The sequence below is a fragment of the Caulobacter sp. SLTY genome, assembly GCF_009905535.1.
Taxonomy (GTDB): domain Bacteria; phylum Pseudomonadota; class Alphaproteobacteria; order Caulobacterales; family Caulobacteraceae; genus Caulobacter.
Map to the genome: position 1 here is coordinate 1 of NZ_JAAALA010000026.1, position 52,750 is coordinate 52,750.

Genomic DNA, 52,750 nt, shown 5'->3' on the forward strand with positions numbered 1-52,750 from the left:
CCCTTCATGCTCGAACCCCGCAGCCCGGTCCTCTACTACCTCCAGCGCCTCCGCGACGAAGCGCACCGCTTCGCGATCGGCAGCCACCGCACCCGCCGCAGCATGGAGATGGTCAAGAACCCGCTGGACGAGATCGAGGGCGTCGGGCCGGGCCGGAAGAAGGCGCTGCTGCACGCGTTCGGCAGCGCGCGGGGGGTGAGCCGCGCGACAGTGGACGACCTGGCGAAGGTGGAGGGGGTGAGCGCGCAGCTGGCGCAGCGGGTGTATGACTTTTTCAGGAAGTGAGGGGGGGGCAGCAAATTTCTCTTGCTGTAGGGAAGCTCGAGGGAGAAACACTTTAGTGCACCCTTTGCGTGCGCAAATGTAGTAAATGCTGATCCTCTTGATCTAAACTCCCGACGAATCGGGGGATTCATGCCCAAATCAAAAAAGCCGACGTCAAGGTCGCCGGACATTCCTCAGCGCAACAAGATTCGCGGTGCGTTGGGTGCCGCGTTGTCGCGGACCAGTGGCCCATCGAGGCCGCGCATCGAGCGTTATCGCATTAGCTTACGCCAAGCCCTGCTTGATGCTCGCCCAGCACTTCCCTCGATATACCGATCGGAGTTCTTCGGTTGGCTGGATAGGGTTCTGCTTGGAAATGAAGCGGCGCGCAGTGCCTTGACGTTTGGCCTAAGCCCTCATCCGATGGAAGGTCCGAGGATTGCGTTTCCGAGCGAACTTCAATGGCTGGACTATCGGATTCGCCCATACTTCGATGATCTTAGAGGCTTCCGCCAAGCCGCTTTAGCGCTGAATGATGCGTTCTGGCGACACGACAAGAGCATCTGCTTCAGCGTACTTGAGGATATAGAAAGGCGCTTCGGCACCTCAATTTGGTATATCGAGACAAGGATCGCGATCGAGCAGTATTTCAACGGGCTTGAGGCTCAAAAAAACTATCTATCCACTATAAAGGACGAATACCCGAAGGGTCTTCCGGCTTATATCGCACATTTCGCAAGCATAAGAAATGAAGTTCGCTCGACTATGCGACTATTTAGAGACGACGCATCGATCCGAATTGCATCGAGCAACGCCGAAGACTCAATAAAGACTTATTTCAAATACAAAATTGCCGACGTGTTTGAATGCACTGATATCGATATATCGAGAATTATTTCTACGGAGCAGGGGCAGTCAATCATAGATATCTATGAAACGGCGGTTTCCTTATTTCAGGCAATCATAAACGCTGGGAAGAGCGAACGATACGCAGAAGCTATCCTCAGGGCGACGCAAAACTGGGAGGGCATAGGCGACTTCCGCCTCGATAAAATCCGTATTGCCCTTGGAGGCGAACCTCTTGGCAAAGTGGGAGTGAAGACCAACCTCGCGGGTCGGGGGATTTTTTCAGCCACTACTCGGTTGGACGTTGCAACAGCGATAAAGAATCTCTGCGACGACCCCGGTGACATATGGGCCGGCGTTGGCGTTCTTTTTGCCGAAGCTTCTGCAACCGGTGACACTGAATCGCTTCCTGGCCCCTGGCAGAGCGTGCTGGACCACATGCGGTCAGTGATCATGCGTGATGACGACTTCGAGGCATCGGTTGGCGCGCTCGAAAAGTTCTCACGGAACTTTAGAACACTCTCTACTGGTGCAGCTCTGTCGGACTTCGTGTCCGCGATCACCGGCGCAAAAGATAGCCCCCAAGTTGGATTGGGTTCAGCAGCGTTGAACGCGCCGCAGTTTGGATTGCCGGACCTCGCGCTCGCGGGGGACCCTTTGCCACAAGCGTTGACAGTGGTCCAAGCGGCAAGCGACCCAGCAGAGTTTGGCGTCTGGTTTGGCCGTGACGTAGATCGCCCTGACGGGTCAAGGACGATCCCGGCCTCATATTTTCGCGCCGAACGCCTATTCCGACAAGGTCGGCCGTCAGATGCTCTGACCCTCCTTGCACCGATACGGTTACAGGAACTTGACGGCAGTTTGCGGTCGCTTATCGGGCATCTCCGTATTGGGCTCAGCTTGAACGAGGGAGAGATCGATAGCGCGCTCCGGGATATTGCTACGGAGGCGGCCCACCGACCAGGGGCTAGATCGTTGCTTCCGGCTGTGGAGGCAGTCGGTGCAAGGGGGTGGAAGGAACTTGCGGCTCTTTCCGACCGGCTGACTTTAGCCATCTGCCTTGACATCGTTTGGAGGAATACTGGCGACGATCTCAGGGCAACTCATCTACGTTTTGCATTCGAAGATTACCTATCGAATGAGCAGGTCACTCGGCCAAGTGAACTCGCGGTCCGGCCAGACGAATTAGAAAAAACGATATATTTTCTCAGATACATTTGCGTCCCGCCGATTATTGACCTTGCCGGAATATTCGAGGATTCCGCTGGGGTCATCGAGGAAAGATCATCTATACTTAAGCTTTTGCGGGAGATTGATCCCCTTCACGACGATGAGTATGCCGAAGAGGCCAGCTTCATATTCACGCGTCGTGCCATCCAAGAAGGCCTAAATATCGTGGACAGTAGCCGAGTCCATGTTGACACCACCGCCATATCCCGATGGGCTGAGCGCCGGTATGCCGAAAGCTTTGACAGGTATAAGGCGCTAGTCTCGGCCGGCATCGGCGTTGCTGAAGATTTCGACGAAATGCTTCGTAGCGCGCTGCGCTCTACGGACCGGCCGACAGACTATTTCAAAGTTCCCGATAACGAAGCAGATGCGCTATTGCTTGATATTGTCACTAGCTTGAGGTCGGAATTTCTTTCCAATCAGGAACATGGCTTGCATTTCTATGTTGGAAAAAGAATTCGACACGGTACTGTCACCGGTCATCTCAGAGGGTCTCTCGAGACGGCCCACCTTATCACTCAGAGGGTCACTGACGGCGGCGGGTATAGAAGCAACGAGTATTGGCTGGATCGCCTTACTTTTGAATCAACAGATTGCCGCGAACGGTGCGATAAACTGTTCCGTGAGTTTGCTGAGCGATATGATGCACTCGTTGAGGATTTGAAAAACAACAAGCTCCACGTTCAGTCGCGAGAGCGGGCGGGCGGGCTGTTCAACTTCCAGGTCACCCCGCTGTCTTATCACGTAATTCGAAGTGCGGTGCAGACCGATCTAAGTTTTACGGGATTTCTCGCAAGTTGTTATTCAATATTTTGGGGGCTTCTAGAGCCGTCATTTGCAACTGTGCGGAACCTGATCGGAGTAGATCTGAAGAATGAGGCGGCCGAAATGTTTGATGGCCTGCAGGCTGGCGTACGCAACCTAGCTATCCCAGACGGGCAGTATCATGAGTTTAGCACCGCATTGCGCTCAGCTTCTGTCGATGTCCAGCGCCAATTTGAGTCAATGGCTGAGTGGTTTAGAAGGACAGAAACGGAGCAGGCATCCCATTTGTTTGGTCTCGAAGCGCTGATCGATATATCAATTGAGTCCGCCCTCAAAACGCACAAGGGGTTCTCCCCTGATATCACTAAGGTGATCACTGGAAATGTGAGGGCGTCATCTGCCGTACTAGTTATCATTTCCGATATTGTGTTCATTATCATTGACAATATATGTCGCCGTGCGCAGGCGGGTAGTTCACCAAAGGTTCAAATTGTTTGCGAATTTGATGCAGAGGCGGATGTACTAACAATCGACGTTATTAATTCCGTCGGTTCGGGGCTAGACCGTGGAATTGTTGATGCGCGATTGCAGGATACGCGGGCAAAAATTGCGAGCGGCGATATCCGTGCGGGTGCCTTGAGAGATCATAACTCCGGTTTGCTAAAGATCGCCGCCATTACTGGACAGTCAGAGCGCGCCGGCTTGACATTCGGATTTTACGGCGCGGATGAATTTAGGACGACTGTGAAGCTTTCGATGATCTCTGGTCCTAGTAATTCTTCCGCTCCCGTTCCTATCAACCTTGCGGCGACATAAGATGAAGATACTCGTTGTGGAAGATGAGGATCCAAAGCGAGCCAATATTCTGGCCGCACTTTCAAATCAGTTTCCAAGTTTTCAGCCAAAGATCGCAAGATCGGTCAGTTCTGCGATCAAGTTTCTTCGAGAAGAGGTGCCTGAGCTAATTCTTTTAGATATGTCATTGCCTACCTTCGACATTGGGCCACAAGAGTCTGGCGGGCGACCGCAAGGGTTCGGGGGAATCGAAGTTCTTAGGTACATTGACAGATTTGAGCTCGATGTTCCTGTAATTGTCGTGACTGCCTACGAAGCGTTTGCAAAGGCGGGCCAACAGATCGATCTGAATGGCTTGGCCAACCAACTATCAGATGCTCACCCTGTCAACTTTCGCGGGATTGTCTATTACAATTCAGTGTTCGAAGCGTGGCGAGAAGAGCTTTTCCGTCTTATGGAGGATGTTGTGGTCCCATGAAGATCCTGGTTGCTGAAGATAGTGCTGATAAAATTCGCCGTATCCGCGAGGTCGTTGAGGCTGCGGGAGAGTTTGGAAGCATAGAGGTTGTTTTCGCCCAAACGGTGGTCGATGCGAAAGCGCAGCTTAGGGACACCCATTTTGATTTGCTTATACTAGACGTCTTGCTTCCTAACCGGGCTGGCGATGAGCCAGGCCACGCTTGCACTGTTGCACTTCTTGAGGAGCTGGCAACGAGAAATTCTTTAAAGAAGCCGCGCCATATTCTTGGCCTTACAGCATACGACGAAGCTATTCGTGATGCGGGAGCCGCGTTCATAAGTCGGACCTGGGCCGTAGTCAGGTTTTCTTTTGAGAGCGATGAGTGGAGAGCGCAGTTAATATCGAGTATCCGCTACATTCTGGGTGAAGCTCAGCAAGAACGCGACGCTCGTTATGAAACGGACCTCTGCGTGCTTACTGCACTCAAGACTCCTGAGTTGGACGCGGTTCTCCGTATCCCTTGGGCTTGGCAGGCTGCGGAACCCCTTGATGACGTAACGTTCGTGCGGCGGGGTTCGTTTTCGTCCCAGGGGCAGAGCTTTTCGGTGGTAGCAGCGTCGGCCAGCAAGATGGGAATGGTTAGCGCGGCCCTGTTGGCCGCAAAGCTGGTTGAGCGGGAGCGGCCTCGCTATTTGGTCATGCCTGGCATTTGCGCCGGAGTGAAGGGAAAATGCGGGTACGGCGATATCATTGTAGGCGATCCTGTGTGGGACTGGCAAAGCGGAAAGCACTTCGTCGAAGCAGACGTGGCTGGTTTTGCAATTGCGCCTGACCCTCTCCCGGTTTCGGGCTTTATCCGTAGTAGAATCGATCAACTTCGAGCTGACAGTAAGTTCTGGTTGGGTGTGAAGGATGCTTCTCAGTCAAAGCCGGAAACGGAGCTGAAGATGCGCCTTGGTCCCATGGCTACTGGATCGTCAGTTCTAGCGGATGAAGACGTCCTTGAAAGGATACTCGTCCAGAATCGGAATTTGACCGCGGTGGAGATGGAGGCGTACGGCGTTCTTGCGGCGGCGGTGGACGGACGGTTCCCTCGTCCGACTGCTTTTGCGATGAAATCAGTTTGTGATTACGCCGATCCGACGAAAGACGATCAGTGGCAGGGGTATGCCGCTTATACGAGTGCGCAAGCACTAAAGGAGTTCTTTGAGCGCTACATGGCGGAAATCCGGGATCTTGCCGGAAGTCGGTAGCACAGAACGGAAACCTGGGGACGCTATACCGATTTCGGGAAACCTGCGGACACTATACCGATTTCGCCACCCTCCCTGCTCACCCCAACAGCCCCATCTCCCGCTTCCTCCGCGCCGCCATCTCCGCCAGCCGCTTCGGCTCCATCGTCAGCAGCAGGGTGCGCGTCTGCAGGGCGCCGCGGTTGTAGGCGTCGTCTTCCAGGCGGCCGAAGCGGAGGAGGCGGGCGAGGGCCAGGGATTTGTCGGCCAGTTTCAGGCGGGTGAGGCGGGTAACCGTGCCGTCGGGGGCGGTCTTTTCGAGCACGGTGACCTCGCGCACGCCGGCGGCGCGGTCGCGCTCCAGCCGGGCCATGTCCACCTCCAGGGCGCCGTCGGGGCGGACCACGGCGAGGTCCAGGATGTTGGCGGCGGCCATGCGGCGCAGCTCGGCCAGGGCCCAGAGCTCGCCTGACTCCTCCTCCTCGTCCGGGCCCCCGGTCCCGCCGCCGCCTGGTGGAGCCAGCAGGGCCTGGATGCGCGGATCGCGCATCAGCCGGTGGGCGGTCCAGCGGGCGGACTTGCGGCTATAGCCGGCCCGGCGGGCCGCCGGCGTCGCCTGCCCGTCGCGCCGCACCTCCTGCACGAACCTCAGCTGCTGGGCGGTCAGGGGCCGGTCGAGCCGCGGCGGCGGCGCGGAGGACGTGTCGGCGGTCATGGGCGGCGGCTCCTTGGCGGTGTGCGAGTGACATGGAAGGCTGCGGTCGGCGGCGGTGCGGAGGGCTGAGAACCGCCTGTCGAAGCGGCCCCATTATCGCACATTCCGAGCCGCAATGCCGATAATATTCCCTGTTTGTTCTCAAGCCCTTGGGCGGGACCCCGGGGAGGGCGAAGCGCCGCCGGAAGCCCTCCGGTGCGCTGCAAAGGTCGCAAAATCCCCGCGACAACGCCCTGACAATTCTACCCGGGTGAAATTCCGGGCCGGAAATCGCCGCCGCCGGCCGATGGTGGCGCCCGCTGGTCGCCGCGCATCAACATTCCCCGCCCCGGCGCCCACGCGACGCCAACGGCTTCGCCAACCTTCGCCGCCGCTGTCTCCACACAAACGCCAACGATTCCAGCCGCCTGGCCCTCCGTTCCGGCGCCCGCCCGCGATCCTCGGCGCCGAACCTTGGCGCCACGGGGGTCCCGGCATGGTAGAATGGCGCTTCGCACCCGCGCGCGGCGCTGAAAGGACGCCGGAAACGCCTGCCCGCCTCAGATCGGACAGCTGGCCTCCTCCAGCTGCAGCATGGCCAGCACCCGGCCAAAGCCGATGTACTGCCCGGCCATCATGGCCAGCTCGAGGAATTCGGCGTCGCTGAAGTGGCTTCGCATCTGCGCCACATCCTCGTCGCCGATGTTGTGATGATCGACAGCCATCTTCTCGGCGAACCGGATGGCGGCGCGTTCGCGGGGGGTGAAACCTTCTCCGTCGGGGGCGTCGACGCCGCGGGCGGCCTCGTCCTCCGTCACCGTCTCGGGGGCCATGCGAACGCTCTTGCACAGCACGCAGCCGTTGAGGGTGGCGATGCGCAGGCGGACCAGTTCCTTGAGCCGGGCCGGGAGCAGGCCGGCGCCGCCGGTGTGCCAGGGGTGGTAGAAGCCCTGGTAGGCCTGGACCAGGTCCGGGGCCGGGGCGAAGGCGCGGGCGAAGTGGCGGCCCAGCCAGTTCTCCTCCGGCGTCGCGTCGTGGATGGCCTTCAGGTAGGGCGGCAGGGCGTCCGGTTCGGGCAGGGGCAGGCGGGACATCGGCGGCTTCCTCCTCGTTTTGCCGCATCAGGGCAGGGGAGGCGCGGCGGCGCAATGGCGCCCTGGCGTCAAGCCGCGGTGATTGCGGGCCGGCGGCGCCGCGTGGCAATCTGGCCCAAACCGGGGAGAGATCAGATGCGTTGGTGGACGGCGATCGGGGTGGCGGCGGTGGTTCTGGCGGCGCCGGCCGTGGCGCAGACCCAGATGCCGGCGGTGGTCACCTTCAAGAGCGGGGCGGACGCGGTCACCCCGGCCGGCCGAGCCAGCCTCGACGCCTTCGCCAAGCGTTACAAGCCGGGCAACCCGGTGACCATCTCTGGCCACGCCACCCTGACGGAGTCCAGGGCGGCCATCAAGGCGGACGGCGGTACGAAGGCCGAGCAGGAGCAGTCGGCGCCCAGCTATGCCGTCGGCCTGTCGCAGAGGCGGGCGGCCATCGTTCGTGGTTACCTGGCCGGGCGCGGCATACCGAACGGTGTGATGACCACCCAGGCCTTCGGCGCCACCCGCCCCGCCGACCCCACCGGCAAGCCGGACACCAAGGGGCGGGTCGAGGTCACCGAGGGTCCGACCTCCGGCTGGTAGCCGCAAGACCGGCGCCTCAGGCCGTGGCCGCCCCCCGCGCCGGAAGGAACCGCGGATTGCGCAGCAGGGCGGCGCTGACCACCGGCACGAGGAGGCCGACGGGCAGGATCTCCAGCAGGGTGATCGGCACCCGGAACAGCGGGTTGGCGTACAGCTTGATCATGCCGGCCATCTCGGCCGCCGCCTTGTCGTAGGCGGCGCCGGTCACCCCCTCGGCCCGCTTCTGGGCCAGCATGGTGTCGGCGTACTTCTGGATGAAGTCGCCCCCGGAGACAGCGAGGTAGACCTCCCAGATGACCACGTAGGCCAGGGCCGCGAACCCCGCGATGGCCAGCCCCAGTCCCAGCGCCGGCCAGAACCGGATCACCCCGCCCAGCGCCTGATCGCGATACTGCTTCACCCCCACCAGGATGGAGCTCATGGCGATCAGCATGATCAGGTAGCCGAGGTAGGGATTGGAGTGCGGCGCCCCGCCGTTGAGCGCGATGGTGGCCAGCATGCCCCCGATGATGACCGCGCCGGAGACGAGGCCGTAGATAATGGCGATACGAAGCATGATCGGGTTCCTCCCCGGGTTGATGATGCCTGCAAGGCTGGCCCGGCGCGAGGGCGCGGCGCCATCGCCCGAAAGGGTGAGAAGCGCATTTCACTGGCCGTCGCGGGGAAGGATCTGGTCGCCCGAGACCTGGCGCCCCCCTCCCTGAGGGAGAGGGATCAGGTGGGGCCGACGACAGAGGTGGCTAAGGAATAAGCTGCAGTTCGCGAGCCTGGCTGATCGCCTGGGTCCGGCGGCTGACCTCCAGCTTGGCGAACAGGTTGGCGATGTGGGTCTTCACCGTGTTGGGCGAGAGGCCGAGGTCGCGGGCGATCTCCTTGTTCGACCGGCCGGCGGCCAGGGCGCCCAGCACCTTCATCTCCTGGCCGGTCAGGCCGAGGGACTTGCGCGCCGCCTCGTTGGGCTCGAAGGCGCCGGTGCGTTTGCGGGCCAGCCACCAGCCCAGCCACACACCGCCGGCCGCGAAGGCGCAGCCGATCGCGGCGATATAGATTTCGGTCGAGAAGGCTCGCGCCAGGTACTGGTATTCCAGCCACTGCAGGGCGAAGGCGCCGAGGGCCAGGACCAGGGCCCAGAGGAGGATGGTGCGGATCATCGCCTTGGATGGTGGGGCGCCCCGCGCGGGAGTCAACGTCGGCTGCTTGCGCCAAAAAATACCGTGCCGTATCGACGCTCGATGACCGACGATTCCGTTGCCGCCAAAGGCCGACCCAAGGGCGACAAGCGCGAGCGCACCCGCCGCGCCCTGGTGGCCGCCGCCGCCGAGCTTATCGCCGAGAAGGGCTTCGACCGCGCCTCGCTGGACGAGATCTGCAAGCGAGCCGGCATGACCCGCGGGGCCTTCCACGGCAACTTCAAGAGCCGCGACGAGCTGTTCCTGGCCATCATGGAGAGCCAGGGCGGGGCGGTCGAGGCCGATTTCCGCCCCGGCGCCCCCCTACGCGCCCAGATGCGGATTCTGGGGTTGGCGGTGGCCGCCTCGGCCCGCGCCCGGCTGCCCCGGGCGGCGGAGGCGGCGGCGGTGCAGCTGCACCTGCTCACCCGACCGGACCTGCGCCGGCAGGTGGCCGCCGACACCGAGGCCAACTGGGCCCGCATGGCCGAGGGCTTCCTGCGCCTCCTGCCGCCTGGCTCCCTGCCGATGCCGGCCGACCGCTTCGTCAAGCTGATCGACGCCCTGGTCACCGGCCTGACCTACAGCTTCTTCCAGAACCCGGAGGCCTTCACCGACGAGGACTTCGCCGCCGCCTTCGAGGCGCTGGCCGGTCCGCCGCCCGCCGGCGCCTGGCCGCGCGGCGTCTCCATGACCCCTGGCCGCTGGTGACCGGCAACCGCCCCGTCCCCCGTCCGTTGGGAAGCAAACCCAAGGAGCCGCCGATGCCCGATCTCACCCCCGCCGCGGACCTGGCCGCCGACCGCCGCCGCTTTGCCGGCGAGAGCGAGGCGTACGCGGCCGCGCGCACCGCCCTGCTGGCCGAGGAGATCGCCTTCCGCCGCCAGATGACTCGACTGGCCGACCTGCGCCGGGCCCTGCCGCCCGGTCCGGTGGTGGAGACGGACTATCGCTTCAAGGACGCCAACGGCGAGGAGGTCGGCCTGATCGACCTGTTCGGGGACAAGGACGCCCTGGTCACCTATTTCTGGATGTATGGGCCCCAGCGCGAGCGTCCCTGTCCGATGTGCGCCAACTGGCTGGGCGCGGTGAACGGCAACGCCATCGACATCAAGCAGCGGGTCGCCCTGAAGGTGCTTGGCCGCAGTCCGGTGGAGCGTCAGTTGGCCTTCGCCGAAGAGCGCGGGTGGAAAAGCCTGGACTTCGTGCAGACCGTCGGCGACGGCTATGCGAACGACCTGGGCCTGATCAATCCGGACGGCAGCGAGAACCCCGCCCTGGTGGTGTTCCGGCGCGATGGCGACCAGGTGCGGCTGTTCTGGACCAGTGGCATGACTATGAGCATGGCCGACCCCGGCCAAGACCCCCGCGATGCGCCCGACATCGCCTCCCTGTGGTCGATCCTCGACCTGACGCCCGAGGGCCGCGCCCCCGACTGGTATCCGAAGCTGAGCTACTGATGAAACACGTCCCCAACATCCTTACCGTCGGCCGGCTGATCCTGACCCTGGCGGTGTTCGTCGCGCTGTTTGGCGGGCCGTCCTGGTACGGCCTGGCCTTCTGGGGCTTCGTGATCGCGGCGGTGACCGACTTCCTCGATGGCTGGCTGGCCCGCAAGTATCAGGTGGAGAGCCTGATGGGGGCCATCCTCGACCCGATCGCCGACAAGGTGCTGGTGGCCGGCGCCGTGGTTGGCCTGGCCGCCAACGGCGACATGACCGCCGCCCTGGCCGGCGGCCTGATCCTGTTCCGGGAGTTTGCGATCAGCGCCCTGCGTGAGGTGCTGGCCCCTCGAGGCCTGCGCCTGCCGGTGACCATGCTGGCCAAGTGGAAGACGACCCTGCAGCTCGCCGCCCTGGCCGCCGCCCTGTTGCGCCTGACCCTGCCGCCCTGGCTGACGCCGCCGGTCAGCCTCGGCATCGATGTAGCGCTGTGGCTCGCGGCGATCGTCACGGTCTGGACCGGTGTCGAATACGGCTTGGCCGCCCGCAAGGCCTTGAAAGGCAACTGACTACTCAGCGGCCAGCAGGAACGGCGGCTTGTCCTCGTCCTTGACGACCTCAGGGTCGCTGGGGCCGTACAGCAGCCAGTCCGTCTCCGGCTCGGCCTCCCGGTCGAGCCGCATCAAACGCATCAACGCACAGGCGCCGAAAGCCTGGAACACCATGATCGCCTCCACAGCAAATCAGTGCAATTGAGACTGACTCGCAAATAAGGCTCTGGCAAGGTGAAAAGACGAACCCCTTGCCTTCCCGTGCGTCGGCTCCCTTTGATACCGCCAACCAACGACATGAGGAGCGCCGCCATGGCCTATGAAACCATCCAGTACGCCGTCGAGGACGGCATCGCGACGCTGACGCTCAACCGGCCCGACCGGATGAACGCCTTCACCGCCCAGATGATGCTGGAGATGATCGACTGCTTCGACGCCATCGATGCGGACGACGCGGTCAAGGTGGTGATCGTCACCGGCGCCGGCCGGGCCTTTTGCGCCGGGGCGGACCTGGGCAGCGGCGGCTCGACTTTCGACTACGCCTCGCGCAACGAGGACGCCCGCGAGAGCGGCAAGGTCAACGAGATCTACCGCGACGGCGGCGGCCGCCTGACCCTGCGCATCCATGACTGCAAGAAGCCGGTGATCGCGGCAGTCAATGGCGCTGCCGTCGGCATCGGGGTGACCATGCAGCTGGCCATGGACATCCGCATGGCCTCGACCGAGGCCAAGTTCGGCTTCGTCTTTGCCCGCCGGGGCATCACCCCGGAGGCCGCATCCAGCTGGTTCCTGCCGCGCCTGGTCGGCATGCAGCAGGCGCTGGAGTGGTGCTACACCGGCCGCGTCTTCCCGGCCCAGGAGGCCAAGGACGGCGGACTGGTCCGCTCACTGCACGCGCCGGAAGACCTGTTGCCGGCGGCCAGGGCCCTGGCCCGTGAGATCGCCGACAACACCGCCCCGGTCTCCGTCGCCCTGACCCGCCAGTTGATGTACCGCGGCGCCGGCTTCTCGCACCCGATGGAGGCCCACCGCGCCGACAGCCGAGCGATCCAGTTCCGCGGCGCGCAGGGCGACGCCAAGGAGGGGGTCACCTCCTTCCTCGAGAAGCGCCTGCCCAACTACCCGAACAAGGTCTCCAGCGACCTGCCCGATATCTGGCCGCACTGGGAAGAGCCCCAGTTCAAGTAGAGATTTCGGCGGTAAATTCCGTCGCGGAACCGTGACTCGTCAAAGTCACGGACCGGGCGCATGCTTTCTCCCGCAGAGACCACTCAGAGTCTCGCGGGAGAATTCGCCATGATGGATCGTGTCCTGAGTTGGTCGTTTGCACTCGCACTGGCCGGCTTCCTGTTTTTCATGAGTTTCCAGAAGGTGTTCGGTTTCGATCCGAACCCGGTCTTCGGCCTGATCGAGGCCCGGTCCGGCATCAGCATCTTCGAGCCGGGCGTACGCTACCTCGTCGCCGTTCTGGAATTGGTCGCCGCCGTCCTGGTGGTCTGGCCCCGGATGCGGATTCGGGGCGCGCAGCTGGGTCTCTTGGTGGCGCTCGGCGCCGTCGCCTTCCACCTGTCGCCCTGGCTCGGCTGGCAGGTGCCCAAGCTGGCGCCGCTGTCCGAGGCGCTGGGCCGAGGCCTGACCGCGGCCCAGATCGACGCCCTTAACCTGGGCACCGACCACGGCGCCATGTTCCTGCTGGCCGCGACCATTGCGGCCTTGGCGGCTGCGAGCATCTTCGTGGAACGCAGCCAGGCGCAGGCCAAGTCGTCGGGGACTGCAACCCCGCCGCCCCGCGCCAGTTTCGCTTAGAGAGTCTCGGTCGGCGATCTCATAAGGGACGATCGTCACCGGTGATTAACGGCGGGCCGTTAAGCTGTCCGCCGCAGCCGGAGTCCCCATGAGCGAGCCCGCCCCTTCGCGGCCGTACGAGCCCCCGCCATTGGAGACCGCCCCCGAGACCCCGGGGGCGGAAGCCGCGACCGCGCCTGTCGTCCGGTCGCGCGCCACCCTCCTGAAGCGGCTGGCCGACGTCGTCTGCCTGCCGGGCAGCCGGGTCAACGCCTTCGAGCGGGCGATGACCTCCGACCTGCTGATCGAGCTCTTGCGCGAGGCCGCGCCCGAGGAGCGGGCCAAGGTGGCCCGGCGGCTGGCCAACATCTCCGACATTCCGCCGGCTCTGGCCCGGATGCTGCTGCGGGACAGCGTCGCCATCTCCGGAGCCCTGCTGGAGCACAGCCAGCACCTGGGCGACGCCGATCTGATCGACTGCGCCCAAGCCGCCAGCCCCGAGCATCGCCGCCTGATCGCCCTGCGCCGCGGCGTGGGGGAGGCCGTGGTCGACGCCCTGGTCCGCCGCTGCGAGCCGGCGGTGCTGGAGGCGGTGCTGCGCAACGACCTGGCCCGCTTCAGCCATGGCGCCCTGGAGACCGTGGTCGCCTGCACCCGCGACAACCCGCGCCTGATCGGCCTGCTTCTGCGCCGGCCTGAGCTGCGGCCCAGCCATGCCTACATCATGTTCTGGTGGGCGGACTCGGAGTGCCGGCGGCTGATCCTCCAGCGCTTCGCCGTCTCCCGCGAGATTCTACAGGACGCGGTCAGCGACATCTTCGCCATTGCGGCCGAGGAGGGCTGGCAGGATCCGTTGACCCGCAAGGCCCTGCAGTTCATCGAGCGGCGCCAGCGCAACCGCGCCGCCATCGAGAAGAGCCCGTTCGGCAGCCTGGACGAGGCGGTCGCCGCCGCCCAGTCCGGCATGACCCGGGAACTGGCCGAGGAGATCAGCTACCTGGCGGGTCTCAAGCCGATGACCGGCGCCAAGATCATGACCGACCTGGGCGGCGAGCCCCTGGCCATCCTCTGCAAGGCCACCGGCCTGCCGCGCGGCGCCGTGCGGGCCCTCTGGCGCGGCCTGCGGCGGCCGGAGACGGATGCGGCCGGCAATATCACCCCGGCGCTGGAGCGGGTACTGACCTGTTTCGACGCCCTGGCGGTCGATCGGGCGCAGACGGTGCTGCGCTACTGGAACTGGGCCCTGTCCTCGGCCCTTACCCCCGCGCTTATGCAGGCCATCCGCGATGGAGACGACGAGGCGGTCGACGAATTCTCCGCGCCGCAGCGGGCGGCCATGCTTGCCCTAGGCCGCGATTTCGCGCGCTAAGCCTCGATAACCGTGAAGGTTGTCAGATTTTCGCGACAGTTCGCTGACTAACGACGCTCGTTTCGATCCAACAATCGACCGTGCGCTTAGGCACTCTACTGTTCCTTTGAATATCTTTTGTGGACTTGTCTTCATCCGCGACACGCCTTATGCAGCCGTCAACCGGGCGAGGCGCCCGGGCAAGTTTCCGCTCAACAAATCCGAAATGGAACTCCAGGCCATGGAAGACAAATCCGCCATCATCGAGATGACGACCGACATCGTTTCCGCCTACGTCGGCAACAACTCCGTCGCCGCTAACGACATTCCGGGCCTGATCCAGTCGGTTCACAAGGCGCTCTCGGGCGTGGCCACCGGAACCGAGACTGTCGAAGTCGCGCCCAAGGAACCGGCGGTTCCGGTGAAGCGCTCGATCACCCCCGACTTCCTCGTCTGCCTGGAGGACGGCCGCAAGTTCAAGTCGCTGAAGCGCCACCTGCGCACCAAGTACGACATGAGCCCCGAGGAATACCGGGCCAAGTGGGGCCTGGCCAAGGACTACCCGATGGTCGCCCCCAACTACGCCAAGGCCCGTTCGGACCTGGCCAAGCAGATGGGCTTGGGCCAAGGCGGCCGTCAGGCCAAGAAGCGCCGCTAAGCTTCGTCTCGACTCCTTCGGGATTCAGCAACGCCCGCCGGGATTCCGGCGGGCGTTTTGCTTTGCTGGGGAACCGGGCGGTTCCCTTTTCGATTGACTCAAAAATAGAATCTTCACCTGTGCGGCGAAAAAGCACTTGCCCGCGATTCGTCGGTTAAGCGATAGTGAATCCCAGGTGATTCCAAGGGGTTGTTAAGGATTCTGTAGATGGTTGCGCAACTGGGCGCTTCGGCCACGGCCGCCCGCGCTCACGAGGAGCTTCTGCGTTATTGGGCTGCTCTGCGTCGCGCCGGCCGCCTGCCGGGTCGTGCCGACATCAGCCCGGACGCCTTCAAGCGCCTGCTCCCCACCGTCAGCCTGATCGATGTCGTCCGTGAGGATGGCCGGGTCGATTACCGTCAGCGCCTGGCCGGCACCGGCCTCTATTCGGTCTACGGTCGGGAGATCACCGGCATGAAGCTGACCGATCTCTACAATTCCACTGCCGCTGACTATTGGCGGGCCGAGCTCGACGCCGTGGTCGCCGACCGCAAGCCGCGCGTCGGGTCGCACAGCATGGCCTGGCGCGGCGCCTCCCACGTTTCGACCCTGTGGCTGCGGCTGCCCTTGGCCAGCGATGGCTGTGAGGTGGACATGATCCTCGGCTATGACGCGGTCATCGGCATGCAGGCCGAGCGCACCGCCGGGATCAGCGGAATACGGGCGGCTTAGGCCTCGCCAGCATCCCGCCGGATCCGCTGCACCATCGAGGCCAGGCCGTTGGACCGCTGGGTCGACAGGGCGCCGTCCAGGCCCAGCCGGGCGAAGGCGGCCTTGGAATCGAAGGCCAGGATCTGGTCCGGGGTGCGGCCGGAATACAGCTTCATCAGGATGGCGATCAGGCCGCGCACGATGTGGGCGTCGGAGTCGCCCCGGAAGCGGAGAAGGCCTCCCTCTTTCTCGGTGACCAGCCAGACCTGACTGGCGCAGCCGCGCACCTTGTTCTCTTCGCTGTGCTCGGCCTCGCTGAGCGGCGCCAACGCCCGGCCCAGGTCGATGACATGGCGATAGCGTTCCTCCCAATCGCCCAGCAGCTCGAAGTCTTCGGCCAGGGCGTCGAGGTCCGCATCGATGGGGGAGGTCATGGCGCGGGGTCTAGCCCTCGCTCAGGCGGCGGGCAAGCTCAGTGAGGCGGTCAGACCCTCGCCCGGCGCGCTGCGAATGGCCAGGCGCCCCCCCATGGCGTCGCTCAGCGCCTGGACGATGGGCAGGCCCAGGCCCGCGCCTTCGGAGCGGCGGGTCAGGGCCCCCTCGCCCTGTTCGAACGGTTTCAACAGCCGGGGTATCTCCGCCGGATCGACGCCCGGCCCCTGGTCGGCGATGTCGATGCGGACCATGCCCTCGGCCTGGATGGCGTCGATCCGCACGTGGCCACCCCTGGGCGACCAGGTGATGGCGTTCTGCAGCAGGTTGCCGAGCATGGTGCGCAGGCCGCGCCCGTCGGCCATCACCTGGCAGAGGGCGGCCTCGTCGGCGATCTCGATCTCCACCCCGGCCTCGCGGGCCTGAGGCGCCACGAGCTCGAGCACGTCTTCCAGGGCATGATCGAGGGGCTCGGCCCGCACGTCCATGTCGCCGACATGGCTTTCCAGCCGGGCGATCTCGAGGATCTGGTTGACCAGGCCGAGCAGCTTGTGGCCGCTGGCCAGGATATGCTCGGCGTATTCCCGGTACTGCGGCGAGCCCAGTGGGCCGTAAAGTTCACAGGCCAGGATCTCGGAAAAGCCGATCACCGCGTTCAACGGCGTGCGCAGCTCATGGCTGACCATGCGCAGGAAGGATTTTTTCTGGGCGTCCATCGCCGCCTGGCGCCGCGCGGCGGCATGCTCCGGCGGCTCGAAGGGTACGACAGTCTGGCGCGCCGCCCGGGTCATTCTGGCCTTTCTCCGCCCTGTTTTCGGCGGATTGCCCTCCTCTATGCCAGCACCCGCTTACGAATCCGTTGCTTCCCCGCCCGCTTGTCCACAGCCCCTCCACGATGATCCGTCGCCCGCCGATTGTGCGGCCTTCTTCGCGCCGGGCCTGGGGGCTAGTCTGGCGCCGCCCCAAACTGGGGGTGGGGAATACCTTAAGACCTATCCGTTGACCGACGACCGGACCGATCCGACAGCCGACCGGGCGCCCACGCCACCCGGGCCGCATCCGCTATGGCGGCTGGGGCTTGCGGCGCTGGCCGGCACGGTGGGCGCGCTGCTGGCCGGCGGGGTCGGCGGGCCGCTGGGGGTGCTGTGCCTGGCGCCGCTGGCCATCGCCCTGGTCATGGATCAGGGACGGCAGATCGCCGCCGGCGCCGGGCTGTCGATCGCCGCGGCCGCGGTGGCCGCAGTCGGACAGCTTCTGGGAGTCGCCCTGCCGCCGCCGCCGCCTCCTGTGGCGCTGGGCTTGGGCCTGCTGGGACTGGCGGTGATCGTCATGACCCTCGGCTCCGGACTGATCCTCGGCCGACGCCAGGTCCTGGCCCAGGAGGTACGCCGGGACGAGGAGACGGCCCGACTGACCCGCTTGCTGGCCGGCCAGCCGCACCTGTTGGTCGCCCTTTATCCGCACGGCAAGGTCCGCGCCCTCTATGGCCGGGCGCCGGAGGGGGTCGATCCCGACGTGCTGATCCAGCAGGGGCTGACGGCCGTCGCCGCCCAGGGCGAGCCGGTGGCCGAAGCCTTGCGCGCCGCCGCCGCGGAGGGCCGGGCCGAGGTCGCCTTCGCGCCGGTGACCGCCCAGGACCGGTGGATCGCCGTCACGCTGCGCCGGGCGGAGGATGACCTGCTGCTGGCCGTGCTGCGCGACGCCACCACCGACCATGCCCGCGAGGCTTCCCTGGACCAGGCCCGCATCGACGCGGAGACCCTGGCGGCGGGCAAGTCCCGCTTCCTGGCCAACATGAGCCACGAGCTGCGCACCCCGCTGAACGCCATCATGGGCTTTTCGGACATCATGCGTTCGCGCCTGTTCGGTCCGATGCCCGACAAGTACGGCGAATACAGCGGCCTGATCCACGAGGCCGGCTCCCACCTGCTGGACCTGATCAACGACGTGCTCGACATGTCGAAGATCGAGGCCGACCGGTTCGAACTGTCCCGCGAGCCGTTCGACGCCCGGGAGGCGGTGTCGGCCGCCCTGCGGCTGATGCGGCTGCAGGCCGACGGGGCGGGGGTGCAGCTCCGCGGCATCCTGCCGGCCGGCGCGCTGGAAATCGACGCCGACCGCCGGGCCCTGAAGCAGATCGTGCTGAACCTGGTCTCCAACGCCCTGAAGTTCACACCAAAGGGCGGGGCGATCACCGTCACCGCCCACGGGTTCGAGGGGGTGTTTGAGTTGGTGGTGGCCGACACCGGCGTCGGCATCTCGCCCGAAGATCTCGAACGCCTGGGCCGCCCCTACGAACAGGCCGGCGACAATGACCGGCGGGCCATGGGCACGGGCCTGGGCCTTTCCCTGGTGCGCTCCTTCGCCGAGCTGCACGGCGGAGAGATGACGTTGGAGAGCACGCTGGGGGAGGGGACCACGGTCACCATCCGGCTGCCGGTGCTGCTGCCCCCGGTCGCGGCGGCCGCGGCCACGCCGAGCCCCAATGTGGTTGAACTACATCCGCTGAGGTAGGGGCTCAGCCATCCGCCAGCACGTTGACCGGCGCGCCGTTGCGGAGCTCGACGGTGAACATCACATGGGGTTTGCGGCGCATCTCAAAACTGGCGTCCCAGTCGCCGTCCGGATTCGCGCTGGCGGGAACCATGACGCCGAGAAATTTCAGATCCCGGCGCCAATCGTCCGCCAGGGGCCGCCCGGCCCAATTGCTGAAGCCGTCGGCGAGGGCCGGATTGCAGCGCCTGACGAGGGCGTCGAGATCGTTGAGCACACCAGTGAAGAACGCCACCTGGGCCCCGCTCGGCCCCTCCGGACCGGCCATGACGGTGGCGCAGACGCCCTCATGGCCGGGCGACTGGATTTCGCATTCCCAGTAATCGCCGAGGCGGTCGCTCTGAAACTCCATTCGTCCAAAGACCGGATGAACCGGTGGGGCGGGCCGGGCCGCAAACAGTTTGCTGAACAGTCCCATGGTCTCAATGAAACCATGGGAAGGTTTGTCGGGAATTGCGCGATAGGGTTACCGCCTAATTCCAGCCCGAACCGCCGGCCTCCATGGCCGCCGGGTTGACCGGGCGGGCGATTAGGCCGTTCTGGGTGAGCCAGACCTCGTAGCGGGCGCCGTTGGCCATCGGCATGAAGGCGCCGCCGCCGTAGAGGCTGTCGACCATCGGGGCGAAGCGCTTGGACTTGCGGGCCATGCTCCACATATCGACGTTGCCGGGCTCGGGGCCGAGCGGATAGACGCTGCGCGGAGCATTGAGTTCGTCCTGCGTCGCCTCGTAGCGCCCCGACAGTCGGTCCAGGCGGTATTGGGAATCCAGGCCCAGGACGTTGGCCCAGGGCTTCCACTTCAGCACCCTGGCCTCGATGCGCCACTGGTCGCCGTGGATCTGGTAGCGGTTGGTCGAGCCGGCCGGCTCGGTAGGGCTGGGCGGCTGAATCAGGGTCGCCTCGAACAGCTGGGGGCCTAGCTGCCGGGTCTCGATGGTGGCGACCGGGCGCTCGTAGGTCAGGCGCTTGTAGGTCTGGACGTCCAGACCAGCCAGGGCGGTGACCGCGCCCACGGCCAGCAGGCTGCCGCCGATGGCCGAGCCGAAGAAGCCGCCGAGGAACCGTCCGCCGAACAGGGCGCCGATGCCGCGCAGCAGCACGATGGCGCCGAGCAGGGCCGAGGCCGCCGGAAGAATCCACCACCACCAAGCCATGACACGACCTCCCTTGCCCCTGGACGGACGGCCCGAAGGTTACATGGGTAGGCAACGGGCGCCAGCGGGGATGGCTCCACGGTTGAATTAGACCGGCCGACGGCCCTAATGGTCGCCATGCGTTTCGACGACCGCTTCCTGGAGGAGATTAAGTCGCGCGTCCGGCTGTCGGACGTGATCGGCAAGACCGTGAAGCTGAAACGCCAGGGTCGCGAGTTCGTCGGCCTGTCGCCGTTCACCAAGGAGCGGTCGCCCAGCTTTTTCGTCAATGACGACAAGGGATTCTACCACGACTTCAGTTCGGGCAAGCACGGCGACCTGATCAGCTTCTTCCAGGAGACCGAGCGCCTCAGCTTCATGGAGGCGGTCGAGCGATTGGCCGCCGAGGCGGGGGTGCCGCTGCCGACGCCCGATCCGCAATCGGCCGAGCAGGAAAAGAAGCGCCAGTCCCTCGGCGACTGGATGGATCTGGCCGCTTCCTGGTTCGAGGGCGAACTGCGCCGGCCGGCGGGCCGAGAGGCGCGGGGCTATCTCGACCGCCGGGGCCTGCCAGACACCGAGTGGAAGCGGTTCGGGATCGGCTATGCGCCGCAGGGTCGCACGGCGCTGAAAGACTATCTGGTCGCCAAGGGGGCCAAGCCGGGCGAACTGGTCGAGGCGGGCCTGCTGATCGCGCCGGAGGATGGCGGGGCGCCCTACGACCGCTTCCGCGACCGGATCATCTTTCCGATCACCGACGCGCGCGGTCGGGTGGTGTCGTTCGGGGGCCGGGCGCTCGATCCCAATGCCCGGGCCAAGTATCTCAACGGACCGGAGACCAGCCTCTTCCACAAGGGCCGGGTGCTCTATGGCCTGCCCGAGGCGCGCAAGCTGCTGCACAGCGGCGGGGCCGACGCCGCCCTGGTGGTGGTCGAAGGCTATATGGACGTGATCGCCTGCCAACGGGCCAATATCGCGGCGGTGGCCTCGATGGGCACGGCCCTGACCGAGGACCAGATGGAGGTGCTCTGGCGGCTGCATCCGGAGCCGACCCTGAGCTTCGATGGCGATGCGGCGGGGCGGCGGGCGGCCAACACCGCCATCGACCGGGCCCTGCCGCTGATCAAGCCGGGGAAGAGCTTCCGCTTCGCCATCGTGGTCGGCGGGAAGGATCCGGACGATGTGCTGCGCGAGCAGGGGCCGGCGGCGCTGAAGGCGCAGCTTGGCGATACGACGCCCTTCGTCGACCAGCTGTTCCATCGTGAGCGGGACCTGGAGCCGCTGGACACGCCCGAGCGGCGGGCGGGGCTGAAGGTGCGGCTGCGCAAGCTGGCCGCCAGCATCGCCGACCCGGACCTCAGCCAAGCCTATCGCGAGGACCTGCTGGGCCGCTACGAGCAGCTGTGGCCGACCTCACGCCCGGTGTTCACCGTCGGCGCGGCGGCGCGGGAGATGTCGCGCCAGCGCTGGGACGGCAAGCGCGGCCGGCCGGCCGGGCCGATCGGCCCCAACGCGGAGACCAAGGAACAGGTCAACCGGATGCGCGGCCAACCCAGGCCCCTTTCGGCCGCCCTGGCCTATGCGGCGCTGCAGGATCCGCATGTGCTGGACGACAAGGTCGAGCAACTCAGCGCCCGGGGCTTCCTCGATGAGCGGCTCAGCGCCCTGGCCGATGAGTTGGTCGAGTTCCGGTTCGAGAGCGACGCGGTCGATGCGGTGTCGGTGCGACGCCGGCTGGAGGCGCGGGGCTTCGGCGAGGATGTGTTCATACAACTGGCCCGCACGGCGAACGCGGCCGGCGCCGCCTTCCTGAAGGCCGATCTCGACCCGGTCACGGCCCGGCGGCTGTGGTCGATCGCGTTCGACCTGCTGGTCAAGCTGGAGACGCTGGAGCGGGCCGTGGACGGCGCCAAGCAGGACCTGGAACGGGACAACGACAGCTCGACCCTGATGCGGCTGAAGACCGAGCGCGACCTGTTGAAGCGACTGGTCGACAGCGGCGCCTGGACCGACGAGGCCGAAGCGGCGCCCTGGCTTAACTAGAGCAGCGCGATTTGATGGAATCAAATCGCGCTGCTCTAGCTTTTTGCTGGTCGCGCGTTCCGATTACCGGCGCCCACTAATCGGAACGCGCTCTAACGGCCCCCCAGGACTTTGGCCGGCGCCTTCGGCGCCGATGCTTCAAGGATTTTCAGCATCAGTTCGGGATCGGTGCGCAGGCTCGGCGGTTCGCCGAACCGTTCCAGCCAACGGCGCTCGATGGTCTTCAGCTTGCGTTGGCGACGGGCCATGCGATCTCCTCAAATTGGGGTGGTCATGATCGCGGGGAAGAACTCATCAGGCCATAGCCCAGTTGCTCAAAGCCGGGGGTGAAAGTGAGTATTAACAATAACTTGTCGTTGAAGGCGCCGCGTTTTCAGGGGCTTGCGGCGGCAAGAAAATCCTCGCCGCCGCGCCGCTTAACCTAGTCGAAGACGATGACCGAGCGGGCCAGTTCGCCGCGCTTCAGTTCGTCGAAGGCCTCATTGACCTGGTCCAGCTTGATGCGCCGGCTGATCATCTGGTCGAGCTTCAGCTTGCCGGCCATGTAGAAGTCGACGAAGCGGGGCATGTCGACCGGGAAGCGGTTGGAGCCCATCAGGCTGCCCTGGATGCGCTTTTCCGCCAGGAAGTCGGCGCCGTGCAGCTCGATGTTTACCCCGACCGGGATCATGCCGATGACGTTGGCGGTGCCGCCGCGGGCCAGCATCTTGAAGGCCTGTTCGGTGGTGGCTTTCAGGCCGATCGCCTCGAAGCTGTGATCGACACCGCCCCGGGTCATTTCCATCACCTGGGCGACGGGATCGCCCTGGCTGGCGTCCACCACGTCCGTCGCGCCGAATTCCTTGGCCAGGTTCAGCTTTGAGCCGTGCATGTCGATGGCGATGATCCGGCCGGCGCCAGCGATGGCCGCGCCGTTGACCGCCGCCAGGCCGACGCCGCCGCAGCCGATAACGGCCACGGTCTCGCCTGGACGGACGTTGGAGGTGTGGATCACCGCGCCGACGCCGGTGGTGACGCTGCAGCCGATCAGGGCGGCGACGTCGAACGGCATGTCCTTGCGGATGGCGACGCAGGCGTGTTCGTGAATCAGCATCTGTTCGGCGAACGAGCTGAGGTTCAGGAACTGGTTCATCTGCGGGGCGCCGGCGTCCTCGCGGAACAGGCGCGGCGCGTCCCCCTTGTCGCGCCGCACGTCGCCGCTGATGCAGCGCGACAGGTGGCCCGTGACGCAGTGATTGCAGTGGCCGCAGAAGGCCGACAGGCAGGTGATGACATGGTCGCCCGGCTTGACGGTGCGCACCTCGCTGCCGACCGCCTCGACCACGCCGGCGCTCTCATGGCCCAGAACGGCGGGCGCTGGGTGCGGGTACTTGCCCTCCACGAAATGGAGGTCGGAGTGACAGACGCCGGCGGCCTTGGTGCGGATCAGCACCTCGTGCGGGCCAGGCTTGCTGATCGCCACGTCCTCGATCTGCAAAGGCTTGCCGACCTCGCGAAATACCGCCGCCTTCATGTGCTCATCTCCCGAACGATTGTTTGAGGGCACGTTATCGCTGTTCACGCTGCCAGCGGAAGGGGGCTTTCAGGAAATCTCCCTGTGCCTGCCCGCCAAAGCTGGGATACCGTTGGTTCGAAAACGCCGGAGACGCGCCATGACCACCCAGACCCTCAGTCGCCGCGGCCTGCTGACGCTCGGCGCCGCCGGCTCGGCCTTCCTCGCCGCGTCGCCCGCGGCGGCGAAGATTCTGTTGCGCGTCGAGACGACCTCGGGGCCCGTGTACGGTGGCTATGACAACGGCGCGGCCCACTATCTGGGCCTGCCGTATGCCGCGCCGCCGGTGGGCGAGCGCCGGTTCGCCCCGCCGGGGCCGGCGCCGAAGTGGACCGAAATGTTCACCGCCCGGACCTTCGGCCGCACGGCGATGCAGATGCCCTCGCCCTCGGCGACCGAACCGACCTCTGAACTGGGCAAGGCCCTGCAGGCGGTGTTTCCGTCCCGCAAGGACGTGGAGATGCAGAGCGAGGACTGCCTCTACCTCAACGTCTGGACCCGTGACCCCGCTCAGAAGACCAAGCGTCCGGTGATGGTCTGGCTGCACGGCGGCGGCTTTGCCTACGGTTCAGCCGGGTGGCCGATGTACGATGGCAAGCGCCTGGCGCGGGACGGCGATGTGGTGGTTGTGTCGATCAATCATCGCCTCAACGTCTTCGGCTATACCCATCTGCCGGGTGTGGATGGCAGCGGCAACGCCGGGATGCTGGACATCGTCGCGGCCCTGCAATGGGTGAAGGCCAACATCGCCGCCTTCGGCGGCGACCCGGGCAACGTCACCATTTTCGGCGAGAGCGGGGGCGGGGCCAAGGTCAGCTACCTGATGGCGATGCCCAGCGCCAAGGGCCTGTTCCACAAGGCGGTGATCCAGAGCGGGCCGGGCGTTCGCGCCGTGCCGGCCGAGCGGGCGGACAAGCTGCGCAAGGACCTGATGGCCGAACTGGGCCTGGCGGACGGCGACATCGCCGGCCTACGGGCGGTCCCGGCCGACAAGCTGGCCGCCGCGGCCTACGCCGCCGAAAAGAAGCAACCCGGCGCCGGCTTCGACCGCACCGGTTTCGCGCCGGTGGTCGATGGCAAGACGCTGCCCAGCCAGCCGTGGGATCCCAAGGCGCCGGACATTTCCGCCGACGTCCCGGTGCTGATCGGCATCAACCGTGACGAGATGACCCTGTTCATGGCCTCCCAGCCCTGGTTCGGGAAGCTGGATGAGCCCGGGCTGGCGGCGATGGCCAAGATGATCCTGGGCGACAAGGCCGAGGCGGTGCTGGCGGCGCTGAAGACCGACTTCCCGAACGATTCCCCGACCTATCGCGCCACCCACCTGGTCACCTACGGCCGGATGTTCGCCGGCAGCGTGCAGATCGCCGAGCGCAAGGCGGCGCAGGGGCGGGCCAAGGCCTGGTTCTACCTGCTGGAGTGGGAGACGCCGGTCGGGCCGTTCCGCTCGCCCCACACCCTGGAAATCCCCCTGGTGTTCAACACCGTCGAGGAAAGCCGGGTGCTGGTCGGGCCGGGGCCGGAGCCAAAGCTGATGGCCGCGCAGATGAGCGCCGCCTGGGCCGCCTTCGCCCACACCGGAAATCCCGGCACGCCGGCGCTGCCCAAGTGGCCCGCCTATGATGCGGCCAAGCGCTCGACCATGGTGTTCAACCTGACCAGCCGGGTGGTCGAGGACCCCTACGCCGCCACCCGCAAGGCGGTGACCTGAAGACGGCTTTGACAGCGGCGGGCGTAAGGGCCTAACCCGCCGCCATGACCAGCCGCCTGCTCTTCGCCACCCGCCTCTACCGCGCCGAACTGGAAGGGCAGCGGGGCTTCGACCTCGTCGACCTGGCGGGCGCCTGCGCCATGATGGCGGCGGAGGATACGGCCGGCCGGGCCTGGTCGAAGACCAACGGCTATCCGGGCTACACCTCCTACTCCTCGCCAGGGCCGCTGTGGACGCGGGCCAGCGCCTTCGCCGACCTGAAGACCACCCTGGACCGCCACGCCAAGGCGTTCGCGGGCGAACTGGGACTGGACCTGGCCAGCGGGCGGCTGCGGCTCGACAGCCTGTGGGTCAATGTCCTCAAAGCCGGAGGCGGCCACACGGGCCACATCCACCCCCACAGCGTGATCAGCGGGACGGTCTACGTCGCCGTGCCCCCCGGCGCCTCGGCGCTCAAGCTGGAAGACCCGCGCCTGGCCATGATGATGGCCGCGCCGATGCGTAAGCCCGACGCCCCGGCTGACCAGCAGCCGTTCGTTTATGAAACGCCAGCGCCAGGGACTTTGCTGATGTGGGAAAGCTGGCTGCGCCATGAGGTGCCGCCGAACGGGGCGAAGACCGAGCGGGTGTCAGTGAGCTTCAACTACGGCTGGCGTTAGCTGAACGCCAGATAACGCCGTCGTCCGAGATGGCGTTCAGATGCGGTGATTCATGGTGGGCCCATGGAGCGATCTTGCTCCGTTTGGGAGGCTACCATGAACAAGACCATCACCTACCTCGCCGGGGCCGCCACCGCGGCCCTCTTCTGCGCGGCCGCGGGCTCCGCCTCGGCCGCCGAGTTCGACTGCCCGCTCACTTCGGCCCAGCGGACCATCGTCAACCCGCTGCCCGGCGGCTGGTGGACCACGCCGCAGGTCAATTCGCTCAGCGAAACCAAGATCGTCACGATCGGGGGCAAGAAGGCGCTGATGTGCGTCTACGGCGCCAGCGGCTCGATCCAGCGTGAGGCGCCGGTGGGCCAGATCTGCTCGACCAAGCCGGGCGGTTTCAAATGCACCGTACCGGTCATCCTGATCCCGCCGACCCCGATCCTGCCGCCGCCGGTGACCTATTCGACCGGGCCGGCCGTGGTGCCGCAGACCTACCAGGTCAACTTCGACAACGGCAATGTGGGCGGGGCCGGCGCCGACCTCTGGTTCCAGGCGGTGACCCATGCCGAGAAGTACCTGACCCCGATCAACGGCGCCTCGATCGCGGTGGGCGACCGGTCGAACCGTGGCCGGGATGGCTGCCGCGTGGCCAGCTTCACCACCGCCCGGGTGCCCCTCGCGGCCGTGCCGGTCGGCAGCTACATCTGCATGAAGACCAACCAGGGCCGGATCAGCCAGTTCCGGATTAACGGCATCACCGGCTTGGCCGTGAAGAACCTGGAGATGGGCTACACCACCTGGGCCAACTGATGGCCTGGCTGGTGGGGGCGTGGGGCTCGCACGGCGCTAGCCGTTGCGGGCCCTGACGCACATCCGCCGGCCCTCGTAGGTATCGCCGATCAGGCTGCCGTCACGGGCGGCGTCCTTGCGCGCCAGCTCATAGGCGCGGTTCTCGGTCGGAGGCTTCTCGCCCTTGCCGCAGACGGGGGTCTCCACCCGCTGGGCGGTCTCGCAGATGCAGATATCGTATCCCTGGTCGATCCGGCTGGACGAACCGCGGCAAACCGGCGGGCGAGCCTCACCGCCGACATCAAGGCAAAGGATTCCCTTCGTGGGCTTGGTGGCCGAGCCGCCCTCCTGAGAGGCGGCGGCGCCGGCCAGGGTCAGAGAGGCCAGTATGGAACCCAGAACGAAGAACTTGCGCATGAGGTGATCTCCTTTGGAAAGGATAACACCGCAACGCGTGTCTTTGCTCCGTCGCTACCAGCGGCGCTTGCCGCTTACCGTTTCGAAGAACAGACGAAAATCGCCCATCAGGCTGAACAGCGGATACTGGAAGGTGGCCGGCCGGTTCTTCTCGAACACGAAATGACCGACCCAGGCAAAGCCGTAGCCGATGATCGGGGCGGCGGCGAAGAACCAGGGATTGACCAGGATTCCGGCGAACAGCGCCAGGATCACCAGCCCGGTGCCGACCACATGCAGCCGCCGACTGACCGGGTTGGCGTGCTCGGTCATGTAGAAGGGATAGAAATCTCGGAAGGTGCGATAGCGTTCGCCGGCAGGAAGGTTGGCCATGGGCGGAGCATCGTCCCACGCGCGGCGATGGTCAAGAAATGGCCCCAGGACCGGCGCCGATCCTGCACCGCCCGCTCAGTCGCGGTTCATATTGGGTCTGCCAGGATGGGCCATCGAACATAGGAAGCGAAGGTCTCGGGTACGATGTCCGCGTCGGTGAACGAACTGCATGTGATGGATGTCTGGGTTTTCCGCCTGCCGGAAACAGCCCAGGCCCGCGCCCTCTACGAGGGTCTGCCTGCCGCGCTGAAGGTCGGGGCGGAACTCCGCTGCGGCATCACCGGCGCCGAGCTACGCACGCCGTCGAACGAGGCTGCGGACTGGCTGCGGGGGCATCTGGCAGCGGCCTAGCGATAAGCTTCAGGGCTCCCGGCTGTGCCACACGCCCGCAACAGTGACCTCGCCGTCGCCGATCCGATAGCGAACGACGTAGGCGGCCTTGCCGAACCAGAGCACCAGTTCCCGGACATTCGGATCGTTCGTGGGGCGGCCGCGTCCCGGTGAAATATCGAGAGATTCAATTCCGCGCCTGATCAGCTGATGAGCTCTAAGAGCGGCGGCCAAGTCCCGCTCCATCAGAAAATCCACCAGCCGATCAATGTCGGCCTCGGCGCCCGGCAGGACATTGACCCTGCAGATCAATTGCCAACCGCCATCCTGGCCCTGATCTTTGCTTCAATACGGTCGAAGACCTCCTTGGCCGGTGAGGCGACACCTGTAAGGTCGTACTCGGCCAGCCTGGCCATATCCTCGGCCCAACCGTCGTCATTTCCGGCGATCGCCTGATCGACGAGCGACAGGACATAGGCTTCCGGCGTCAGGCCGGCGGCCTCGGCGACATCGGCCAGTTTGCCTGCGCGATCCCGATCCACGTGGATGTCGAAGCCGTCCGCCATGCCCAAAGCCTGACCCTCCCGCCGCCAACCGTCAAGAAAAACGCCCCGGAGGTGGTCCGGGGCGCTTCTGAGTCTAGCTGTCCAGGAAGCTCCGCAGCTTCCGGCTCCGGCTCGGGTGCTTCAGCTTGCGCAGCGCCTTCGCCTCGATCTGGCGGATCCGTTCGCGGGTGACGCTGAACTGCTGGCCTACCTCTTCGAGGGTGTGGTCGGTGTTCATGCCGATGCCGAACCGCATGCGCAGGACGCGTTCCTCACGGGGGGTGAGCGAGGCCAGCACCCGGGTGGTGGTTTCGCGCAGGTTGCTCTGGATGGCCGCGTCGATGGGCAGGACGGCGTTCTTGTCCTCGATGAAGTCGCCCAGGTGGCTGTCTTCCTCGTCGCCGATCGGCGTTTCGAGCGAGATCGGTTCCTTGGCGATCTTCAGGACCTTGCGCACCTTCTCCAGCGGCATGGCCAGCTTTTCGGCCAGCTCTTCCGGGGTCGGCTCGCGGCCGATCTCGTGCAGCATCTGGCGGCTGGTGCGAACGATCTTGTTGATCGTCTCGATCATGTGAACCGGGATACGGATGGTCCGCGCCTGGTCGGCGATCGAGCGGGTGATGGCCTGGCGAATCCACCAGGTGGCGTAGGTCGAGAACTTGTAGCCGCGGCGGTACTCGAACTTGTCGACCGCCTTCATCAGGCCGATGTTGCCCTCCTGGATCAGGTCCAGGAACTGCAGGCCGCGGTTGGTGTACTTCTTGGCGATGGAGATCACGAGGCGCAGGTTGGCCTCGACCATTTCCTTCTTAGCCTGCCGGGCCTCGCGCTCGCCCTTCTGCACGGTCTGGACGATGCGGCGGTAGTCGTCGATCGGCACGCCGGTTTCGGTGGCAAGGGCGGCCACTTCCTGGCGGATGTCGCCGACGCTGGTCACGTCGTTCTCGACGAACTTGGTCCAGCGCACACCCAGTTGCTTGACGGTGTCCTGCCAGCCCGGGTTCAGCTCCTGGCCGAAATAGGCCTTGAGGAACTCGGCGCGGCTGATGCCGTAGCTGTCGGCCAGGCGCAGCAGGCGGCCTTCCAGGGCCATCAGACGCTTGTTGATCGCATAGAGCTGCTCGACCAGCGCCTCGATGCGGTTGTTGTTCAGCTTGAGGGTCTTTAGCTTGGCGACAATGGCCGTGGTCGCGGCCGTGTAGTCCTTGCGCTCGGCCTCGGTCAGGTCCTTGCCCTGCAGCCGGCGCTCAACCAGCTTTTCCTGCAGCCGGCGGAAGCCGTCGAACTCGGCGGCGATGCCGTCCAGCGTTTCCATGACGCTTTCGCGCAGTTCGCCTTCCATGGCGCTGACGGTCGGGCCGGCGCCATCGTCGAAATCGTCCTCATCCTCTTCGCCTTCGGGCTTCTCTTCGCCCTCGGCCTTGTCTTCCGGCTCGGCGGCCTCGCCGTCCTCGGAAGGAACGACTGGCTGGGCGGCCGGGAACATGACGCCGTAGGTGCCTTCCAGGTCGATGACCTCGCGCAGCAGGATGCGGCCCGAGCCCAGTTCCTCGCGCCAGACCATGATGGCTTCGAAGGTCAGGGCGCTTTCGCACAGGCCACGAATCATCGCGTCGCGACCGGCCTCGATGCGCTTGGCGATGGCAATCTCGCCTTCGCGGCTGAGCAGTTCGACGCTGCCCATCTCGCGCAGATACATCCGCACCGGATCGTCGGTGCGGTCATAGGCGGCCTTGGTTTCCGCCTCGGTGGTGATCGAGGTTTCCTCGCGATTGGCGACCGCGCCGCCCTCACCCTCGGCCGCGTCCTCCTCGGCCTCGACCACGTTGACGCCCATTTCCGACAGCATGGCCAGGGTGTCTTCGATGGCGTCGGGGCTCACTTCCTCCGAGGGCAGCACCTTGTTCAGCTCGTCCATGGTGACGTAGCCGCGGGCCTTCGCCTGCTTGATGAACTTCTTGACCCCGGCATCGGTCAGGTCGAGCAGCGGGCCGTCGGCGGCGGGAGCTTCGGGGGCCTCGGTCTGCTCGGTGGTGGTGGTGCTCATCAACTGTCTCCAATGGCGCCGGACGCCCTGGGCAAAAGGGGCCGTCGTCGCCGAAAATTGCTGTCTGTCGATCTTTCAGGGGCCGGGCGGCTGAAAGGTTCCTGTCACGCCATCTCGGTTAACAGCGTCGAAACGTCGCAAGGACCACACCGAGTCCGCCATGAAAAATCGCTCCGCGAGGTAGCCCTCGGCGGAGACGTCGGCGTCTCGGGCGCGATCCCATCGTCTTTCGACTCCGAAAACGGCATTCCCAGGGACCTGGCCGGCGGCAACGGCGACATCTTCTTCGAGCGAGGGGCGCGCACTACGGCGGCCCGGTCGATGTCAGTCACAACCTTGCAAATCCACGTTGACGCAGATGGCGCGGCGCCCCCTGCGAGTCAAGGGCGGCAGGCCTGACGGGCATGATATTTCAGGCGAATTCGCCCAGACGCCTGCCTGGCGCTCAGACTATCGGGCGCCCTGGGATTTGCGCAGCCCGGCGCTGCTCGCGTCGGCCACCTCGGTCTTCTGCAGCTTCTTGGCCTTGCCGGGCGCCTCGCGGCCCTGGCCGGCCAGCAGGGCGTCGACCCGTCCCTTGGAAGCCTTGAAGCGGGCGATGTCCGGCCCGCTGAGCACCGAGCCGGTCGGCACCTTGGCCCCGATCGGGTTGATCCGGGCGCCCTTGAAGAAGATTTCGTAGTGCAGATGCGGCCCGGTCGAGCGGCCGGTCGACCCGACATAGCCGATCACCTGGCCCTGGCTGACCCGCACGCCGGGCCGGATGCCCTTGGCGTAGCGCGACATGTGGGCATAGCCGGTGGCGTAGCCGCCCGCGTGCTTGATCTTCACCCAGTTGCCGTAGCCGCCGTAACGGCCGGCCATCTCAACCACGCCGTCGCCGGCCGCCAGGATGGGGGTGCCGGTGCCGGCCCCGAAGTCGATGCCCTGGTGCATCTTGTTGTAGCCCAGGATCGGGTGGCGGCGGAAACCGAAGCGGCTGGTGATGCGGGCGCCATCGACGGGCGTGCGCAGCAGGGCCGATTTGATGTTCTTGCCCAGGTCGTCGAAGAACATCTGCTTCCCGTCGACCTTGGTGAAGCCGTAGAACTTCATCCCCTTCATCTCGGCGTACTGCAGGTCGCCGGCCTCGATGGTGCGGCCGCTGTCGGTGACCTTGCGGTCGAACACGAGGCAGAAGGGGTCGCCCGCCTTGATGTCGCGGCTGAAGTCGATCTTGTGGCTGAACAGCTTGGAGGCCTGGGCGGTGATCGCCGAGTTGGCGCCGATCTTCAGCGCGCTTTCATGGAAGCTGCCGTCCATCTCGCCGCAGGCGACGGTGGTCTCTTCGCGGACGGTCTCGGCCATTTCGCGCAGGCGCAGGGCGCCGTCGAAGGTGCGGGAGACGGTGATGGTCTTGGCCTGGCCGGTGCGCATCGACAGGCCGACCAGCTTGGCCGGGCCGCGGCGGCCCTCGGGACGGGCGACTGAAGCGATGAAGTCCATGCCGGCGCGAATGTTGACGGTGTCCATCACGCTGGACAGCACGCCCACCACCTGGCGGGCGTCAGACTCGGCGACGCCGCTGCGCTCGACCGCGTCCTGCAGGGTTTCGCCGGGGCGGACCTCGACGTTGACGCTCTCGCCGCGGGAGAAGCCTGGTAGGGCCTCGGCTTGGGCGAAGGCCAGATGTTGCAGTGCGGCGAAGGCGGCCGGGTCCATCGGAGGCGTGATCGTGGCTTCCTTGGCGTCGGTCATGCGCCAGGCCAGAGCCAGTACGCTGAGGCCCGCAACAGCAACGAAGACCTTCGGAGCAAGCCGGGTCGTCGGGCGTCGCGGATCAAACTCTTGCATTCGTTCCCTCGTGCGCTTGATCCCCCGAACTCGGGAGCACCGCTTCAGAATGGTACGGCTGGGACGCCCCCCAGCAATTCACGGGCCGTTTCTTGCCCGCTGCTACCCTTGAAAGGCAAGCACAATTCAGTGCTTTGGCTCTTTTGTCACGTCAGGTCTTAACGGAGCTTAACCATCGCGGGCGATCCTGGCGCGATTCAGATCAATTCCAGAACCTTCTCCTGGGGCCGGCAGAGGGCGGCGCCCTTGGGTGTCACGACGATGGGGCGATTGACCAGTTTCGGGTCTGCGACCATGGCGGAGATCAGTGTCTCGTCCGGCGCGGCGGGATCGGTCAGGCCCAGGTCTTCCGCATTGGTATCTCGCACCCGCAATATGTCGTGGGTCGAGGCGCTCATCCGGGCGAGGAGGTCGCGCAGCTGGTCGGCGGTCCAGCCGACCTTCAGGTACTCGACCACCGTCGGTTCGAGGCCATGCTCCTGGAGCAGCGCCAGGGTCTTGCGGGAGGTCCCGCAGGCGGGATTGTGGAAGATGGTCACGGTGGGCGAAGTCATCGTACGGCTCCTGGCGAGAACGCCGCCCGTCCTAGCGCGGGACTCACCAGCGGACCACCGCCTTGCCGACCACCCCGGTCGAACCGCTGGTTCCCCAGTGCATCAACCCACCAATGGGCTCCAGCGGCGGCTTGGCGCCCTGAGGCCAGGACTCCAGCAGCGTCCCAAAATCGACCTCGGCCGATCCATTGCCAGCCGTGGCCGGCCGGAAGGACAGCACCAGGGGCCGACCATCACCCGCCCAGCGCAGCCGTTGCCAGACCTTGGGCTTTGAGAGCCAAGCCGTCGGCTGGCCCTGCAGGGTGACGTCCTTGACCGGCGTGGTGAGCTTGAGGTTCAGCCGGGCGATGCGCGCGCCGGGGGGCGGCGTCAGGGTGATGGTCACCCAGCCATCGGGTTCGATGCGATGGGTCAGGGTCGGGGCTGTGACCGGGACGGGCTGAACAGGCGCGACGAACACCGGCCGGTCGGCCAGGGGCGGCAGGCTGGCCTCGGTCAGATGCTTGGCCGGCAGGCGGCTGTACAGGGTCAGGCCCGGCGTTGCCGTCGGGCTGGTCACCCAGGCCTTACCGGACTGCAGGTCGGTGATGTGGGTCAGACTGTAGGTCTCGGGGTAGCGGTCGCTCCAGGGCTGTCGCGCCATGACGGCAGGTAGGCCCACGGCGATGGCCAGGACGAAGACAATGAGGCCCAGGGCCAGGGGCGGCGGCTCCTTGCCCTTGTCGGGCTGCGCCAGGGGCCAGAGCGCCAGCGCCGCCAGAAGAGCGAACAGGCCGAGCAGGGCGGGGAAGTCGAGACCCTGGGCGGTCAGGTGGACGTAGACCGCCAGCCAGCCACAGACGGCGGCGGCGATCAGGGCCAGCAGCGGGGTCATCCGCCCGTCGGCGCCCCAGCGGCTGGCGGCGGCGCCGAGGGCGGCCAGGGTCAGCGGCCAGGCGAACAGGAAGGCGATTTGGGGTAGCAAGGCCTGAAGGGCGCCGGTGATCACGAAGGCCAGGATCAAGGCACCGGCCCAGGCGGCGGCCCGATCGACAGGGCGGCCGACGACGAACACTGCCAGCATGCCAGCGACTACCCCCAGCCCGAGGCCGACGGCATCGAAGCCACCGAACAGGCTGCCCAGGGCGCCGATCGCGGCGCCGAGCGGCAGCAGTAGCCAGCGCCGGGCCAGGGTGGCGTTTATCGCCATCGGGACTAGCAGGGTGACCCCAAGACCCAGCACGAACAGCACTGTCTCCCACATCGCCCATTCGGCCAGCAGGGGGCGCTGCTCCATAAACCCAAAGCCCACGCCGGTGACACGGCGGGCCAGGTTCAGCACCAGGGCGCTGGCCACGCCGATCAGCAGGAGGCCGGCGGCGCCCTTGAGGCCATCCATGCGGGGCAGCCGCTCACCGACCCGCCGGGCGCGCCAGCCGGCCAGCAGCAGCAAACCGCCGGCGAGGGCCAGGACCAGCCAGCCCATCGCGGGCGGATAGGCCAGCACATGGTCGCCGAATGTCTGGCTATAGACGGCGCTGGGCGCCTTGCCGGGCAGCTTGGGGGCAAAAGCCAGGCCGGCCGTGGCGGCCAGCACCTGGTCACCCATCGACTGCACCGAGCCTTTGTCGAGGTTGGCTACCGTCGCGGTCGGGGAATGATAGTCGAACTGGCGGCCGATGAAGGCGAAGTTCAGGCCCTGGATGCCCATTCGCTTGGGCACCGAGAAGTCGGTGTCGTTAGGCATCTTCTCATAGAGGAAGACGGCCAGGGCGCTGCTGATGGGCTTGTCGGCGCTCGATTTGAACACCTCGATCAGCTCGCCGTTGTCCCGCCCGGTCTCGAACATGTTGGCCCGCCCGCCGTTGCCGCGCGCCTCCATGTTGATGATCAGGCCGGTGCGCTTGGCCAGCGGATGTTGCTTGAAGAACGCCTCGGCGCCGCTGAGGCCCCACTCCTCCCCGTCGGTGACCAGCACGATGATGTCGCGGGCCGGGACGCCGCGGGACTTGATGGCGCGGATGACCTCCAGGCTGGAGGCCACCCCGGCCGCGTCGTCGGCCGCGCCGGGTGAGCTGGGAACGCTGTCGTAATGGCTCATCAGCATCAGGGCCGGTGCGGCGCGATCCTTGCCCGGCAGGATGCCGATGACGTTCTCCACATGGGCGCCGGTCAGCCAGTCGGGATTGTCGGGCGATACGGGGCTCAGGGCGTCGGCCGCCTGGACCGTGGGCGACAGGCCAAGCTGGGTCATCCGGGCGATCAGATAGTCACGGACCTTGGCGTTGGCGGGCGAGCCGATCGGGTGTGGCTCGCGGGCGATGACCGCAATGTCCTTGAGGGCGCGTTCGGCGGAGAAGACGTCGGCCGGCGCGTTGGCCGGAACCGGCTTGGGCGTGATCGTTCCCTGCCAGGCCAGCAGGGCGGCCAGCGCCAGGGCGATGGCCAGCCAGATCGTGCGCGTCATGTCCCGTTCCCCATACGTCGGGTTGCGAGGGGGCCACGCGTCGCCGGTTCGCGCAAGGTCGTTGCCGGCCGTGCGGCGCGTGCCACAATGGGTCCATGCGTGTTGTCTGGATTCCGCTGCTGTTGATGGCCGTCGCGCTGGCTGGCGGGGCGCGGGCGACCGAGCCCGGCTACAAGCCGCCCAAATGGGCGACCCTGCCGAGCGGGGAGGTTGTCGATCGCTTCTTCCCGAACGCCGCGTATCGGGCCGGGATCGGGGGAAGGGTGGTGTTGAAGTGCACCGTCACGATCGCAGGCAAGCCGATCGACTGCGAGGTGATCAGCGAAGATCCGACCGGCTACGGCTTCGGTCCGGCGGCGATCCGGGTGCTCGAGACTGAAGGCCTGTTCGAACCCGCGATGAGGAATGGCGCCCCGGAGGAGGCCCGCATAAGGATTCCATTTTCCTTCCAAGCGCCGGAGGAGCCGGAAGACGGCGTGTTGCTGGAACGCTCACCGCTCAGTCTCGACGAGACCCTGGCCTGCCTGGCGGTGACCCTCGACGATGGCTCGGTCAACGCCGATGAGAGTGACCAGAAGTACGGCTTCCTCTGGTACGCCCTCGCTTCGCTCGAGTTCGCGATCCATGGCGTCGGACCAGACGAGTCGGCGGATCGGATCGACAAAGCCCTGGTCCGCGCTGCTCGCCTGCGGGGCGATCCCGCCCAGGCGGCGGTGCGGTCCGACTGCATGATCGCGATCGATGAAGTCTTGTCGGGGATGCAATGATCCTGCTTTCGCTGATGCTCGCCGCCACCCTGCTGGCCGATCCCGATCCCGAGCCCGGTTCGGTCGAGGACTGCCTGGCCTGGAGTGTCGCCGACCTCGACGTCGCGCCCGCCGCCGAGAGGCGGGAATGGAACGGCCGGGTTCACCAGGTCAGCACCCTGCACTTTGCTTTCGCGATGAACCGTTCGATGACTGCCGTCGATATTCTCAAGGAGCAGCGCGAGCTTGTCCGGCTTGGGCATAGCCGCAAGACCCTGCGGAGCAAGGATCGAGACGCCTGCCTGAAGTCGTTTCCCAAGCCCGATCCCGAGGATATCCCGCCCCTGGAAACGAAAACGCCCGCCGGTTAGGGCGGGCGCTCGTCAGTTCGATGCGGCTTGAACCTAGGCTGCGACCACGCCGTCTTGCGGGTCGCGCAGCACGTAGCCGCGGCCCCAGACGGTCTCGATATGGTGCTGGCCGCCGCTGGCCGTGGCCAGCTTCTTGCGCAGCTTGCAGATGAAGACGTCGATGATCTTCAGTTCCGGCTCGTCCATGCCGCCGTAGAGGTGATTGAGGAACATCTCCTTGGTCAGGGTCGTGCCCTTGCGCAGGGAGAGCAGCTCCAGCATCTGGTATTCCTTGCCGGTCAGGTGGACGCGGCTGCCGGCCACTTCGACGGTCTTGGCGTCGAGGTTCACAGCGATGTCGCCGGTCTGGATGACGGCCTGGGCATGGCCCTTGGAGCGTCGGACGACCGCGTGGATGCGCGCGACCATCTCGTCCTTGTGGAAGGGCTTGGTCATGTAGTCGTCGGCCCCGCCGCCGAGCGTCTTGACCTTGGTGTCGATCTCGGCGGTGCCCGAGAGGATCATGATCGGGGTGTTGATCTTGCCGTTGCGCAGGGTCCGCAGCACGTCCATGCCGGACATATCGGGCAGGTTGAGGTCGAGCAGGATGAGGTCGTAGTCGTAGATCTTGCCCAGATCGACGCCTTCCTCGCCCAGGTCCGTCGTATAGACGTTGAACCCTTCGGACTTGAGCATCAGCTCGATCGTTTGCGCCGTGGCGCTATCGTCCTCGATCAACAGAACTCGCATCCAAGGTCCTCCCCGCGCCCAGCGGAACTAGATCGTCTTGCCCGGACGGAATCCTTCGTCCTTGCCCGCCGGTTAATTTCCGGCGGGTGGGGTTTAAGACTGGTTAATGGTGAACGGCCCGTTGGAAAGAATCGTTAAGCCGATTTGCGAATCGGGGGCAAGCGGGGTTCCGAAAAAGGCCCGGCGGGCGGGGGATGACTCTTTCGTGATCGGTTCGGGTCGTTCGGCCAAGGCGTTGGCGGTTAAGGGTTTTGCCGCTTTCCGGGATTGAGGGCGCGGCCGTTTGACTCAGGGGCCGGTAGGGTGGCGGGTTGCGACACCGTGTCCGTCAGGCGGCCTTGGGGAACACGCCCGCGCGGCTGAGGGACGAGGCGGGCGCCTTGCCGATCCGTTCGCCGACCCAGGCGGCGGTTTCGATAAGACGTTCGAGGTCCAGGCCGGTGTCGAATCCGGCGCGGGTCAGCATGTAGACCAGGTCTTCGGTGCCGATGTTGCCGGTGGCGGCGGGGGCGAAGGGGCAGCCGCCGAGGCCGCCGACCGAGGCGTCGAGGATGTCGACCCCGGCCTCTACTCCGGCGAAGGCGTTGGCCAGGCCGGTGTTGCGGGTGTCGTGGAAGTGCAGGCGAAGCTTGATGTCGCCGATGACCTGGCGGACGGCTTCGATGCGCTTGCGGACCGTCCAGGGGTCGGCCACTCCGATGGTGTCTGCCAGGGCGATTTCCTCCACCCCCAGCGCGGCGGCGGCGCGGCAAATGGAAACGACCTGCGCTTCCGGCACCTCCCCGTCGAAGGGGCAGCCGAAGGCGACCGATACGGTCGCGGTGATCGGCGGGCCGCCGCTGGCGCCTCGCTTGGCCACGATCGCCCCGAGAGCATCGACCTGTTCGGCCACCGAGGCGCCCTGGTTGCGGATGCCGAAGCCGTCGCTGGCGCAGACCACGATGTTGGCCTCGTCGCAGGCGGCCTCGACGCAGCGGTCCCAGCCGCGCTCGTTGAGCACCAGGCCAATGCGGCTGCGGCCATCCTGGTGGGGCAGGGCGGCCATGATCTCCTCGGCGCCGGCCATCTGGGGCACGCGCTTGGGATTGACGAAGCTGACCACCTCCTGTCGCTTCACGCCGCAGGCTTCCAGCCGGGTGATCAGCTCGACGCGTTCAGCCGGCTCGAGAATGGCCTTCTCGTTCTGCAGGCCGTCGCGGGCGCCGACTTCGACGATCTCGATGAAACGGCTCATGCTTACTCCTCGTCGGGCTCTGAAACCGGGGCGGCGGTGCGCGCGCCTGGTGTGGCGGCGGCCGGCTGGCGGGCCAGGTCGGTAGCGCGGGGAACGCCGCGGTACAGGGTCAGGTCCATGTCGTCCCCATTGCTGTAGTTGATGGCCTTCAGCCGGGTGATCGGGTCGACCTTGACGCCGGAGGCCTTCATCAGGGCCAGGAACTCGGCCTGCTCCCGCTTTTCGACGATGGCGGGGCGGCCCTCGGCCAGGGCGCGGACGGCGTCCTCTGGCCCGCCCAGGCCCGTGCGGGTGCCCAGCGCGAAGACCAGGCTGGGCTCCGAATAGCCGGCCACCTCGACGGGGCCAGGCGCACGGCCCTCGCGGGGGTCAAGGCCAGTCCGCTCCAGGGCCATGGCGGTGCGCCGGGCCAGCCACAGGGGCTCCAGACGCGGGGCCAGCTGGCCGACGATGAAGGCGTGGCTGAGCAAGCCGAGAACGCCGACCGTGACGACTGTGCCCAAGGGCTTGCCGCGATAGAGCAGGATGCCGCCGGCGATGGCCGTGGCCAGGAACAGGCCGGCGGTCAGGATGGTCCAGATCAGGTCCGGCTGGTCGCCGTACTCGACCATCGCGGCAATGCAGACCCCGGCGAGGAGGACGCCGCCCAGGCCCAGCAGGGCGACGCCGGCAATGCGGGTCCAGCGGCCGGGCGCTGCCATGACGGCGGCAGCGACCAGCCAGAACAGGGCCGCGTGGGCGGGCAGGGTGTAGTGCGGCAGCTTGGTCGGGAGGATCTCGAAGGCCAGCCAGGTGGGGACCAGCCAGCAGAGGGCGAAGCGGACGCCCGGCTCATTGCGCTGCTTCCAGGCCAGCATCACGGCGGCGGGGACCAGCAGAATCCAGGGAAACAGGGTCAGCGGCGAGACCATCAGGTGGTAGCCGAAGATGCCGCCATGCCGCTCGTGGCCCCCGGCCAGCTTGGGGGCCAGGTCGCCGCCGATCGCCGCGCCCCAGAAGGCGCCGTCGCTGGCCACGCTGATGGCCACCGCCCAAGGACCGAACACGGCCAGCACCAGGACCAGGCCCCAGCCCCAGCTGAGGTTCCGCATCCACTTGGCGTCGCGGTCCCAGACCCACAGGGCGGCCAGGGTCAGCAGGAAGACCATCAGGATCACCGGCCCCTTGACCAGCACCCCGAAGGCGATGCCCAGCCAGAGCAGCAATCGGGTTCGCCAACCCGCTGTGCCTATGCCTTTTGACGCCCCGTAGAGCCGCGCCAGGGCGGCCATGGCCAGGGTGGTGCAGCCGGCCAGCATGGCGTCGGTCTTGGCGATGAAGGCCTCCGTCGACAGCAGGAAGCCGGCGGCGAACATGGCGCCCGCCAGGAGGGCGGTGCGGTCGCCCCAAAAGGCGCGGGCCCCCCAGACGCAGGCGGCGGCGGCCAGCATGGCGCCCAGCAGGCTGGGGATGCGGTAGGCCCAGATGTCGCGGTCCTCGACGCTGGAGAACAGGGCGACGCTGGCGGCCTGGAACCAGTGGATGCCGACCGGCTTCTTGTCGCGCGACTGGTCCTGGAAGTTGATGGAAACGAAGTCGCCGGTCTCCAGCATCTGGGCCGTGGCCTGGGCGAAGCGGCTCTCGTCGCGGTCGAGCGAGGGCATGGCCATCACGCCTGGAAGGCCGGCCAGGAAGGCGATCAGGGCGGCCACGGCGGGACCACGCCAGCCCTTGGCCAGGGTGTCCAGCAAGGCGTCGAGACGGGATTCGAGGCTCATGTCGCGCTTGATAGCATGTTCCGCCAGCCGCCTATCCTTCCTTGAAGGCCGAATTCAGGTATGGAGGGCGCATGCAAAATCCGGTTCCCGACTATTCGATCGTGGTGCCCGTCTATGACGAGGGCGAGGCCGCGCCGGCGCTGGCGCGCGAGATCGCCGCGGCGTTCGGAGACCGGTCCTATGAGCTGATCTTCGTCAATGACGCCAGCAAGGACGACACCCAGGCGCGGCTGACGGCGCTCAAGGCCGAGATCCCGCAGCTGCGGGTGCTGGCCCACCGGAAGAACAGCGGCCAGAGCCGGGCGATCCGCTCGGGCGTGCGGGCGGCGCGGGCCCCGATCATCGTGACCCTGGACGGCGACGGCCAGAACGACCCGGCCGACGCCCCCCGCCTGGCCGAGCGGCTGAAGGCCTCGCCCGAGACGGTGGGGCTGATCGGCGGCGAACGGGTCAAGCGCCAGGACAGCGAGGCCAAACGCTGGGCCAGCCGCTGGGCCAACCGCATCCGCCGGCGGCTGCTGAACGATGACTGCAACGACACCGGCTGCGGGCTGAAGGCCTTCCGCCGCGACGTCTTCCTGGCGCTCCCCTACTTCGACCACATCCACCGCTACCTGCCGGCCCTGGTGCTGCGCGAGGGGTATCAGACGGCGTTCGAGCCGGTGAACCACCGGCACCGAGAGAGCGGGGTGTCGAAATACAACAACTGGGGCCGGCTGAAGGCCTCGGTCAGCGACCTGCTGGGCGTGATGTGGCTGAACACCCGGGCGCGCAACCCGCAGGGCGTGGACGAGGTCTAGGGGCGTCGAGGGGCGGGGCGAAGGTGGCTAAACTATACGAGCGGTTGGACGACAACCTCATCACCTTCATCAAGGCCCAGAAGCTGTTCTTCGTGGCCACCGCGCCCCTGTCCGCGGAGGGGTCGGTGAATGTGTCGCCCAAGGGGTATGACAGCCTGGCGATTATCGATCCGGTGACGGTGGCTTATCTGGACCTCGGCGGGTCGGGCATTGAGACGCATGCGCATGTTCGGGAGAATGGGCGGATTACGTTGATGTTCTGCGCGTTCGAGGGGGCGGCGAGCATCCTGCGGCTCTATGGGACCGGGGAGGCGGTGGCGTTCGGGGAGCCTGGGTTCGCCGAAAAGATGGCGCTGTTTCCGGGGTTCGAGCGGGCTCGAGGGATCGTGACCGTGCGGATCCGGCGGATCTCCGACAGCTGTGGCTGGGGGGTGCCGTTCTTTGAGTACCAGGGGGAGCGGGATCAGCTGCGCCGGCATGTGGACCATCGGCCGCAGGATGAATGGGCGGAGCGGCGGTACGAAAGCAATGCGCTGTCGATCGATGGGCTGCCGGGACTGGTGCGGCCGATGGGGAAAGGTTGACCTCGTAGCCGGCTACCTGTCCCCGGTTTGCGCCGGCGGTGGGTCTGGTGCGGTTCAGCCGATTGTTGACTGGCGGTTGAGGCGAGGGCCGGTTTGGAGCCGGCGCTGACCGGGGACAGGTAGCGGCGCTGGTGCGCCGCAACCTTTTCCCTTGACCATAATGCACATTTGTAGATTAATGAGGTTACGTTTGTAGCTTCGGAGGTTTGCGATGCGGGTGCTGCTGGTTCTGTTGCCGGTGCTGATGCTGGGGGCCTGCGATGTGGAGGCGGTGCAGGCGAAGTATCGCGAGCGTCAGGCGGCGATCGATCCGATGCGGCTGTGGTCGGTGGAGGTTGTGCCGGCTCAGGCGGGGGTGAACGCGGTGAAGATCTGTGCGGACAGCCGGATCAGCGAGGGGCTGGACCGGCCGGCGGTGACCGCGGGGACCAGCTACTGCAAGCCGTTCGGTGACGAGGTGATGGCCGGCAAGGCGCGCATGCAGCGGTGCGAGTTGGACGGGAAGACCTGGGTGGCGACAGCCGCGGTCAGGGGGGACCGCACGCGGGATTTCCTTGCCGTCCAGTCGGTGGAGCCCGTCGATGGTGGGCAGGGGTATCGGCAGACCCGGCGTTACCGGCTGCTGGGCGACTGTCCGGAGGGCTGGAACATCGGCGACACCACCGATCAGCAGGGGCGGCGGGTGAAAGGGGGATCTCCGCTGCTGGCCCTGATCGGGGGGTAGGAGCAGGCGAACGCCCGGGGCGCGAGCTTGCTTCACCCGCGCCCGAAAACACGTTAACCCTTGTTCGTCGGAGCCGGGCTGACCGGAGACACGAGGGATCTGATGCAGATGTTCGCCGCCTTCCCGCTGCTGGCCATTCCGGTGCTAATCTACAATCTGGTGGTGCTGACCCTGCCGGGCGGGTTCGGATCGCCCGATGCGGCGCTGTCGCTGAGCGAGCCGCTGTTCACGGTGAACATGACTTCGGGGTCGCCTTGGCCGGTGAGCCTGTCGGACCTGTTGCTGGCGGGATCGCTGGTGGTGCTGTTCATCGAGCTTCTGAAGTCGACCACCAGCCGGCGGATCGCGATCATCAATCACTCGCTGTCGATGCTGCTGTTCATCGTTTGCCTGGTCGAATTTCTGCTGGCGCCGGCGTTCGCGACCTCGACCTTCTTCCTGATGACCGTGATGGTCCTGCTGGACGTTCTTGCCGGGTTCATCGTGACCATCGTGGCCGCCCGCCGGGACATCGATTTCGGTCCTGGCGAGGGCGGCTGAAGACAGGTTCCAGACGCTTAGGTCAGCACGGTGAAGAGCAGGGCGACAACCGTGACGTCCATGGCGCGGATCAGGATGCTGGTCACTTAAGGGCTCCGGAACAGGGTTTATTCCGGGTTAAGCAAGACCGGCGCCAGTTCGGAGCGTTCCCCTTTGGCACTGTTTTTCGACGTCGAATGGTACGAGGCGCGGCTCGCCGATCGGGGGATCAGCCGGGCGGTGCTTGCGGCCGTGTCGGGGATGAGCGAGGTCGATGTCGGCCTGGTGTTCAAGGATCAGCGGGAGCTGTCGGCGGCCGAGGTAGGGGCGTTTGCCGAGTTGTTGGGTGTAAGCCCGGCGGAGGCGGCGCTGCGGGCGGGGGTGTCGACCCCGGTTCCAGGGGCGGATCCGCTGGCGCGCATCGCCGAGCTTGAGCGGCGGGTGGCGGCGCTGGAGGCGACGCTTAAATCTCGGTCTTCTTGAGAAGGCCCTTGGGCGGTCGCCGGTCGGCGGGGCCGCTGTATTCGGTTTCCAGATAGGCGCTTCTTGCCGCGTCCACCGTCCCCGGTTGGCGTAGGCCGCGGCGTTGGCCGGGCTGACCGAGGAGTTGGGCGGCGAAGGCGGCGGGGCCGTCGAGCGGGGGCGGGGAGGTGTGTTCGTGGGCGTGTGGGACGTCGACCGGGACGGGGAGGTTCGACGTGGAGGCGGCTTCCGGTTGCTCGGGCGCGCGGTCTTCGCGCCGCCGGTCGAACTGGCGGCGGTCTCCGTAGGGCCGGGTCGGGTCTAGCCGTTCGGTCATGGCCCCAGGTTAGGGCCGGGTCGGTTAAGACTTCGACGCCAGCTTGTCGATCTGGGCCCGCATAGCCTCGACCTGCTTCTTCAGTTCGTTGAGGCTGTCGTCATCCGCGGCCGCGGGGGCCGCCGGGGCGGCGCCGGCGGTGGGTTCCTCGCCCCGCCCGTAGGCGAAGGGGGAGAACATCTTCATCGCCCGTTCGAACAGGGCCATGTTCTGGCGTACCTGCTCGTCGAAGCCGGGCATGCCCAGGCCGCCGGCGCCAATGGTCCCGAACTGCTGGCGCATGCGCTCCTGCTGCTGGGAGAAGGTCTGCAGGCTCATCTCCAGGTAGGCCGGCAGGAAGGCCTGCATCTGGTTGCCGTAGAAACCGATCAGCTGACGCAGAAACTGGATTGGCAGCAGGTTCTTGCCGTCGCCCCGGTTCTCTTCATCGAAGATGATCTGGGTCAGGACCGACCGGGTGATGTCCTCGCCGCTCTTGGCGTCGAAGACCACGAAGTCGACGTTCTCGCGCACCATGTCGGCCAGGTGTTCGAGGGTCACGTAGCTGCTGGAGGCGGTGTTGTAGAGGCGGCGGTTGGCGTACTTCTTGATCACCACCTTCTCGCCGGCTTCCGACTTGTCGGACATTTCATCCCCGTTTTTCGGCGGCATGGCCGCATATCTTGCGCCGCACTATCGCGGAAGCGAAGGCGTTACGCCAGCCTTGCTCGCAATTGCGAAAAAGCAACCTTCCGCGATCACCGGGTGACGGACGCAGAGGATTTGGGCATGGTGCGACCGCACAAAAATGCGGCGGCGCAGCAAGCGCCTTCGGGCCGCGAGATCGGGAGCCTCCCATGAGCGACATCGTCATTGTTTCCGCCGCCCGCACCCCCGTCGGTTCGTTTAACGGCGCGCTGTCCAGCCTGCCGGCCCATGAGTTGGGCAAGGTGGCGATCAGCGCGGCGATCGAGCGGGCCGGGATTTCGCCGGCCGACGTGGACGAGGTGATCATGGGCCAGGTGCTGCAGGCGGGGGCGGGCCAGGGGCCGGCGCGGCAGGCGGCGGTGAACGCCGGCATCCCGGTGGAGAGCCCGGCCTGGAGCGTCAACCAGCTGTGCGGATCGGGTCTGCGGGCGGTGGCGCTGGCGGCGCAGCAGGTGGCGCAAGGCGACGCCTCCATCGTGGTGGCCGGCGGCCAGGAGAGCATGAGCCAGAGCCCGCACGCGGCCCAGCTGCGCAACGGGACCAAGATGGGCGACGTCGGCTTTGTCGACACCATGATCAAGGACGGGCTGATCGACGCCTTCCACGGCTATCACATGGGCCAGACGGCCGAGAACATCGCCGCCCGCTGGCAGATCACCCGCGCCGACCAGGACGAATTCGCCGTGGCCAGCCAGAACAAGGCGGAAGCCGCGCAGAAGGCCGGCAAGTTCGACGCCGAGATCGCCCCGGTGACCATCAAGGGCCGCAAGGGCGACACCGTGGTCGACAAGGATGAGTACATCCGCCACGGCGCTACCCTGGACAGCGTCTCGGGCCTGAAACCCGCCTTCAACAAGGAAGGCTCGGTGACCGCCGCTAATGCCTCGGGCCTGAACGACGGCGCGGCGGCCGTGGTGGTGATGAGCGCCGAGGAAGCAAAGAAGCGGGGCCTTAAACCCCTGGCGCGGATCGCCAGTTGGGCCCACGCCGGTGTCGAGCCGGAGATCATGGGCACCGGGCCGATCCCGGCCATGAAGAAGGCGCTGGAGAAAGCCGGCTGGAAGGTTTCGGACCTCGATCTGGTGGAAAGCAACGAGGCCTTTGCCGCCCAGTCGCTGAGCGTGGTGCGGGAGCTGGGCCTCGACCCGGCCAAGACCAATGTCAACGGCGGGGCGATCGCCATCGGCCATCCGATCGGGGCCAGCGGCGCGCGCATCCTGACCACCCTTCTGCACGAGATGCAGCGATCGGGCGCCAAGAAGGGGGCCGCCACCCTGTGCGTCGGCGGGGGCATGGGAGTGGCCATGTGCCTGGAGGCTCTCTGATCCGCCGATTCCCCGTGGCCTTTCCGAGGCGGGCTCGCCTAAGGTGAGAAAACGGGGAAGCAGGAAGGGAATTTCATGAGCAGGGTTGCATTCGTCACCGGCGGCACGCGCGGCATCGGCCGGGCCATCGTCGAGCGGCTCAAGGCCGACGGCATGAAGGTGGCCGCCGGCTACAGCGGCAACGAGGAGGCGGCCAAGGCCTGCGCCGACGAGTTGGGCGTGATGGTGGTCAAGGGCAACGTCGGCAGCTTCGACGACTGCAAGAAGGCCGCCGACGCGGTGGCCGCGGAACTCGGCCCCATCGACGTGCTGGTCAACAACGCCGGGATCACCCGCGACGGCTTCTTCCACAAGATGAGCTACGAGCAGTGGTCGGAAGTGATCCGGGTCAACATGGACTCGGCCTTCAACATGACCCGCCAGGTGATCGACGGCATGCGCAACCAGGGCTGGGGCCGGGTGGTGAATATCAGCTCGATCAACGGCCAGAAGGGCCAAGTCGGCCAGACCAACTACAGTGCCGCCAAGGCGGGCCTGATCGGCTTCACAAAGGCCCTGGCCCTGGAGAACGCCAAGAAGGGGATCACCGTCAACGTGATCTGCCCCGGCTACATCGACACCGAGATGGTGGCGGCGGTGCCGCAGAACGTGCTGGACGGGATCATCGCCGGCATCCCGGTCGGGCGGCTGGGCAAGGGCGAGGAGATCGCGGACATGGTCTCCTACCTGTCGGGCGAGCGGGCCGGATTCGTGACTGGGGCGACGTTCACGCTGAACGGCGGTCAATATCTGGCTTCCTAGAGGGCTGTGACGGCGCGGCCACAGTGCCGCGCCCGTCTCACCCGCGCCTTGATCCGGTACCCGCGCCAGTCCAAGATTCGCCCCAGTCGGAGCGCAGACACCGGGGCATGGCCGTAACGGGTGCGAGAATACCAGCCGCCGCCTTGGCGCTGGCAGCGGTGTTTGTCGGGCTCGCGCCCGGCGCACTCGCGCAACCCCGGTCAGGGGGTGAGAGGGGCGGATCGCCCCTCGGCGCATTGGGCGACATGCTGTTCCCTGACAAGCAGGGCACGTCCCGTCGGCCGCCGCCGCCGCCGGTCGGCCGCTATGTCTCTGAATCGGGCCAGGCCTTCGTTCTCGACAGGTCGACGGGCAAACCGATGCTGCGTTTCGAGGGCAGCAACGAAATCTGGGTTTTGGAGCCGCATACCGGGGCTCGCGGTGACGTACTTTACAAGAACGACGCCGGGCGGGTGGTGCTGCGCGACACCCGGGTCGGCGGGCTGACCCTGTTCACACCGGATCGCCGCGAAGGGGCCGCCGCGGCCCTGGCGGGGGAGTCCAATCCGATCCGGATCACGCCAGTGTCGCCCAAGGCCCTGCTCCAGCGGCTGGTGTCTTCCAGCAGCCTGGCGAGCCGCGCGGCCCGCCGGCAAATTCTGTTCGAGGCAGAGGCCAGTCCGGCGTCATCGGCCCTGATCGCCGACGCCTCCATCGTGACCGCTGAGACGCTGGTTCGAATGTCGCGCTCGGCGGGCGGCCGCGAACAGCTGGCGCGGGTCAATCGGGTGTTCATCACCGAGGGACCCCGCCCCGGCGTCCTGCTGCGCCAGGGGGTGCTGATCGTGATCGTCACGCCGCACCTGGGCCTGGGCGGGCGGCCGTCGTCCGAACGGGTCACCTTCGCCACCAGCCGATAGCGCAACGGGTAATCTCCCCTCGTCGCGTTGAGCTTCCCGCGCGATAGCTGGAAGAAATTTGCCTCGCTCCGGGCGACCTATCCGAATCTCAGCGGGGTTTCAGGTCCAGGCCGGTGGCGGCCACCTGCTGGACCAGCTGGGCAAAGCGCTGGCTGATCGCCAGGCCGCCGGCCAGGATGTCCGGTTGCTGGATGCGGTCGATGCGCGAGCGGTAGCCGCCCGGCGCCTTGTCGACCCAGCCACGGTCGACGAACTCGACCAGCCGTCGACGCACGATCTCATAAGGGATGTTCAGGCGGTCAGCGATCTGGCGCGGTTTGGCCGGCGGGCGCAGGTTGTCGGGGGGCGGGGTGTCTGCGCCGGCATAGCGTCGGGCCAGCAGCGGGTCGTTGGTGATCAGGGCGGCGTTGGCGCTCATCAGGGCGACGAAGATCAGGGCATTGACCATCGACCCGTGCGGCCCCGCGCCGGCGTCCAGAACCCGAAGCAGGAAACCCTGGATCAGACGATGCGCCGCCTGTTCGGCCGAAGGCTGGTCGCTGGCCGGCGGAGGCGGGGCCCCACCCAGGAACACCTCCGGTCCCAGGCCCAGCCGGCCAAGGGTGGCGGTAAGCCGGCGATAGCCTTCCAGGCAGCGGACAGCGTCGGCCCGCGCGGCTTCGGCGTCCAGGCGCGTGGCGGCGGGCCGGTGGCCCTCGACCATACGGCAGTAGCCTGCGGCCTCCAGCTCGCGGACCTTGCGGCGGGTGGTTTCGAAGGGAAGGCTGAGCGAACGGGAAAGGGCGCGGATCGAGATCGGCCGGCCATCGCCCTCGCCAACCTGCAGCATGGCCAGCCAGGTAATCGCCCGCACGAAGTCGCCCTCGTGCCGGCCCGCCAGCACGCCAGCCTCATCGAGCAGGTACTCGGCGGCGCAGCGAAAGATCAGGCGCTGCAGGGCGCGGCGGGAATCGGGATCGGGTCCCCAGTCGGACATTGCTTGAGCCTCGAATCCGACCCGTTTCGAGGAGAAATCCGCCGCCGTCCACAGGACGTTTGGCCGCAGACAGAACGCCGTTACGGGCTCCAGCCGGGCAGGGCCATCTCGAAGCCCTCGAAGGTGAAGCCGGGCGCGACCGTGCAGCCGACCAGGGTCCAGTCGCCGGTCGAACGGGCGCTCTGCCACAGACCGGTGGGCACGACCAGCTGAGGGCGTTCGCCGGAGGCCAGGTCGTTGCCGAGCAGGCGGGTGATGGCCGGCTGACCGTCGGCCGCGACCCGCAGGGCCAGGGGCGCGCCGTCGTAGAAGTGCCAGACCTCGGCGGCGTCGACCCGGTGCCAGGCGCTCTCCTGGCCCTCCGTGAGCAGGAAGAAGATCGCGGTGGACTTGGCGCGGCCGTCCGGGCCTGGCTCGTCGCGGAAGGTTTCCTTGAACCAGCCGCCCTCGGGGTGGGGGGCGAGGTCGAGGAGGGCGATGATCTCCTGCGCGCCTATCTCCGGGGCGTCGCTCACCCCTTGAACCCGTCCTTGGCCGCGCGGACGGCGCCGAAGGCCTCCGCCGGGTCGGCGATGTCGGGCCGCAGGATCGGCGCGCGCAGGAAGGGGTTGGTTGCCAGTTCGAGGGCGATGGTGGTCGGCACCGTGGGTTCACCGCGCTCGCGGGCGGCGAAGATGGCCTCGGCCCGGGTCTTCAAAGGCTCGCTGTCGTCGACCGACAGGGCGAAGCGGGCGTTGGAGGCCGTATATTCGTGGGCGCAGTAGACGGTTGTGTCTTCCGGCAACTGCGCGATCCGCTGCAGGCTGGCCCACATCTGTTGGGCGTCGCCTTCGAACAGGCGGCCGCAGCCGAGCGCGAACAGGGTGTCGCCGACGAAGGCGATGGAGTCGGCGGCGTCGTGGAAGGTGACGTGGCCCAGGGTGTGGCCGCCGGTGTCGATCACGTCAAAGCGGGTCTCGCCAAGCATCACCACGTCGCCGTGGACCACCACCCGGTCAGGCGCGGCGATGCGGGAGACCTCGGCCGGGCCGACGACGGTGCAGCCGGTGGCGGCCTTCAGGGCCTCGTTGCCGCCGGCGTGGTCGGGGTGCCAGTGGGTGTTGAGGATCAGGTGCAGATCCCAGCCGGCGGCGGCCAGCTCACGCTTGATCGCCTCGGCGTCCGGCGTGTCGATGCAGGCGACCAGGCCGCTGGCCTCGTCGCGGGCCAGGAAGCCGTAGTTGTCGGACAGGCAGGGGAACTGCCGGACGGTCAGGGTCATGCCTTCGCCTCAAAGCGTGAGTCAAACCCGCCATAGGGTGACGCGGGCCGTGTCGCCATCCTACATATGTTCTCTCAAGCTGGAGATGAAATGCGCCGGGACGTGCTCGAGCTTCGCGCCTTCTACGCCTCGCCGCGCGGAGCGGCGGCGCGCGAGATGCTCGGCCGCAAGGTGCTTGAGGCCTGGGGCGACTGTTCGGGGCTGGATGTGCTGGGGCTGGGCTATGCCACGCCCTTCCTCGATCCCTTGAGGCCGAAGGCGCGGCGGGTGATCGCCGCCATGCCGGCCGCCCAGGGGGTGGAGGTCTGGCCGGGCGGACGAGGGAACCTGACCGTGCTGGCCGACGAGTTCGCCCTGCCGCTGGCCAACGCCCTGTTCGACCGGATCCTCTGTGTGCATGCGCTGGAGGAGAGCGAGAGCGCGCCGGCCCTGCTGAACGAGGTGTGCCGGGTGCTGGCGCCGTCGGGGCGGGTCATCGTGGCGGCAGCGGCGCGCAACGGCCTGTGGTCGAACGCCGAGGGCACGCCGTTCGGGCATGGGCGACCGTTCACACGTGGACAGCTGGAGACGCTGTTGCGCGAGGCGGGGCTAGAGCCCACCGGCTACACCCGCGCCCTCTATGCGCCACCGTTCGGCTGGGCGGCAGGCTGGGCCGACGGGTTCGAGCAGATCGGGGCGCGGCTGTGGCCGGGATTTGCCGGGCTGGTGCTGATCGAGGCGGTGAAACAGACCTTCGCCGTCAAGCCGCGCGGGTCGCGGGCCCGCATCCAGAGCCGCGCGCCCGGAATTTTGGCGCCTGTGCCGGCTACCCGGGATTTGCGGCGCAAGTGCTTTGACGGCAAAGAGCCGCGCGCCTAGCTTGACCTCGATTTGGAGCCTCCCGCCATGAAGATGATCGTTGCTGTGATCAAGCCCAGCCGCCTTGACGCGGTGCTCGACGCGGTCACCGAGGCCGGCGCCTCCGGCCTTACGGTCACCGAGGTGCGCGGCTATGGCCGCCAGAAGGGCAAGACCGAAGTCTATCGCGGCGCCGAGTACGAGGTGAAGCTGCTGCCCAAGGTGAAGCTGGAAATCGCGGTGTCGGACGACATCGTCGAGACGGTGGTCGAGGCCATCGTCCGTAGCGCAAATTCCCAGAAGATCGGCGATGGCAAGGTGTTCGTGCTGGACCTGGAGCAGGCCTTGCGGATCCGCACGGGCGAGCGGGACGCGGCAGCGATCACGGGGTGACGCCAGAGGAGCGTGAAGAAGCGCAACGGCGGATGGGATATCTGAGATCGCTATGCAGCGAAGACTACCCTTTGCTTGGCGAAGAACTGTTGTTGGTCGTAATGGGCCGCAGCGAGATCGAGCAGCTTGAGAAGCAGCTTTTGATCGCTGGCGAGCCACCGCTCGAGGTCAGCGAGTTCGACCGCGCCTTGCGCGAGGTCGCGGCAAGCCAGCGAAAGATGTTCCTGGCGGAACTCGGCACGGCCCGCAAAATGGGCGCGGACGAGTGGGCTCGCCGAATTCTGGACAGCGGCGCCGGGAACAAACCATAGTCCCCCGCGCAAACAGGGGGAGTGACGGGTGAGCGGCTGGACCTTGGGGATCATTGGCGGGTCCGGGCTTTACGATATCGCCGGGCTGGAAGACCGCCGGACGGTCGAGGTGGCCTCGCCGTTCGGGACGCCGTCGGCGGCGATTACCCTGGGCCGTATCGGAGCGGTGAAGCTGGCCTTCCTGCCGCGTCATGGGATTGGTCACCGACTGTCGCCGACGGACGTCAACGCCCGCGCCAATATTGACGCGTTGAAACGGGTCGGCTGCACTGATGTGCTGTCGCTGTCGGCGGTCGGGTCGCTGGCCGAGCATCTGCCGCCGGGCGCCTTCGTAACGGTCGGGCAGTACATCGACCGCACCTTCGCACGGGCCAAGAGCTTCTACGGCGCGGGGATGGTCGCCCATGTGTCGATGGCCGATCCGGTCTGTCCGCGCCTGTCGGGCTTCGCGGCCGAGGCGGCGCGGGCGGCGGGGGCCGAGGTCGAGGAGGGGGTCACCTATCTGGCCATGGAGGGCCCGCAGTTCTCGACCCGGGCCGAGAGCCGGCTCTATCGATCCTGGGGTTGCCAGGTGATCGGGATGACCGGCATGCCGGAGGCCAAGCTGGCCCGGGAGGCGGAGCTGCCCTACGCCTGCGTCGGCATGGTCACCGACTATGACGCCTGGCGCGAGGACGAGGCGGGGGTGGAGGTCACCGACGTCCTCGCCGTGCTGACCGCCAACGCCGCTCGCGCCCGCACCCTGGTCGAGCATCTGGCCAGGGCCCTGCCGGCGGAGCGGGCCGCCTCGCCGATCGACACCTGCCTCGACTACGCGCTGATCACTGCCCCATCGGCCCGCGACCCGGCGGTTCTCGCCAGGCTGGACGCGGTAGCCGGCCGCGTTCTCAAAGCCAGCGCCACGCCATGAGCAAGGCCGCTCCCGCGCCGCGCACGACCGAGGCCCAGCGCCTGGACGCCTTCGTCGACGCCGCCTTCGCCTTCGCGGTCACCCTGCTGCTGATTGCCGGAGCCGAGCCGATCACCTCGATCGCGGGGTTGAAGACGGCGCTGCTGAATATCCCGGCCAGCGCCGGCAGCTTCGCCCTGGTGGCCGTCTTCTGGTCGGCGCACCGAGGCTATGGCCGGCTTGCCCCCGCGCGCGATGCGGTCTCGACCCTCCTCAGCCTGGCCATTGTCTTTGCGGTGCTGGTCTATGTCTTCCCGCTGCGGATGCTGGTCAGTTCCGGTTTCCACTACATGAGCGGTGGGGTGCTGCCGGGCTCGGCGATGATCCAGAGCCTGAGCGACCTCAAGCTGCTCTACGTAGTCTACGGTCTGGGGTTCGCCTTCCTGGCGCTGCTGTTCGTGCTGCTGTTCCGCCATACCGCCAGGGTGGGCGAGCGGTTGGGCGCCTCGGCGGAGGGCCGGGCCGACGCGGCCGAGTCGGCGGTGATCTGGACGATCTGCGGCCTGTCCGGCCTGGTCTCGGCCCTGCTGGCGGTGATCGGCCCGATGCGGGCCGCGCCCTACCTGCCGGGCTTCTGCTACTGGCTGATCCCCCTGGCGATCTACGGCCGCTATGCGCTTGTCCGCCGCGCCAACCGGCGCAAGGCCCCGCAAGACACCGAGCAGGCTTGACGTAGAGAACTTTGGATCGCAAAGTGTATCTTCAGCATCTGGGAGGAGCGCCATGCGCCGTCTGTTCGTTGGTTTGAGTTTCGCCGCCACCCTGACCGTGGCCGCCTTGGGCGTCAGCGCCCCGGCCCTGGCCCAGCAACTTAGCGAGCAAGCCGTCGCGGCCCGCATGAAGGCCCAGAAGGAGGCTCTCGCGCCCCTCGCCCGCATGGACGGGGAATGGCGTGGCACGGCCTGGATCGCCGACCGCACCGGCAAGCGCACCGTGCTGGTTCAGACTGAGCGGGTCGGCGACATGCTGGACGGCACGGTGAAGGTCATCGAAGGCCGGGGGTTCGAGGACGGCAAGCCGGTGTTCAACGCCT

General features: G+C 66.6%; 62 protein-coding genes (1 of these 62 cut by a window edge). 35 read left to right on the forward strand and 27 right to left on the reverse strand.

From position 1 onward, the window contains the following. From GVN21_RS14595 to GVN21_RS14610, 4 genes are all read left to right on the forward strand, one after another. Positions 1-285 (forward strand): helix-hairpin-helix domain-containing protein (locus GVN21_RS14595; RefSeq protein ID WP_240902958.1); only part of this gene is annotated, 285 nt, incomplete at its 5' end. A gap of 129 nt (positions 286-414) precedes the next feature. Beyond that, the gene (locus GVN21_RS14600; RefSeq protein ID WP_166575493.1) at positions 415-3,921 is read left to right on the forward strand and encodes a hypothetical protein; all 3,507 of its coding nucleotides are present in this window, start codon (positions 415-417) and stop codon (positions 3,919-3,921) included. A 1-nt stretch (position 3,922) separates the two neighbouring features. Next, a complete protein-coding gene (locus GVN21_RS14605; protein ID WP_166575494.1) occupies positions 3,923-4,378 on the forward strand; it encodes a response regulator in 456 nt (151 codons plus the stop codon). Continuing rightward, positions 4,375-5,613, forward strand: coding sequence for a hypothetical protein (locus GVN21_RS14610; RefSeq protein WP_166575495.1), 1,239 nt, complete (start codon positions 4,375-4,377; stop codon positions 5,611-5,613). Before GVN21_RS14605 ends, GVN21_RS14610 begins: the two co-directional genes overlap by 4 nt. Positions 5,614-5,692: 79 nt before the next feature. Here the strand turns inward: GVN21_RS14610 and GVN21_RS14615 are convergent, their stop codons facing one another. Then, positions 5,693-6,307: a terminase small subunit gene (locus GVN21_RS14615; protein WP_166575496.1), complete on the reverse strand. Its 615-nt coding sequence runs from the start codon at positions 6,305-6,307 to the stop codon at positions 5,693-5,695. Positions 6,308-6,846: 539 nt separating this feature from the next. After that, complete coding sequence (locus tag GVN21_RS14620) at positions 6,847-7,380, reverse strand: carboxymuconolactone decarboxylase family protein (protein WP_166575497.1); 534 nt, start codon at positions 7,378-7,380, stop codon at positions 6,847-6,849. A 135-nt stretch (positions 7,381-7,515) separates the two neighbouring features. Here GVN21_RS14620 and GVN21_RS14625 point away from each other — a divergent pair, with 135 nt between their 5' ends. Further along, entirely contained in the window at positions 7,516-7,965 is a 450-nt protein-coding gene (locus GVN21_RS14625; protein ID WP_166575498.1) for an OmpA family protein, read from the forward strand. A gap of 16 nt (positions 7,966-7,981) precedes the next feature. On the opposite strand, the gene GVN21_RS14630 is transcribed toward GVN21_RS14625, so the two are convergent. Then, positions 7,982-8,521: a DUF4199 domain-containing protein gene (locus tag GVN21_RS14630; protein ID WP_166575499.1), complete on the reverse strand. Its 540-nt coding sequence runs from the start codon at positions 8,519-8,521 to the stop codon at positions 7,982-7,984. Positions 8,522-8,705: 184 nt separating this feature from the next. Further along, entirely contained in the window at positions 8,706-9,116 is a 411-nt protein-coding gene (locus GVN21_RS21230) for a response regulator transcription factor (protein WP_166575500.1), read from the reverse strand. Between the two features lie 81 nt (positions 9,117-9,197). On the opposite strand from GVN21_RS21230, the gene GVN21_RS14640 reads away from it, so the two are divergent. Genes GVN21_RS14640 through pgsA form a run of 3 tightly spaced genes read left to right on the forward strand, consistent with a single transcriptional unit; the run spans position 9,198 to position 11,145 of the window. Further along, entirely contained in the window at positions 9,198-9,845 is a 648-nt protein-coding gene (locus GVN21_RS14640) for a TetR/AcrR family transcriptional regulator (protein ID WP_166575501.1), read from the forward strand. 53 nt (positions 9,846-9,898) lie between these two features. Further along, positions 9,899-10,594, forward strand: coding sequence for a DUF899 family protein (locus tag GVN21_RS14645; protein ID WP_166575502.1), 696 nt, complete (start codon positions 9,899-9,901; stop codon positions 10,592-10,594). After that, on the forward strand, positions 10,594-11,145 hold the full coding sequence (pgsA, locus tag GVN21_RS14650; protein ID WP_166575503.1) for a CDP-diacylglycerol--glycerol-3-phosphate 3-phosphatidyltransferase: 552 nt from the start codon (positions 10,594-10,596) through the stop codon (positions 11,143-11,145). The genes GVN21_RS14645 and pgsA overlap by 1 nt, the downstream gene beginning before the upstream one ends. Here the strand turns inward: pgsA and GVN21_RS14655 are convergent, their stop codons facing one another. Next, positions 11,146-11,301, reverse strand: a complete 156-nt coding sequence (locus GVN21_RS14655) for a hypothetical protein (RefSeq protein ID WP_166575504.1) — start codon at positions 11,299-11,301, stop codon at positions 11,146-11,148. It lies immediately after the preceding gene. Positions 11,302-11,439: 138 nt separating this feature from the next. On the opposite strand from GVN21_RS14655, the gene GVN21_RS14660 reads away from it, so the two are divergent. The 5 genes from GVN21_RS14660 (at position 11,440) to GVN21_RS14680 (ending at position 15,629) form a co-directional block, all read left to right on the forward strand. Further along, the gene (locus GVN21_RS14660; protein ID WP_166575505.1) at positions 11,440-12,315 is read left to right on the forward strand and encodes a crotonase/enoyl-CoA hydratase family protein; all 876 of its coding nucleotides are present in this window, start codon (positions 11,440-11,442) and stop codon (positions 12,313-12,315) included. Between the two features lie 108 nt (positions 12,316-12,423). Further along, a complete protein-coding gene (locus tag GVN21_RS14665) occupies positions 12,424-12,933 on the forward strand; it encodes a hypothetical protein (RefSeq protein WP_166575506.1) in 510 nt (169 codons plus the stop codon). 88 nt (positions 12,934-13,021) lie between these two features. Continuing rightward, positions 13,022-14,281 (forward strand): DUF2336 domain-containing protein, encoded by a 1,260-nt coding sequence (locus GVN21_RS14670; RefSeq protein WP_166575507.1) that lies wholly within the window; start codon positions 13,022-13,024, stop codon positions 14,279-14,281. Between the two features lie 220 nt (positions 14,282-14,501). After that, positions 14,502-14,918 (forward strand): MucR family transcriptional regulator, encoded by a 417-nt coding sequence (locus GVN21_RS14675; RefSeq protein WP_166575508.1) that lies wholly within the window; start codon positions 14,502-14,504, stop codon positions 14,916-14,918. 207 nt (positions 14,919-15,125) lie between these two features. Continuing rightward, positions 15,126-15,629 (forward strand): PAS domain-containing protein, encoded by a 504-nt coding sequence (locus GVN21_RS14680; RefSeq protein ID WP_166575509.1) that lies wholly within the window; start codon positions 15,126-15,128, stop codon positions 15,627-15,629. Here GVN21_RS14680 and GVN21_RS14685 read toward each other — a convergent pair. Both GVN21_RS14685 and GVN21_RS14690 read right to left on the reverse strand, forming a co-directional pair. Beyond that, positions 15,626-16,042, reverse strand: coding sequence for a SufE family protein (locus GVN21_RS14685; RefSeq protein WP_166575510.1), 417 nt, complete (start codon positions 16,040-16,042; stop codon positions 15,626-15,628). The two genes, GVN21_RS14680 and GVN21_RS14685, sit on opposite strands and share 4 nt — an antisense overlap. Positions 16,043-16,063: 21 nt before the next feature. Further along, a complete protein-coding gene (locus tag GVN21_RS14690) occupies positions 16,064-16,831 on the reverse strand; it encodes a HAMP domain-containing sensor histidine kinase (protein ID WP_166575511.1) in 768 nt (255 codons plus the stop codon). 208 nt (positions 16,832-17,039) lie between these two features. On the opposite strand from GVN21_RS14690, the gene GVN21_RS14695 reads away from it, so the two are divergent. Next, complete coding sequence (locus GVN21_RS14695; protein ID WP_276608529.1) at positions 17,040-18,554, forward strand: HAMP domain-containing sensor histidine kinase; 1,515 nt, start codon at positions 17,040-17,042, stop codon at positions 18,552-18,554. A 4-nt stretch (positions 18,555-18,558) separates the two neighbouring features. Here the strand turns inward: GVN21_RS14695 and GVN21_RS14700 are convergent, their stop codons facing one another. Both GVN21_RS14700 and GVN21_RS14705 read right to left on the reverse strand, forming a co-directional pair. Continuing rightward, a complete protein-coding gene (locus GVN21_RS14700; RefSeq protein WP_166575513.1) occupies positions 18,559-18,945 on the reverse strand; it encodes a hypothetical protein in 387 nt (128 codons plus the stop codon). 121 nt (positions 18,946-19,066) lie between these two features. Beyond that, on the reverse strand, positions 19,067-19,747 hold the full coding sequence (locus GVN21_RS14705) for a hypothetical protein (protein WP_166575514.1): 681 nt from the start codon (positions 19,745-19,747) through the stop codon (positions 19,067-19,069). 117 nt (positions 19,748-19,864) lie between these two features. On the opposite strand from GVN21_RS14705, the gene dnaG reads away from it, so the two are divergent. Then, complete coding sequence (gene dnaG / locus GVN21_RS14710) at positions 19,865-21,769, forward strand: DNA primase (RefSeq protein ID WP_166575515.1); 1,905 nt, start codon at positions 19,865-19,867, stop codon at positions 21,767-21,769. Positions 21,770-21,861: 92 nt separating this feature from the next. On the opposite strand, the gene GVN21_RS14715 is transcribed toward dnaG, so the two are convergent. Further along, positions 21,862-22,017, reverse strand: coding sequence for a hypothetical protein (locus GVN21_RS14715; RefSeq protein WP_166575516.1), 156 nt, complete (start codon positions 22,015-22,017; stop codon positions 21,862-21,864). A gap of 173 nt (positions 22,018-22,190) precedes the next feature. Further along, a complete protein-coding gene (locus GVN21_RS14720) occupies positions 22,191-23,282 on the reverse strand; it encodes a Zn-dependent alcohol dehydrogenase (protein ID WP_166575517.1) in 1,092 nt (363 codons plus the stop codon). A 139-nt stretch (positions 23,283-23,421) separates the two neighbouring features. Here GVN21_RS14720 and GVN21_RS14725 point away from each other — a divergent pair, with 139 nt between their 5' ends. From GVN21_RS14725 to GVN21_RS14735, 3 genes are all read left to right on the forward strand, one after another. Further along, on the forward strand, positions 23,422-25,032 hold the full coding sequence (locus tag GVN21_RS14725; RefSeq protein ID WP_166575518.1) for a carboxylesterase family protein: 1,611 nt from the start codon (positions 23,422-23,424) through the stop codon (positions 25,030-25,032). Positions 25,033-25,076: 44 nt separating this feature from the next. Continuing rightward, a complete protein-coding gene (locus tag GVN21_RS14730) occupies positions 25,077-25,691 on the forward strand; it encodes a TIGR02466 family protein (protein ID WP_166575519.1) in 615 nt (204 codons plus the stop codon). 96 nt (positions 25,692-25,787) lie between these two features. Further along, positions 25,788-26,492, forward strand: a complete 705-nt coding sequence (locus GVN21_RS14735; protein WP_166575520.1) for a hypothetical protein — start codon at positions 25,788-25,790, stop codon at positions 26,490-26,492. A gap of 36 nt (positions 26,493-26,528) precedes the next feature. Here GVN21_RS14735 and GVN21_RS14740 read toward each other — a convergent pair whose 3' ends face one another. Then, positions 26,529-26,888 (reverse strand): hypothetical protein, encoded by a 360-nt coding sequence (locus tag GVN21_RS14740; protein WP_166575521.1) that lies wholly within the window; start codon positions 26,886-26,888, stop codon positions 26,529-26,531. Positions 26,889-26,942: 54 nt separating this feature from the next. Beyond that, positions 26,943-27,260, reverse strand: a complete 318-nt coding sequence (locus GVN21_RS14745; RefSeq protein ID WP_166575522.1) for an Mpo1-like protein — start codon at positions 27,258-27,260, stop codon at positions 26,943-26,945. Between the two features lie 144 nt (positions 27,261-27,404). Here GVN21_RS14745 and GVN21_RS14750 point away from each other — a divergent pair, with 144 nt between their 5' ends. Then, on the forward strand, positions 27,405-27,611 hold the full coding sequence (locus GVN21_RS14750; RefSeq protein WP_166575523.1) for a hypothetical protein: 207 nt from the start codon (positions 27,405-27,407) through the stop codon (positions 27,609-27,611). 9 nt (positions 27,612-27,620) lie between these two features. On the opposite strand, the gene GVN21_RS14755 is transcribed toward GVN21_RS14750, so the two are convergent. The 6 genes from GVN21_RS14755 to GVN21_RS14780 form a co-directional block, all read right to left on the reverse strand. Next, the gene (locus GVN21_RS14755) at positions 27,621-27,902 is read right to left on the reverse strand and encodes a type II toxin-antitoxin system RelE/ParE family toxin (protein WP_166575524.1); all 282 of its coding nucleotides are present in this window, start codon (positions 27,900-27,902) and stop codon (positions 27,621-27,623) included. Further along, positions 27,899-28,156, reverse strand: a complete 258-nt coding sequence (locus GVN21_RS14760; protein ID WP_166575525.1) for a hypothetical protein — start codon at positions 28,154-28,156, stop codon at positions 27,899-27,901. The genes GVN21_RS14755 and GVN21_RS14760 overlap by 4 nt, the downstream gene beginning before the upstream one ends. A 73-nt stretch (positions 28,157-28,229) precedes the next feature. Continuing rightward, positions 28,230-30,182 (reverse strand): RNA polymerase sigma factor RpoD, encoded by a 1,953-nt coding sequence (gene rpoD / locus GVN21_RS14765; RefSeq protein ID WP_166575526.1) that lies wholly within the window; start codon positions 30,180-30,182, stop codon positions 28,230-28,232. Positions 30,183-30,632: 450 nt separating this feature from the next. Next, complete coding sequence (locus tag GVN21_RS14770; protein ID WP_166575527.1) at positions 30,633-32,015, reverse strand: M23 family metallopeptidase; 1,383 nt, start codon at positions 32,013-32,015, stop codon at positions 30,633-30,635. A gap of 197 nt (positions 32,016-32,212) precedes the next feature. Then, positions 32,213-32,569 carry an arsenate reductase (glutaredoxin) gene (gene arsC, locus GVN21_RS14775; RefSeq protein ID WP_166575528.1) on the reverse strand — a complete coding sequence of 119 codons (357 nt, stop codon included), beginning with the start codon at positions 32,567-32,569 and terminating at the stop codon, positions 32,213-32,215. Between the two features lie 43 nt (positions 32,570-32,612). Then, positions 32,613-35,015, reverse strand: a complete 2,403-nt coding sequence (locus GVN21_RS14780; RefSeq protein WP_166575529.1) for a M20/M25/M40 family metallo-hydrolase — start codon at positions 35,013-35,015, stop codon at positions 32,613-32,615. A gap of 95 nt (positions 35,016-35,110) precedes the next feature. Between GVN21_RS14780 and GVN21_RS14785 the strand changes: the two genes are divergently transcribed. Then, positions 35,111-35,782 (forward strand): energy transducer TonB, encoded by a 672-nt coding sequence (locus tag GVN21_RS14785; protein ID WP_166575530.1) that lies wholly within the window; start codon positions 35,111-35,113, stop codon positions 35,780-35,782. Then, on the forward strand, positions 35,779-36,132 hold the full coding sequence (locus tag GVN21_RS14790; protein ID WP_166575531.1) for a hypothetical protein: 354 nt from the start codon (positions 35,779-35,781) through the stop codon (positions 36,130-36,132). Before GVN21_RS14785 ends, GVN21_RS14790 begins: the two co-directional genes overlap by 4 nt. 33 nt (positions 36,133-36,165) lie before the next feature. Here GVN21_RS14790 and GVN21_RS14795 read toward each other — a convergent pair whose 3' ends face one another. The 3 genes from GVN21_RS14795 to GVN21_RS14805 all read right to left on the reverse strand — a co-directional run bounded on the left by GVN21_RS14795 (position 36,166) and on the right by GVN21_RS14805 (position 39,852). Continuing rightward, entirely contained in the window at positions 36,166-36,861 is a 696-nt protein-coding gene (locus GVN21_RS14795) for a response regulator transcription factor (RefSeq protein WP_166575532.1), read from the reverse strand. Between the two features lie 328 nt (positions 36,862-37,189). Continuing rightward, a complete protein-coding gene (locus GVN21_RS14800) occupies positions 37,190-38,095 on the reverse strand; it encodes a hydroxymethylglutaryl-CoA lyase (RefSeq protein ID WP_166575533.1) in 906 nt (301 codons plus the stop codon). 2 nt (positions 38,096-38,097) lie between these two features. Further along, positions 38,098-39,852 carry a glycosyltransferase family 39 protein gene (locus GVN21_RS14805; RefSeq protein ID WP_166575534.1) on the reverse strand — a complete coding sequence of 585 codons (1,755 nt, stop codon included), beginning with the start codon at positions 39,850-39,852 and terminating at the stop codon, positions 38,098-38,100. A 71-nt stretch (positions 39,853-39,923) separates the two neighbouring features. Between GVN21_RS14805 and GVN21_RS14810 the strand changes: the two genes are divergently transcribed. From GVN21_RS14810 to GVN21_RS14830, 5 genes are all read left to right on the forward strand, one after another. Continuing rightward, positions 39,924-40,652, forward strand: a complete 729-nt coding sequence (locus tag GVN21_RS14810; RefSeq protein WP_166575535.1) for a glycosyltransferase family 2 protein — start codon at positions 39,924-39,926, stop codon at positions 40,650-40,652. Positions 40,653-40,675: 23 nt separating this feature from the next. Further along, a complete protein-coding gene (locus GVN21_RS14815) occupies positions 40,676-41,236 on the forward strand; it encodes a pyridoxamine 5'-phosphate oxidase family protein (RefSeq protein WP_166575536.1) in 561 nt (186 codons plus the stop codon). Between the two features lie 211 nt (positions 41,237-41,447). Continuing rightward, positions 41,448-41,960, forward strand: a complete 513-nt coding sequence (locus GVN21_RS14820) for a hypothetical protein (RefSeq protein WP_166575537.1) — start codon at positions 41,448-41,450, stop codon at positions 41,958-41,960. 108 nt (positions 41,961-42,068) lie between these two features. Then, positions 42,069-42,500 carry a hypothetical protein gene (locus GVN21_RS14825; protein WP_166575561.1) on the forward strand — a complete coding sequence of 144 codons (432 nt, stop codon included), beginning with the start codon at positions 42,069-42,071 and terminating at the stop codon, positions 42,498-42,500. A gap of 153 nt (positions 42,501-42,653) precedes the next feature. After that, the gene (locus GVN21_RS14830; RefSeq protein ID WP_166575538.1) at positions 42,654-42,962 is read left to right on the forward strand and encodes a DNA-binding protein; all 309 of its coding nucleotides are present in this window, start codon (positions 42,654-42,656) and stop codon (positions 42,960-42,962) included. On the opposite strand, the gene GVN21_RS14835 is transcribed toward GVN21_RS14830, so the two are convergent. Together GVN21_RS14835 and phaR are read right to left on the reverse strand one after the other, a co-directional pair. Then, a complete protein-coding gene (locus GVN21_RS14835; RefSeq protein ID WP_166575539.1) occupies positions 42,943-43,278 on the reverse strand; it encodes a hypothetical protein in 336 nt (111 codons plus the stop codon). The two genes, GVN21_RS14830 and GVN21_RS14835, sit on opposite strands and share 20 nt — an antisense overlap. A gap of 24 nt (positions 43,279-43,302) precedes the next feature. Continuing rightward, positions 43,303-43,905 carry a polyhydroxyalkanoate synthesis repressor PhaR gene (phaR, locus tag GVN21_RS14840; RefSeq protein ID WP_240902959.1) on the reverse strand — a complete coding sequence of 201 codons (603 nt, stop codon included), beginning with the start codon at positions 43,903-43,905 and terminating at the stop codon, positions 43,303-43,305. A 209-nt stretch (positions 43,906-44,114) separates the two neighbouring features. Here phaR and GVN21_RS14845 point away from each other — a divergent pair, with 209 nt between their 5' ends. The 3 genes from GVN21_RS14845 (at position 44,115) to GVN21_RS14855 (ending at position 46,990) form a co-directional block, all read left to right on the forward strand. Beyond that, positions 44,115-45,290 carry an acetyl-CoA C-acetyltransferase gene (locus tag GVN21_RS14845; RefSeq protein ID WP_166575541.1) on the forward strand — a complete coding sequence of 392 codons (1,176 nt, stop codon included), beginning with the start codon at positions 44,115-44,117 and terminating at the stop codon, positions 45,288-45,290. Between the two features lie 75 nt (positions 45,291-45,365). Further along, positions 45,366-46,091, forward strand: a complete 726-nt coding sequence (locus GVN21_RS14850; RefSeq protein WP_166575542.1) for a beta-ketoacyl-ACP reductase — start codon at positions 45,366-45,368, stop codon at positions 46,089-46,091. 245 nt (positions 46,092-46,336) lie between these two features. After that, a complete protein-coding gene (locus tag GVN21_RS14855) occupies positions 46,337-46,990 on the forward strand; it encodes a DUF4908 domain-containing protein (protein ID WP_166575543.1) in 654 nt (217 codons plus the stop codon). 88 nt (positions 46,991-47,078) lie between these two features. Here GVN21_RS14855 and GVN21_RS14860 read toward each other — a convergent pair whose 3' ends face one another. The 3 genes from GVN21_RS14860 to gloB form a co-directional block, all read right to left on the reverse strand. Next, the gene (locus GVN21_RS14860) at positions 47,079-47,966 is read right to left on the reverse strand and encodes a hypothetical protein (RefSeq protein ID WP_166575544.1); all 888 of its coding nucleotides are present in this window, start codon (positions 47,964-47,966) and stop codon (positions 47,079-47,081) included. An 80-nt stretch (positions 47,967-48,046) separates the two neighbouring features. Further along, positions 48,047-48,481 (reverse strand): cupin domain-containing protein, encoded by a 435-nt coding sequence (locus tag GVN21_RS14865; RefSeq protein ID WP_166575545.1) that lies wholly within the window; start codon positions 48,479-48,481, stop codon positions 48,047-48,049. Continuing rightward, positions 48,478-49,227 (reverse strand): hydroxyacylglutathione hydrolase, encoded by a 750-nt coding sequence (gene gloB, locus GVN21_RS14870; RefSeq protein ID WP_166575546.1) that lies wholly within the window; start codon positions 49,225-49,227, stop codon positions 48,478-48,480. Before gloB ends, GVN21_RS14865 begins: the two co-directional genes overlap by 4 nt. 90 nt (positions 49,228-49,317) lie before the next feature. On the opposite strand from gloB, the gene GVN21_RS14875 reads away from it, so the two are divergent. The 6 genes in view from GVN21_RS14875 to GVN21_RS14900 are tightly spaced (at most 52 nt apart) and all read left to right on the forward strand, a layout consistent with a single transcriptional unit that may run on beyond the window. Further along, positions 49,318-50,085, forward strand: coding sequence for a methyltransferase domain-containing protein (locus tag GVN21_RS14875; protein WP_166575547.1), 768 nt, complete (start codon positions 49,318-49,320; stop codon positions 50,083-50,085). A 27-nt stretch (positions 50,086-50,112) separates the two neighbouring features. Then, positions 50,113-50,457 (forward strand): P-II family nitrogen regulator, encoded by a 345-nt coding sequence (locus tag GVN21_RS14880; RefSeq protein ID WP_166575548.1) that lies wholly within the window; start codon positions 50,113-50,115, stop codon positions 50,455-50,457. Then, entirely contained in the window at positions 50,454-50,768 is a 315-nt protein-coding gene (locus GVN21_RS14885; RefSeq protein WP_166575549.1) for a hypothetical protein, read from the forward strand. Before GVN21_RS14880 ends, GVN21_RS14885 begins: the two co-directional genes overlap by 4 nt. 28 nt (positions 50,769-50,796) lie before the next feature. Continuing rightward, positions 50,797-51,678 carry an S-methyl-5'-thioadenosine phosphorylase gene (mtnP, locus tag GVN21_RS14890; RefSeq protein ID WP_166575550.1) on the forward strand — a complete coding sequence of 294 codons (882 nt, stop codon included), beginning with the start codon at positions 50,797-50,799 and terminating at the stop codon, positions 51,676-51,678. Further along, positions 51,675-52,388: a TMEM175 family protein gene (locus GVN21_RS14895; protein WP_166575551.1), complete on the forward strand. Its 714-nt coding sequence runs from the start codon at positions 51,675-51,677 to the stop codon at positions 52,386-52,388. Before mtnP ends, GVN21_RS14895 begins: the two co-directional genes overlap by 4 nt. 52 nt (positions 52,389-52,440) lie before the next feature. Next, positions 52,441-52,750 carry the 5' portion of a DUF1579 domain-containing protein gene (locus GVN21_RS14900; protein ID WP_166575552.1) on the forward strand. The gene runs 290 nt beyond the window's last position, so 310 of the gene's 600 nt are visible here — the first part of the coding sequence; its start codon is at positions 52,441-52,443; its stop codon lies off the right edge, out of view.

Excerpts from the sequence above, each read along its gene's own strand:
- GVN21_RS14810 (WP_166575535.1), top strand. The coding sequence starts at position 39,924 with ATGCAAAATCCGGTTCCCGACTATTCGATCGTGGTGCCCGTCTATGAC.
- GVN21_RS14845 (WP_166575541.1), top strand. The coding sequence starts at position 44,115 with ATGAGCGACATCGTCATTGTTTCCGCCGCCCGCACCCCCGTCGGTTCG.
- GVN21_RS14625 (WP_166575498.1), top strand. The coding sequence starts at position 7,516 with ATGCGTTGGTGGACGGCGATCGGGGTGGCGGCGGTGGTTCTGGCGGCG.
- GVN21_RS14790 (WP_166575531.1), top strand. The coding sequence starts at position 35,779 with ATGATCCTGCTTTCGCTGATGCTCGCCGCCACCCTGCTGGCCGATCCC.
- GVN21_RS14760 (WP_166575525.1), bottom strand. The coding sequence starts at position 28,156 with ATGGCGGACGGCTTCGACATCCACGTGGATCGGGATCGCGCAGGCAAA.
- rpoD (WP_166575526.1), bottom strand. The coding sequence starts at position 30,182 with ATGAGCACCACCACCACCGAGCAGACCGAGGCCCCCGAAGCTCCCGCC.
- GVN21_RS14675 (WP_166575508.1), top strand. The coding sequence starts at position 14,502 with ATGGAAGACAAATCCGCCATCATCGAGATGACGACCGACATCGTTTCC.
- GVN21_RS14880 (WP_166575548.1), top strand. The coding sequence starts at position 50,113 with ATGAAGATGATCGTTGCTGTGATCAAGCCCAGCCGCCTTGACGCGGTG.
- GVN21_RS14860 (WP_166575544.1), bottom strand. The coding sequence starts at position 47,966 with ATGTCCGACTGGGGACCCGATCCCGATTCCCGCCGCGCCCTGCAGCGC.
- phaR (WP_240902959.1), bottom strand. The coding sequence starts at position 43,905 with ATGTCCGACAAGTCGGAAGCCGGCGAGAAGGTGGTGATCAAGAAGTAC.
- GVN21_RS14725 (WP_166575518.1), top strand. The coding sequence starts at position 23,422 with ATGACCACCCAGACCCTCAGTCGCCGCGGCCTGCTGACGCTCGGCGCC.
- GVN21_RS14800 (WP_166575533.1), bottom strand. The coding sequence starts at position 38,095 with ATGAGCCGTTTCATCGAGATCGTCGAAGTCGGCGCCCGCGACGGCCTG.
- pgsA (WP_166575503.1), top strand. The coding sequence starts at position 10,594 with ATGAAACACGTCCCCAACATCCTTACCGTCGGCCGGCTGATCCTGACC.
- GVN21_RS14805 (WP_166575534.1), bottom strand. The coding sequence starts at position 39,852 with ATGAGCCTCGAATCCCGTCTCGACGCCTTGCTGGACACCCTGGCCAAG.
- GVN21_RS14730 (WP_166575519.1), top strand. The coding sequence starts at position 25,077 with ATGACCAGCCGCCTGCTCTTCGCCACCCGCCTCTACCGCGCCGAACTG.
- GVN21_RS14660 (WP_166575505.1), top strand. The coding sequence starts at position 11,440 with ATGGCCTATGAAACCATCCAGTACGCCGTCGAGGACGGCATCGCGACG.
- GVN21_RS14630 (WP_166575499.1), bottom strand. The coding sequence starts at position 8,521 with ATGCTTCGTATCGCCATTATCTACGGCCTCGTCTCCGGCGCGGTCATC.
- arsC (WP_166575528.1), bottom strand. The coding sequence starts at position 32,569 with ATGACTTCGCCCACCGTGACCATCTTCCACAATCCCGCCTGCGGGACC.
- GVN21_RS14855 (WP_166575543.1), top strand. The coding sequence starts at position 46,337 with ATGCTGTTCCCTGACAAGCAGGGCACGTCCCGTCGGCCGCCGCCGCCG.
- GVN21_RS14615 (WP_166575496.1), bottom strand. The coding sequence starts at position 6,307 with ATGACCGCCGACACGTCCTCCGCGCCGCCGCCGCGGCTCGACCGGCCC.
- GVN21_RS14680 (WP_166575509.1), top strand. The coding sequence starts at position 15,126 with ATGGTTGCGCAACTGGGCGCTTCGGCCACGGCCGCCCGCGCTCACGAG.
- GVN21_RS14640 (WP_166575501.1), top strand. The coding sequence starts at position 9,198 with ATGACCGACGATTCCGTTGCCGCCAAAGGCCGACCCAAGGGCGACAAG.
- dnaG (WP_166575515.1), top strand. The coding sequence starts at position 19,865 with ATGCGTTTCGACGACCGCTTCCTGGAGGAGATTAAGTCGCGCGTCCGG.
- GVN21_RS14875 (WP_166575547.1), top strand. The coding sequence starts at position 49,318 with ATGCGCCGGGACGTGCTCGAGCTTCGCGCCTTCTACGCCTCGCCGCGC.
- GVN21_RS14705 (WP_166575514.1), bottom strand. The coding sequence starts at position 19,747 with ATGGCTTGGTGGTGGTGGATTCTTCCGGCGGCCTCGGCCCTGCTCGGC.
- GVN21_RS14825 (WP_166575561.1), top strand. The coding sequence starts at position 42,069 with ATGTTCGCCGCCTTCCCGCTGCTGGCCATTCCGGTGCTAATCTACAAT.
- GVN21_RS14700 (WP_166575513.1), bottom strand. The coding sequence starts at position 18,945 with ATGGAGTTTCAGAGCGACCGCCTCGGCGATTACTGGGAATGCGAAATC.
- GVN21_RS21230 (WP_166575500.1), bottom strand. The coding sequence starts at position 9,116 with ATGATCCGCACCATCCTCCTCTGGGCCCTGGTCCTGGCCCTCGGCGCC.
- GVN21_RS14620 (WP_166575497.1), bottom strand. The coding sequence starts at position 7,380 with ATGTCCCGCCTGCCCCTGCCCGAACCGGACGCCCTGCCGCCCTACCTG.
- GVN21_RS14795 (WP_166575532.1), bottom strand. The coding sequence starts at position 36,861 with ATGCGAGTTCTGTTGATCGAGGACGATAGCGCCACGGCGCAAACGATC.
- GVN21_RS14690 (WP_166575511.1), bottom strand. The coding sequence starts at position 16,831 with ATGACCCGGGCGGCGCGCCAGACTGTCGTACCCTTCGAGCCGCCGGAG.
- GVN21_RS14895 (WP_166575551.1), top strand. The coding sequence starts at position 51,675 with ATGAGCAAGGCCGCTCCCGCGCCGCGCACGACCGAGGCCCAGCGCCTG.
- GVN21_RS14610 (WP_166575495.1), top strand. The coding sequence starts at position 4,375 with ATGAAGATCCTGGTTGCTGAAGATAGTGCTGATAAAATTCGCCGTATC.
- GVN21_RS14715 (WP_166575516.1), bottom strand. The coding sequence starts at position 22,017 with ATGGCCCGTCGCCAACGCAAGCTGAAGACCATCGAGCGCCGTTGGCTG.
- GVN21_RS14785 (WP_166575530.1), top strand. The coding sequence starts at position 35,111 with ATGCGTGTTGTCTGGATTCCGCTGCTGTTGATGGCCGTCGCGCTGGCT.
- GVN21_RS14740 (WP_166575521.1), bottom strand. The coding sequence starts at position 26,888 with ATGCGCAAGTTCTTCGTTCTGGGTTCCATACTGGCCTCTCTGACCCTG.
- GVN21_RS14665 (WP_166575506.1), top strand. The coding sequence starts at position 12,424 with ATGATGGATCGTGTCCTGAGTTGGTCGTTTGCACTCGCACTGGCCGGC.
- GVN21_RS14735 (WP_166575520.1), top strand. The coding sequence starts at position 25,788 with ATGAACAAGACCATCACCTACCTCGCCGGGGCCGCCACCGCGGCCCTC.
- GVN21_RS14685 (WP_166575510.1), bottom strand. The coding sequence starts at position 16,042 with ATGACCTCCCCCATCGATGCGGACCTCGACGCCCTGGCCGAAGACTTC.
- GVN21_RS14780 (WP_166575529.1), bottom strand. The coding sequence starts at position 35,015 with ATGACGCGCACGATCTGGCTGGCCATCGCCCTGGCGCTGGCCGCCCTG.
- GVN21_RS14600 (WP_166575493.1), top strand. The coding sequence starts at position 415 with ATGCCCAAATCAAAAAAGCCGACGTCAAGGTCGCCGGACATTCCTCAG.
- GVN21_RS14770 (WP_166575527.1), bottom strand. The coding sequence starts at position 32,015 with ATGCAAGAGTTTGATCCGCGACGCCCGACGACCCGGCTTGCTCCGAAG.
- GVN21_RS14670 (WP_166575507.1), top strand. The coding sequence starts at position 13,022 with ATGAGCGAGCCCGCCCCTTCGCGGCCGTACGAGCCCCCGCCATTGGAG.
- GVN21_RS14750 (WP_166575523.1), top strand. The coding sequence starts at position 27,405 with ATGTCCGCGTCGGTGAACGAACTGCATGTGATGGATGTCTGGGTTTTC.
- GVN21_RS14745 (WP_166575522.1), bottom strand. The coding sequence starts at position 27,260 with ATGGCCAACCTTCCTGCCGGCGAACGCTATCGCACCTTCCGAGATTTC.
- GVN21_RS14605 (WP_166575494.1), top strand. The coding sequence starts at position 3,923 with ATGAAGATACTCGTTGTGGAAGATGAGGATCCAAAGCGAGCCAATATT.
- GVN21_RS14850 (WP_166575542.1), top strand. The coding sequence starts at position 45,366 with ATGAGCAGGGTTGCATTCGTCACCGGCGGCACGCGCGGCATCGGCCGG.
- GVN21_RS14655 (WP_166575504.1), bottom strand. The coding sequence starts at position 11,301 with ATGGTGTTCCAGGCTTTCGGCGCCTGTGCGTTGATGCGTTTGATGCGG.
- gloB (WP_166575546.1), bottom strand. The coding sequence starts at position 49,227 with ATGACCCTGACCGTCCGGCAGTTCCCCTGCCTGTCCGACAACTACGGC.
- GVN21_RS14720 (WP_166575517.1), bottom strand. The coding sequence starts at position 23,282 with ATGAAGGCGGCGGTATTTCGCGAGGTCGGCAAGCCTTTGCAGATCGAG.
- GVN21_RS14645 (WP_166575502.1), top strand. The coding sequence starts at position 9,899 with ATGCCCGATCTCACCCCCGCCGCGGACCTGGCCGCCGACCGCCGCCGC.
- GVN21_RS14835 (WP_166575539.1), bottom strand. The coding sequence starts at position 43,278 with ATGACCGAACGGCTAGACCCGACCCGGCCCTACGGAGACCGCCGCCAG.
- GVN21_RS14820 (WP_166575537.1), top strand. The coding sequence starts at position 41,448 with ATGCGGGTGCTGCTGGTTCTGTTGCCGGTGCTGATGCTGGGGGCCTGC.